The following is a 56399-nucleotide window of genomic DNA, read 5'->3' on the forward strand; positions in this document are numbered from 1 at the left end:
CGGGACGCCTGCTGGGTGCGCCGGGCGGCGAGGTCGACGACGGAGGCCACCGACACCGCCACCGACACGAAGATCACCAGGGCGAGGATGTTCTTCGGGTCGGCGATGGTGACCCGGTGCACCGGCGGGGTGAAGAACCAGTTCAGCGTCATCGAGCCGAAGGCCGCGGCGGCCAGCGCGGGCAGCAGCCCGCCCACCAGGGCCGCCGCCACCGTCAGCCCCAGGAACAGCAGCATGTCGTTGGTGAGGCCCAGCGAGGCGTCGATGCCGGTCAGCAGCAGCGTCATCAGCACCGGACCGGCGCCGCCCACCAGCCAGCCCCACACCAGCCGTGAGCGTCCGAGCCGCGCGCCGCGCGCCATGGGCAGCCCGCGGCCCTTGGCGACCTCCTCGTGCGTGACGATGTGCACGTCGAGGTCGGGCCCCGACTCGCGGGCGACCGTCGCGCCGACGCCGGGGCCGAAGACGTACTGCCAGCTCTTGCGGCGTGAGGAGCCCAGCACGATCTGGGTGGCGTTCACCCCGCGCGCGAACGCCAGCAGCGCTGCGGGGATGTCGTCGCCGACGACGTGGTGGAACGTGCCGCCCAGGTCCTCCACCAGGGTGCGCTGCACCGCCAGTTCCTTGGGCGAGGCAGCGGTGAGGCCGTCGCTGCGGGAGATGTACACCGCGAGCACCTCACCTCCCGCGCCCTTCTCCGCCAGCCGAGCCGCCCTCCGGATCAGCGTCCGCCCTTCCGGGCCGCCGGTCAGGCCCACCACGATCCGCTCCCGCGAACCCCAGATCGCCGACACCCGGTGCTCGCTGCGGTACCGCTGGAGGTAGGCGTCCACCCGGTCCGCCACCCACAGCAGCGCCAGCTCCCGCAGCGCGGTCAGGTTCCCGGGCCGGAAGTAGTTCGACAGTGCCGCGTCGACCTTGTCCGGCTGGTAGATGTTGCCGTGCGCCATCCGCCGGCGCAGCGCCTCCGGCGACATGTCCACCAGCTCGATCTGGTCCGCCCGGCGCACCACCTCGTCCGGCACCGTCTCCTGCTGCCGCATCCCCGTGATCGACTCGACGACGTCGCCGAGCGACTCCAAGTGTTGGATGTTGACCGTCGACACCACGTCGATGCCGGCGGCGAGCAGCTCCTCGACGTCCTGCCAGCGCTTGGCGTTGCGCGAGCCGGGGACGTTGGTGTGGGCCAGGTCGTCCACCAGCGCCACCTGCGGGCCACGGGCCAGCACCGCGCCGACGTCCATCTCCGTGAAGCGCCCGCCCCGGTACTCCAGCTCCCGGCGCGGCACCGCCTCCAGGCCGTGCAGCATCACCTCCGTACGCGGCCGCCCGTGGTGTTCGGCGAACCCCACGACGCAGTCCGTTCCGCGCTCGACCCGCCGGTGCGCCTCGGACAGCATCGCGTACGTCTTGCCGACGCCGGGTGCCGCTCCCAGGTAGATCCGAAGCTTGCCGCGTGCCATGAAACCCATTGTCTTCCGGTGTGCCTGCCGCCTCCGCAGCGTCGACCCTACGACCCGCGCCGGCCACAAATGGGGCGCGGGGCCGAGCAGCGGACATCTTTGACGCGACCCTGACGCACGGGCAACGGCCCACCCCGGTGCTGCGGCGGTGCGGTGGTGGTACCGGAGGCACGGCGGTTCCTGACGGGTCCCTTCTCAGGCCCCGGCGTCCGCCTCGACGATCTCGCCGTCTCTCAGCTCCAGGACCCGGTCGGCCAGGTCCAGCAGCGTGGCGTCGTGCGTGGCGACCAGGGCCGTGACGTTCTCGCTGTGGACGACCGCGCGCAGCAGCTCCATCACGGCGTGGCCGGTCTCCGCGTCGAGCTGCCCCGTCGGTTCGTCCGCTATGAGGAGCGCCGGCTCGTTGGCCAGGGCCCGGGCGATGGCCACGCGCTGCTGCTGGCCGCCGGACATCTCACCGGGGCGCTGGGCGGCGTGGTCGGCGAGGCCGACCAGGGACAGCAGCAGTTCCACGCGCTGCTCGCGCTCGCGCGGGTCGGCGCGGCGCAGTCGCATCGGCACGCCCACGTTCTCCGCGGCGGTGAGGATCGGGATGAGGCCGAAGGACTGGAAGACGAATCCGACCCGGTCCCGGCGCAGGGCGAGCAGTCCCTCCTCGCCCAGGTCCGACAGATCGCTGCCGTCGACGGTCACCCGGCCCCGGTCGGGTTGGTCGAGGCCGCCGACGATGTTGAGCAACGTCGTCTTGCCGGAGCCGGAGCGGCCCTTGAGGGCGACGAGTTCGCCGCGCGGGATCTCGAAGGAGACCCCCCGCAGCGCGTGGACGGCGGCCGCGCCCTCGCCGTAGGACTTGTGCAGGTCCTCGACGCGCACCATCGTCTCGGTGACGACCTTGGTCATGTGTGCTCCCCCTGTTCCCCCCGCGGACCTGCTGCCCGTGGATGTGCCGTCCGACCGCCTGCTGCCCATGGGCCATCCGCCATGGACCTGCTGCTGATCGACCGGGCGCCAGTATCACCAGCGGGCGCCCGGTCCCTCAATGGTTCTCGCTTCCGTTGCGTGCTCTCACTTCCTCATCGGACGAGACCCCCTCAGCGGTTCACGCCGGATTGTCACCGTGGGTCAGGGTCTCCCAGGCCACGAAGAGGTTGTTGCTGCCCGCCGGGCGGTTGCGCTCGGTCAGGGCCTGGGTGTTGGTCATGGCGACGCCCAGACGGCTGTGCAGCGCGTTGTACCCGACCTCGGTGACCGGGCCCAGTCCGAGCTTGAGCGAGCCGCCGCACAGCCGGCTCGGGACGGCCGCGCCCAGTTCGTACCTGGCCTGGAAGCCCAGTGCCTGCCGCAGCCGTTCGCCGACGTCGGTGCCGTACAGGTCCTGTCCCTGGATGCGGCTGGTCTCGGCGACGTGGGAGATGGCGGAGATGCCGTAACCGGTGTGGACGAAGTCGCGGCAGGTCTCCTGGGTGAGGCCGGTGGTGAAGGTGGACTGTCCCTGCCAGTACTTGACGATCTTGTCGCGGGTGTCGAGGTGCTGGCTGGGCACGGTCCTGGGCAGGTCGCCGTCGGAGGCGAGATAGACGTAGGCGGCGGTGCGGGTGCGGAAGGTGGCCATGGCGCGGTCGTAGGACGTCCTGTCCTCCAGGAAGACGGAGATGCCGATCGCCGCCTCCATCATGGACAGCTCCCAGTTGCCGTTGGAGTTCGAGCCGTTGATCACCTCGGGCAGGTAGACGTTCCGCAGCATGGTGGCGAAGCGGCCGGCGTTCGGCCAGCCGCCGCCGGAGTACGTGTACTTGATGATCTCGGCGGCGCGCGGCCAGGTGGAACCGGCCCATCCGGTCTGCAGGGGCGCGTTGCTGTTGGTGTGGTCCTGGATCACGGCGGACCAGGCGTCCATCAGCTGGATGGCCTTCTTCGCATACCGGTCGTCGCGGGTGACGTACCAGGCGAGCGCGTCGGTGTAGGCGGCGAGCGCGTCCTCGCGTTCGTCGGTGCAGCCGTGGTCGGGGTCGGAGTACGAGCCGCACTCGACGGTCGCGCGGGGTTTCGGGGTGCGGTTCGGATCGGCGTACTTGCTCGCCAGCAGCTGGTCGAAGGCGCCCTTCCAGGGTTGGGCGCCGGCCAGGACCTGGGTGCGGGCGAAGTCGAGCTGGCTGCGGGAGACGGTGACTCCGGGGTGGACGAAGGAGGTGGGGGCGGAGTGGGCTGCGGGCGCGGTGAAGGCGCTCAGCAGGAGGGAGGCCACCACTGCGAGCAGTGCGGCACGACGCATAGCGACTCCGTTCTCGTACGTGAACCTGGAGCGCCTTTGTGAACGCAGGCGTTTGGCCGGTGACCATAGGTACGGACCAATGCGCCGTCAAGGGGTCACGTACGCGAAAGGGCCGCACCCCGTGTGGGGTGCGGCCCTTCGTCGCTCGTCGAGCGGGTGTCTAGCGGACCTCGGTGATCTCCGGTCCGCGCTGCAGCTGGCCCATGCCGCCGGAGAAGCGGGAACCCTCCTCCTCCTGGTGCTGCTGCACGCCCTCGGGCACCATCTGCGCGTCGTTCGGCAGCTTCAGCACGATCGGGTCGCGCGGCGCCATCGGGCCCTCGCCCCGGACCACGACGGTGTCCCGGAAGATCTGCTCCAGCAGACCGGCGGCCTGCGGCTGCACCGCGCCCTGCCCGGAGATCACACCGCGCAGGAACCAGCGGGGTCCGTCGACACCGACGAACCGCACGACCTGGAAGCCGCCCGTACCGTCGGGCAGCTGCACCGGCACCTGGGCGCGCAGCTCCCAGCCGAGCGGGCCCTCTACCTCGTCGACGATGCCACCCTGCTGGGTGATGCCGGAGCCGATCTCCTCGCGCACCTCGCCCCAGATGCCCTCGCGCTTGGGCGCGGCGAAGGCCTGGAGCTGGATCGCGCTGTCGCGCAGGACGACGGTCGCCGCGACGATCGCGTCGCCCGCGACCTCCACGCGCAGTTCCATGCCGTCGACACCCGGCACGAACAGGCCTCCGAGGTCCACCCGGCCCTCGGCCGGGTCGCGCACCTCGGAGACGTCCCAGGGCCCGTCGGGCCGCGGCTCCGGCTCGAGCCGTACGCGCCCGCGCTCGCCCTCTTCGTCCGCCTCGGTGTCGACGCTGTCGACGACCTGCTCGGCCTCGCCGGCCGCGTCCTCGGCGGCATCCCTGTTCTTGCGACGTCCGAACACGTCACTGTCCTTCCCGGTCGGATACGACCGAAGCGTATCGATTCCCACCCGTCGGGCCGCCATCGGCGACCTGACCGCTCGTGCCGCTCTCACCGCCCACCGCGGCATGGCCCCCGGTGGACCCGAAGCCCCCCTCGGCCCGTGCCGAGCCGGGAAGTTCCGCCACCTCCTGGAAGCGGACCCTCTCGACCTGCTGGACGACCAGTTGGGCGATCCGGTCGAAGCGCTCGAACCGCACGCGCTCGCGCGGGTCGAGATTCACCACGATCACCTTGATCTCCCCACGGTACCCGGCGTCAACCGTCCCCGGGGCATTCACGAGGGCGACACCGCAGCGGGCGGCCAGGCCGGAACGTGGGTGCACGAAGGCCGCGTACCCGTCCGGCAGCGCCACAGACACCCCGGTGGGCAGCACCGCGCGTTCGCCGGGCGCGAGTTCGCAGGCCTCGGTGGTGCGCAGATCGGCCCCCGCGTCCCCGGGCTGCGCATACGCCGGAAGCGGCACCTGCGGATCGATGCGGCGGATCAGGACCTGCAGCGGTTCGCGGCTCACGGGTTCACCTCGAAGGCGCGGGCCCGGCGCAGCTGGTCCGGGTCGCTCATGGCGGCCTGGATCTCCTCCCGGCGGCCGTGGTCGACGAAGTGGTCGACCTTGACCTCGATGAACAGGGCGTCGGCACGCACGGCCACGGGGCCCTCGGGGCCGCCGATGCGTCCGGTGGCGGTGGAGTAGATCTTCCGTCCGGCCACGGCCGTGACCTCGGCCTGAAGGAACAGGGTGGTACCGACCGGCACCGGCCGCACGAAGTCGGTCTCCAGCCGTCCCGTGACGGCGATCGTGCGCAGCAGCCAGTTCAGCGAGCCCAGCGACTCGTCGAGCGCGGTGGCCAGGACGCCGCCGTGGGCGAGGCCGGGCGCGCCCTGGTGGGCGGGCTGCACGGTGAACTCGGCGGTGATGCTGACGCCGTCGCCGGCCCGGGCCGCCAGGTGCAGTCCGTGCGCCTGCCCGCCGCCGCAGCCGAAACAGTGTTCGTAGTGCGCGCCGAGGAGCTCACCTGGTGCGGGAGCGTCGGGATGCCGCACGGGTGGCACGGCGTCGGCCGGGGGCTGAAGAGCTGGGGAAGTACCACTCACAGCCGCAGACCTTACCCGCCCGTCCGTCCCCGACTGCGGGCGCTGCCCATCGCCCGACGGCCACCGCCGCCGGTGCGGCGGGGGGTGAGGGACGGCGCCTGATTGCGGGGGCGTCCGCGCACCATGCCAAGCTTGGCTTCATGCAGCTCTCCGCCATCCCCTACGAAGAACGCCTCACCGCCCCCCGTTCGTGGTGGCTGGTCTCCTTCCTCGTGGGGTTCGCCCTCGCCCTGGTCTTCCTGCCCTTCGGCACGCTGCCGATGCTCGGCGCCCTGGTCGGCGGTACGGCCGTGTCGGCGGTCGTGGCCAGCGCGTACGGCTCGCTGCGCATCCGCGTGGTGAACGGCTTCCTGATCGCCGGCGAGGCGAAGGTGCCCGTGTCGGCGCTGGGCGAGGCCGAGGTGCTGGACGCGGAGGAGGCGCGCGCCTGGCGCACCTACAAGGCGGACACGCGCGCGTTCCTGCTGCTGCGCGCCTACATCCCGAAGGCGCTGAAGGTGGAGGTCACGGACCCCGCCGACCCGACGCCCTACCTGTATCTGTCGACGCGCGAGCCGGAGCGGCTGGCCGAGGCGCTGAAGACGGCACGGGAGGCCGCGGCCCAGCAGGGCTCGTAGCGACGGCCCCCGAGTGGGCGACCTCAGCGAGCCCGGCGGGCCCGGCACGGACCCCAGTGGGCCCGGCACGGACCTCAGCGGGCCCGGCAGGACCCCGACGGCCCCGGTGGAGTCCGGTGAGCCCGGCACGACCTCAGCGGTCCTGGGAGGGCCCGTGGGTCAGTTCTCCAGGTCCTTGGTCAGCTCGCCCATCGCCAGGGGCTCCTCCGGCTGCTCCAGGGCCGGCAGGCCGGCCAGGTTCTCCCAGGGCACCCGCATCGTGCGCAGGTCGGTGCGGAGGCGTCCGGCGAGTCTGCGGGTCTCGCGGCGGTTCATGACCGCGCCGACCGCGGCGCCGACCATGAACGGCATCAGGTTGGGCAGATCGCGCACCAGGCGCTTCATGATCTGCTGGCGCAGCTCGCGCTTCATCCGGCCCCCGAGGGCCGCGTCATACGTCGACGGTTTCATGACGTCGATCCCCCGCTCGCCGGACCAGGCGCGCAGGTACACCGCGCTGCGGTCCTTCAGGGAGCCCGGCGGTCGCACGCCGTAGACCTCGTACAGCTCGGCGATGAGCTTCAGCTCGATCGCCGCGACGCCGGTGATCTCGGCGGCCAGCTCGGTCGGCATGGCCGGCGGCACGGGCAGCATCGCCGCCGCGCCCACTCCCGCTCCGACCGTCGCCGTCGCCCTGGTGGCGCCGGCGACGAGTTTGTCCGCCAGCTGCTCCGGGCCGAGGCCCGGGAACTGTGCGCGGAGCGTCGCCAGATCGCGTACGGGCACGCGTGGGGCGAGGTCGATGATCCGGTCCGCGAGGTGGCTCAGGCCCGCGCGGGCGCGGTCCTTGCCCTTGCTCGCTCCGGTCCTGGCCAGCTCCGAGGCCTTGGTGCGGGCAGCCGCGGCCCGCCTCTTGGCGACGGGCGTGATCCGTCCGGCCCGGTCCCGAAGGCCGGCCCGGTCGCCCGCCGCTTCGAGCGAGGCCGACCCCGTCGCTTCCGTAGAGGACGTAGGGGGTGAGCCTCGCTCGTCGTCACGCACGCCGTGGGGGCCCTCCAGCGGCCCCGGGTCCGCTCCCCTTCGGGAGAAGCGGCGCTTCCGAGAAGGGGTCGAGCCAGTCACGGCCGACCCGTCCTCAGTCGCAGTCGCGGCAGATCGGCTGGCCGTTCTTCTCCCGGGCCAGCTGGCTGCGGTGGTGCACCAGGAAGCAGCTCATGCAGGTGAACTCGTCCTGCTGCTTGGGCAGCACCCGGACGGCCAGCTCCTCGTTGGAGAGGTCCGCTCCGGGCAGTTCCAGGCCTTCTGCGGCCTCGAACTCGTCGACGTCGACGGACGACGCCGACTTGTCGTTGCGCCGGGCCTTCAGCTCCTCAAGGCTGTCGGAATCGACGTCGTCGTCGGTCTTGCGTGGGGTGTCGTAGTCAGTCGCCATGTCGCTCTCCCCCTCTGGGTTGTCTGCGGTGTCTCCAGCGCACGTAACGCGTGAGAGGCCGGACTTGTGCCCGCCTCGAGGCGGAGATTTTGCCTCACATCAAGGTCTGTTACTCAATCGACACCCAACCGGACTCCCCAAGAGTGATCGGGTTGGATGGCGATCGGGACCGTACACGGTCCGAATGTCGCACTACAAAGGCGTCCCACCGTGTACTTCCCGTGATCAGGACCCCCGAAAACCCGGATTTTCCGGGCTTTCCGGCCCCTCTCATGATCACTCAGAGTAGATGGCCGGAAAATCGCCTTTGTGATCGATCACACACGCGGGGGGTGTTCGAGTGCCCGGAAAATTCCGCCCAAAGCGAACATCCTCCGCGCGTGTCCCGACGGTCTCACAGCGGCATGGTGACACGCATGTCGAGCCCACCTCCCTCACGGGGCGTGGCCGTGATGTGCCCGCCGTGCGCCCGCGCGACGGACCGCGCGATCGACAGGCCGAGCCCGACCCCCTTGTCGCTGCCCGTGCGCTCGGTGCGCAGCCGGCGGAAGGGCTCGAAGAGATTGTCGATCTCGTAGGCCGGGACCACCGGTCCGGTGTTGGACACGACCAGTACCGCGTGTCCGTGCTGCACCTGCGTGGTCACCTCCACCCAGCCGCCTTCGGGGACGTTGTACCGGACGGCGTTCTGCACCAGGTTCAGGGCGATCCGCTCCAGCAGCACGCCGTTGCCCTGCACGATCGCGGGCTCGCGTTTGCCGCGCAGCTCCACGCCCTTGTCCTCGGCCTCGCCGCGCACCTGGTCGATGGCCTGGGAGGCGACCTCGGCCAGGTCGACCGGCTTGCGCTCGACGATCTGGTTGTCGCTGCGGGCGAGCAGCAGCAGGCCCTCCACCAGTTGCTCGCTGCGCTCGTTGGTGGCCAGCAGCGTCTTGCCGAGCTGCTGCAGCTCGACGGGGGCGTTCGGGTCGGACAGGTGCACCTCCAGCAGCGTGCGGTTGATCGCCAGCGGCGTGCGCAGCTCGTGCGAGGCGTTGCCGACGAAGCGCTGCTGGGCGGTGAAGGCCCGCTGGAGGCGCTCCAGCATGTCGTCGAAGGTGTCGGCGAGCTCCTTCAGCTCGTCGTCCGGTCCGTCCAGCTCGATCCGGCGGGACAGGTCGGATCCGGCCACCGCACGCGCGGTGCGGGTGATCCGGCCCAGCGGCGACAGCACACGGCCGGCCATCGCGTAGCCGAACGCGAACGCGATCACGGCGAGGCCCAGCAGGGCCAGCAGGGAGCGGCTGAGCAGGTTGTCCAGGGCGTGCTGGCGCTGCTCGTTGACGCACGCGTTCATGGCGCTGTTGAAGACGTCGGGCGACGCCTTGTCCGGCAGATTGCAGACGGTGCTGGTGACGCTCCCGGTGGTGATCTTGAAGGGCAGCTCGCTGCCCACGTTCAGTGCCTGCGCGGCGAGCAGGTAGATGATCGACAGCAGCAGGATGCCGGCGATCAGGAACATGCCGCCGTACAGCAGCGTCAGCCGTATCCGGATGGTCGGACGCAGCCACGGGAACAGTGGCTGCGGCCGTCGGGGATCCCAGGTGGGCTTCGGTGGCGCCTGGACAGGCGTGGGGGTGGCGGTCACGTCGATCAGATCCGGTAACCCGAACCGGGCACCGTGACGATCACCGGCGGCTCGCCCAGCTTGCGGCGCAGCGTCATCACCGTCACCCGCACGACGTTGGTGAACGGGTCGGTGTTCTCGTCCCAGGCCTTCTCCAGCAGCTGCTCGGCGGAGACCACGGCGCCCTCGCTGCGCATCAGCACCTCCAGGACGGCGAACTCCTTGGGCGCGAGCTGCACCTCACGGCCGTCCCGGAAGACCTCGCGGCGGTTGGGGTCGAGCTTGATGCCGGCCCGCTCCAGTACGGGCGGCAGCGGCGCGCTGGTGCGCCGGCCGAGGGCACGCACGCGTGCGATCAGCTCGCTGAACGCGAACGGCTTGGGCAGGTAGTCGTCGGCGCCGATCTCCAGCCCCTCCACGCGATCGCTGACATCGCCGGAGGCGGTGAGCATCAGCACGCGCGTGGCCATGCCCAGCTCGACGATCTTGCGGCAGACGTCGTCGCCGTGCACCAGCGGGAGGTCGCGGTCGAGGACGACCACGTCGTAGTCGTTGACGCCGATGCGTTCCAGAGCGGCCGCACCGTCGTACACGACGTCGACCGCCATGGCCTCCCGGCGCAGTCCGGTGGCCACCGCATCGGCGAGCAGCTGCTCGTCCTCGACGACGAGTACGCGCACGTCGCTTGTCCTTCCTCAAAGCCGCCGGGCACGCCGCATCGGCGCACACGGGCGGAATCCGTACCGGGGTCTACGCCTCCATCCTGCCGCGTTCGCCCATAAACCGGTTGTAAGGCGGCCGTCGGCCCCCGCTGGAGGCGCCCCGGCAGCACCGCGCCGCGCGCCCACAAGTCCCCCTCGCCGCCTGCCGTCAGGTTCCGGCCACCGCCGGAGGCATATTCGGCACGATGCGGCCGCGGGAAGATTTATCGGGTGGGCGAGGTTTCCCCGGATGTCCGCGGGGGGAGGACGGCTTTACACCCCGCGATCACGCTCTGCTTGTGCCGCAGCACCATGCGGCATGACAGGCCGCTTCCGCAGAGCGGGCGTGGGTGTCCGGCACCGTCGCCGCCCAGCAGGGCAGCGCTGGGCACCTACGGCAACGTGATCGCCCCTTCCCAACCGGCACACCCCCGTGCCATCGACCCACGACCCTGGACGAGGGGGCGCAGCATGGACGCTTTCACCGCAGGACTTCTGCAGCGCATAAGGGCGACCGAGTCCGACCTGACGCGGGCTCGTGACGAGGGCGACGAATTCCTCGTCGACGTGGAGCAGGGCGAGCTCGACGACCTGCGCCGCCTGGCCGCCGAGCATGGCGTGGAAGTCGGCCTGTCCGGCGTCTGATCAGCACGTACGCACCCCAGCGGGGCCCCGGCGAATCCAGCGCCGGGGCCCCGCTGTGCGTGCCGTATCCCTGCCTGGGTCAGTCGTGCCAGGCGCCGAAGTCCTCCAGCAGCCGCTGGAGGGGCTGGAAGACGGCCGGGGTGGCGGCGATCGTCAGATCCCCCGAGAGGGGCTCCGAGGGCCGTCCACCGGTCACCGCGCCCGCCTCCCGGGCGATCAGGTCGCCGGCGCCGTAGTCCCACGGGTGCAGCCCGCGCTCGTAGTAGCCGTCGAGGCGGCCCGCGGCGACGTCGCACAGGTCGATGGCGGCGGAGCCGCCGCGGCGGATGTCCCGCACGAGCGGGATCAGCCGCCGGGCGACCTCGGCCTGGTGGTCCCGCACGTCGGCCACGTAGTTGAAGCCCGTGGAGACCAGCGCCTGGCCCAAGGGCGCCGCCGCACGGCAGGTCAGCCGTCGCTCGCCGTCCCAGGAGCCGGTCGCCCACGCCCCGCCGCCGCGCACCGCGTGGTACGTCTCCCCGCGCATCGGGGCGGCGACGACACCGACGACCGTCTCGCCGTCCTGCTCCGCCGCGATGGACACCGCCCAGGTCGGCAGGCCGTAGAGGTAGTTCACCGTGCCGTCGAGCGGGTCGATCACCCAGCGGATGCCGGTGGTGCCCTCGGTGGTGCCGCCCTCCTCGCCGAGGAAGCCGTCCTCGGGGCGGCGCTCGGCGATCAGCCCGGTGATCAGCTTCTCCGCGGCGATGTCCATCTCGGTGACGACGTCGACGTCGCTGGACTTGGTCGCGGCGACCGAGAGGTCGGCGGGCCGTCCGTCGCGCAGCAGCGTTCCGGCCCGGTGGGCGGCCTCCCGGGCGAGTCTGAGCAGCTCCGTGTGCAGGGGCTCGGTCACGGCGCTCCTCACGCGTAGGGGCTGTCGGCGCCCGCGGCGGCGGGGCGCGGTGCGCGGGACGGGCAGCAGCCCACCGGGCACAGCTGGTGGCTCGGGCCGAGGGCGCCCAGCGCGCAGGGCGAGACCTCCTGGCCGCGCTCGAGAGCGGCGCGCTCCAGGACGAGGTCGCGCACCGCTGCGGCGAACCGCGGGTCGGCGCCCACGGTGGCCGAGCGGCGCACCGGCAGGCCCAGCTCCTCCGCCTTGGCCTTGGCCTCGGTGTCGAGGTCGTACAGGACCTCCATGTGGTCGGAGACGAACCCGATGGGGGCCATGACGACGGCGGGGACCCCGGCGGCGTTGCGCTCCTCGAGGTGGTCGCAGATGTCGGGTTCCAGCCACGGGATGTGCGGGGCGCCGGAGCGGGACTGGTAGACGAGCTGCCAGGGGAGGTCCAGGCCGGTGCGCTCGCGGACGGCGTCGGCGATCAGATGCGCCACGTCCAGGTGCTGCTTGATGTAGGCGCCGCCGTCGCCGTGGTCCTCGACCGGTCCGGAGGTGTCGGCGGCCGCGGTCGGGATGGAGTGGGTGGTGAAGGCGAGGTGGGCGCCCGCGCGGACGTCCTCGGGGAGGTCGGCGAGGGACTCCAGGACGCCGTCGACCATGGGCTCGACGAAGCCGGGGTGGTTGAAGTAGTGCCGCAGCTTGTCGATCTTCGGCAGTTCGAGGCCCTCGGCTTCGAGGGTCGCCAGGGCGTCGGCGAGGTTCTCGCGGTACTGCCGGCAGCCCGAGTAGGAGGCGTAGGCGCTGGTGGCCAGGACGAGGATGCGGCGGTGGCCGTCGCGCACCATCTCGCGCAGGGTGTCCGCGAGGTACGGCGCCCAGTTGCGGTTGCCCCAGTAGACCGGCAGGTCCAGGCCGTGCTCCGCGAAGTCCTTGCGCAGGGCCTGGAGCAGGGCGCGGTTCTGGTCGTTGATCGGGCTGACCCCGCCGAACAGGAAGTAGTGCTGCCCGACCTCCTTGAGGCGTTCGGTGGGGATACCGCGGCCGCGCGTCACGTTCTCCAGGAACGGAACCACGTCGTCCGGGCCTTCCGGGCCGCCGAACGAGAGCAGGAGCAGGGCGTCGTAGGGGCTGGCATCGAGCACGTCTGGCATGGGTCGATCCTGCCACCCGTCACTGACAGCCGGGAAACGACAGGTCACCCGTGCGTCGGGCGGCCGCCCCGGTTTCCTCCTCCCGGCTTTTCGGGACCCGCTGGTCCACGTCCGCCCCGATGGCCTGGTTACTCGTGTGCGTCGGGGCGCTTGACTCGTAAGCTGTATCGGCTGCCCTCGCGCCTTACGCAGGCACCACCCACTCGCACGGCCCCGTCCCTGGCCGTACCCGGACCACCGGAGACCACGTGCCCAGCCCCTACCGCGCCCTGTTCGCCGCCCCCGGCTCCAAGGGTTTCTCCGCCGCCGGCTTCCTCGGCCGGATGCCGTTGTCGATGATGGGCATCGGCATCGTCACGATGATCTCGCAGCTCACCGGGCGCTACGGCCTCGCGGGCGGGCTGTCGGCGACGATCGCGCTGGCCGCCGCGGCGCTGGGGCCGCAGATCTCACGGCTGGTGGACCGGCACGGGCAGCGCAGGGTGCTGCGCCCGGCGACGCTGGTCGCGTTCGTCTCGGCTACCGGGCTGCTGCTGAGCGCCCACTTCGGCCGGCCGGACTGGCTGCTGTTCGTGTGCGCGGCGGGCATCGGCTCGGTGCCGAGCCTCGGCGCGATGATCCGGGCCCGCTGGGCCGAGCTGTACCGGGGCACCGAGCGGCTGCACACCGCGTACTCCTTCGAGTCCGTGGTGGACGAGGTGTGCTTCATCTTCGGGCCGATCGTGTCCATCGGTCTGTCCACGGCCTGGTTCCCGGAGGCGGGTCCGCTGCTCGCCGCATGCTTCCTCGCCGTCGGCGTCTTCTGGCTGACCGCGCAGCGGGCGACCGAGCCCGCGCCGCACCCGCGTGAGGAGCACGGCGGCGGCTCGGCCCTGCGCGCGAAGGGGCTGCAGGTGCTGGTGGCGACCTTCGTGGCCACCGGAACGATCTTCGGCTCGGTCGACGTCGTCACGGTGGCCTTCGCCGACGAGCAGGGCCACAAGGCCGCGGCGAGCGTCGTGCTCGCGCTGTACGCGGGCGGCTCGTGCGTCGCCGGGATCGTGTTCGGTCTGCTGCGCTTCACGGGGGCGCCCGCCCGCCGCTGGCTGCTGGGCGTGTGCGCCATGGGCGTGAGTATGATCCCCCTCCTACTGGTCGGAAACCTGCCGTTTCTGGCCGCGGCGCTCTTCCTTGCGGGTCTGTCCATCGCACCCACGATGATCACGACGATGGCCCTCATCGAGGAGCACGTACCACGCGCGCACCTGACCGAGGGCATGACCTGGGTGAGCACCGGGCTCGCGGTCGGGGTCGCGCTCGGCTCCTCGGCGGCCGGCTGGGTGATCGACTCGGCCGGCGCGCGTGCCGGGTACGCGGTTCCGGCGGTGTCCGGAGCGGTCGCGGTGGCGGTCGGTTTCCTCGGGTACCGCCGGCTCAGCAGGCCGGTTCCGCGTCGGGGAGGCACCGTTGAGCAGCACAGCGAGCGGGAAGAACGGCACGTGGCGTAACTGGGGCGGCAACGTCTCGGCCCGCCCCGCGCGGGAGGTCACGCCCGCCTCCGTCGACGAGCTGGCCGCCGCGGTACGGCGGGCCGGCGAGGACGGACTGACGGTGAAGGCCGTCGGTACGGGGCACTCCTTCACGTCCATCGCGGCGACCGACGGCGTCTTGATACGCCCTCAACTGTTGACCGGAATACGCACCATTGACCGTGAGGCGGGGACCGTCACGGTGGAGGCCGGCACCCCGCTCAAGAGACTCAACATGGCTCTGGCGCGCGAGGGACTGTCGCTCACCAACATGGGCGACATCATGGAGCAGACCGTCTCCGGCGCCACCAGCACCGGCACGCACGGCACCGGTCGTGACTCCGCCTCGATCGCCGCGCAGATCAAGGGCCTGGAGCTGGTGACGGCCGACGGCTCGGTGCTCACCTGTTCCGAGAAGGAGAACCCGGAGGTCTTCGCGGCCGCCCGGATCGGCCTCGGCGCCCTCGGCATCGTCACCGCGATCACCTTCGCGGTCGAGCCGGTCTTCCTGCTCACCGCGCGCGAGGAGCCCATGCCGCTGGAGCGGGTGCTCGCCGACTTCGACGAACTGTGGGCCGAGAACGAGCACTTCGAGTTCTACTGGTTCCCGCACACCGGCAGCACCAACACCAAGCGCAACAACCGCAGCGCGGGGCCGGCCCGGCCGGTGAGCCCGGTCAAGGGCTGGATCGAGGACGAGTTCCTCTCCAACGGCGTCTTCCAGGTGGCCAACTGGGTCGGGCGGGCGGCGCCCGCAGCGATCCCGTCCATCGCGCGGATCTCCAGCAAGGCCTTGTCCGCGCGGACCTACACCGACATCCCCTATAAGGTCTTCACCTCGCCGCGCCGGGTGCGGTTCGTGGAGATGGAGTACGCCGTTCCGCGAGCGGCCCTGACCGGGACGCTGCGCGAACTGAAGGCCATGGTGGACCGATCGGGCCTGCGCGTCAGCTTCCCCGTCGAGGTGCGCACCGCCCCGGCCGACGACATCACCCTCTCCACCGCCTCCGGTCGCGACAGCGCCTACATCGCCGTGCACATGTTCCGGGGCACGCCCTACCAGCGGTACTTCACGGAGGCCGAGCGCATCCTCACCGCGCACGAGGGCCGGCCGCACTGGGGCAAGGTGCACACCCGGGACGCCGCGTACTTCTCCGAGGTCTACCCGCGCTTCGGCGAGTTCACGGCGCTGCGGGACCGGCTGGATCCGGAGCGCCGCTTCCAGAACGACTACTTGCGCCGGGTGCTGGGGGCGTAGCGGTCGCGGACGCGCCGGGCGTGCCGCTGCCGTCGGTCGAGCCGTCCTCCGTGGCGCCGGCGCTGGGCGTCGGCGTCGCACTGGGGGTCGCGCCCGGGGTCGTGCCGCCGGAGCCGGAGGGCGTCTCGCTCGGCGCGCTGCCCCCGTCCGCCGACGGCGCCCCCGAGGGCGAGCCCGCGCCGCCGTCCCCCGGGTCGGGCGACGGGGACCGCGGGGCGGGCGACGAGGCCTCGCGGCCGGTGAACGCGTGGCTGACCGTCGTGCCCTTGCCGCCGCTGAAGCTGCTGCCGGAGACGAGTTCGAAGGCGGTGACGCCGGCCATGGTGACGCCGAAGACCAGCGCGGCCGCGACGAGTGGCCGTCGCCAGCTCTTGACCCGGGCCCGGTAGACCGTTCCGCCGGTGTATTCGCCGGGCGCGGGCGGCGAGGGCCGCACCCTCGTGCGGCCCGGCACCGCGACCGTGCGCAACTGCGCGCCGGTCTGCTTGAAGAAGTGCTGGAAGACCGTGCCGCCGCAGGTGGCGATGGCGCTGACCACCCCGGCGCCGAGGATCGTGCCGTAGACGCCGAAGGAGGAGGCGAGCTTGGCGGCCACCACCGCGGCCGCCGCACTGCCCGCCACCTGAGGAAGGCTCAGGTCGATGCGCTTCTTGTCCTGCCCCTGCGTCAACTGTCCGTTCCTCCTCATTCCCGTACGTGATCGACTTTTCCTACTTGATCAACCCACTGCACGAGAAAGGGACGTACAGACGAAACCAATAGTTCCGTTTCTGCTGATTACGTGAAGTACGCCACGTTCAAGATCGCGGAAAGCGGCAAGGGGCGGCCAAGTCCCAGCCCTTGCCAGAAGTTGAGCGGCGCGCCGATCCACGCGCATGGTCCGAATGGAGTACTGTTGCGAGCCCTGGGTCCGGTCTCCCGCCAGGATGTCCGGGGCCCTTGCTGGACCGCCGGGAGGGGGGCTTGTTGCACAGGGTGACAGACTCGGTCACTTAGCGTGGTGAACAGGTAACCGTGCCATAACGGCGATCCAGGGCCCGTGCCCGACACGCCGGGCAACTCGGCAAGGTTGTGGCAGGCTGCACCCGGGCAGGCCACACTCGACTAGCGGAAGCAGCGACGCACGTGACGTCGGCAGGCACCACCCGGGAGGTCCCCATGCCCGAACTGCGTGTCGTGGCCGTCTCCAATGACGGCACACGGCTGGTGCTGAAGGCTGCGGACAGCACGGAGTACACGCTTCCGATCGACGAACGGCTCCGCGCCGCCGTGCGCGGCGACCGTCCCCGCCTCGGCCAGATCGAGATCGAGGTGGAGAGCCATCTCCGCCCCCGCGACATCCAGGCGCGTATACGCGCCGGCGCGACCGCGGAAGAGGTCGCGCAGATGGCCGGCATCCCCGTCGACCGCGTACGCCGGTTCGAGGGCCCCGTCCTCGCCGAGCGCGCCTTCATGGCCGAGCGGGCACGCAAGACCCCCGTCCGCCGTCCCGGCGAGAACGCCGGGCCGCTGCTCGGCGAGGCCGTGCAGGAGCGGCTGCTGCTGCGTGGCGCCGAGAAGGACACCGTGCAGTGGGACTCCTGGCGCCGCGACGACGGCACCTGGGAGGTGCTGCTCGTCTACCTGGTGGCCGGCGAACCGCACTCGGCGAGCTGGACGTACGACGCGCCTCGGCGGCTCGTGCAGGCCGTCGACGACGAGGCGCGTTCGCTCATCGGCGAGTCCGACGACCTCGCGCCGCCCGAGCCGAGCTTCCCCTTCGTGCCCCGCATCGCCCGTCTGCCGCGCGACCGTCCGCTGGACCGCTCGTACGACCGGGAGCGGCCGAGCCTGCCCGCGCAGGCGTCGGAGCCGGCCGAGGAGAGCACCGGCGAGCGCGACTCGCTGACCAGCCTGCTGGAGGCGGTACCGAGCTTCCGGGGCGATCTGGTGGTGCCGGAGCGGCCCTCGTCCTCCGAGCCGGACGACGACGAGCCGGACGCGGAGCCCGCGGCGGAGGAGCCGCCGGCGCCCGCCGCCTCGGCCGGTTCCGCCTACGCGGACGTGCTCATGCCGCGATCGGTCGGCAGCCACCGGGACCGTCTGATCGGCGCGACCGACCGCCAGGCGGAGGCCGACGGAGTACGCCCCGGCCGCCGCGCGGCGGTTCCGAGCTGGGACGAGATCGTCTTCGGCACGCGCCGGAAGAAGCAGGAGTAACCGAAGGAGCAGGACGCGGGAACGGGGCGGCGGCCCCTTGGGCTACGTGGCCGCCGCCTCGCCGGTCGTATGGGCGCCCGCGGCCTGAAGCGCTCGCCTCAGCGCCCGTGGCCTGCCCTCGTTCGGCGCGTCACCCGCGCGTCGAGGAGCCCGCGGTTCGACGCGCGCGTGGCGCGCCCGGCTGGGCAACGCCCGCACTCCGCGCCACTGGTGACGCACCCGCGCCGGAGTCGCACCCTCCACCACGCACTCCCGCGCGCCGGAGTCGCACCCTCCACCACGCACTCCCCGCCACCGCGCCACAGCCCCCATCGCTCCACGCGCGCGTGGACGCCGCACCGCCTGACGAACCGGGGCGGAGGCACCGGCCCGGGCGCGTCCCGACTACTGCGGGTCGGGTCCGACCGCCACCGGCCGGTCCGGGTCCGAGGACCACTCCGACCACGAACCGACGTACAGGGCCGCCGGAATGCCCGCCACGGCCAGCGCCAGCACCTCGTGCGCCGCGGAGACGCCCGAGCCGCAGTAGACCCCGACCTCCGTGTCGGCGGCGGCCCCGAGGCCCTTGAAGCGGGCGCTGAGCTCCTCCGCGGGCAAAAAGCGCCCGTCGGGGCCGACGTTGTCCGTCGTCGGCGCGGAGACCGCGCCGGGGATGTGGCCGCCGACCCGGTCGATGGGCTCCACCTCGCCCCGGTACCGCTCCCCCGCCCGGGCGTCGAGCAGCAGCCCCGAGCGGGCGAGCGCGGCCGCCTCGTCGGCGTCCAGCAGCCGCACGGCTCCGGGAACCGGCTCGAAGTCGCCCTGCGGCGGCTGCGGCACCGCCGTCTCCAACTCGCCGTCCCACGCCGTCAACCCGCCGTCGAGGACCCTCACGTCCGGGTGACCCGTGAAGCGCAGCAGCCACCACGCGCGTGCCGCCGCCCAGCCCTGCCCGCCGTCGTACACGACCACGGGCCGCCGCGCGGACACTCCGGCCCGGCGCATCGCCGTACCGAAGACGTCGAGGTCGGGCAGCGAGTGCCGGCCGGCGGGTCCGGGCGCGGCGGCCAACTCGCGGTCCAGGTCGACGAAGACGGCGCCGGGGATGTGCCCGTCCTCGTACGCGGCGCGGCCGTCGAAGGGCGGTTCGCCGGCCGCCTTGGCCACGCTCAGCTGCCAGCGGACGTCCAGCAGGACCGGCGGGTTCTCGCCGGTCGACTCGCCTGCGAGTTCGGATGCGGTGATGATGGCGTTCATGGCCCCCATCCTTGCGCACCGGGTGGCCGCGTTGTCCATGTCCGGCTACTCTGCTCGGCCGGACAGGCTCGGTCACCATGCGTACGGGATCGAGCACATGCCGTACCATCCATCGACACCCGCCGCCGGTACACCGCGACGCGCGGGACACCGCGCTCCGGGCACAGCCCGACGTACCGACCGCCCCGTACCGCGCGTGGCGGGCCCGGTCCGCGGCTGGTGTGCGTATCCCGCACGCGTCCGGTGAGCGGATTGGACACGGCCACCGCGAGGGGCCGAGAAGAGAGTGACGATGACCGAGGCAGGCGGGTCGGCCGACCGGAACGGTGCGGCGCACGCTCGGTACGCACCGGGAACACCCTGCTGGGTGAGTCTGATGGTGCACGAGGTGGCCGCGACCCAGGAGTTCTACTCGGAGCTGTTCGGCTGGGAGTTCCAGCCGGGCCCGCAGCAACTGGGCCCGTACGTGCGGGCCCTCCTCGACGGCCGTGAGGTGGCCGGTATCGGGCAGATTCCGCCGGACCGCCATCTGCCCGTCGCCTGGACGCCCTACCTCGCCTCCGAGGACGTGGACCTCAGCGCCGAGACGGCCCGGTTGTGCGGCGGCACGATCGGCGTCGGTCCGCTGGACGCCGCCGAGGCGGGCCGGATGGCGATCGGCTCCGACCCGTCCGGCGCGGTGTTCGGCATCTGGCAGGCCTCGGCCCATCTCGGCACCGTCCTCACCGGCGTACCGGGCACGCCCGTCTGGAACGAGCTGATGACCTTCGAGACGGAGAACGTCGCCAAGTTCTACGAGACGGTGTTCGGCTTCGAGGAGGAGCCGCGGGCCTCGGCCGACGAGGACCGCGTGGTCCTGCGCGTCGGCGGCCGTGCGGTCGCCGGTGTCCGCGGGGTGGGGCACGCGCTGCCGCGCGACCGTGGCCCGCACTGGATGACGTATTTCCAGGTGGCCGACGTGGAGGCGGCCCGCACCCGGCTCGCCGAACTCGGCGGCCGTGTCCTCGGCCCCGTTCGCGACAGCCCGTTCGGGCGCATGGCGGCGGTGTCCGACCCGGAGGGGGCGCGCTTCTCACTGCTCCAGCCGCCGGACGCGGAGCCGGCGTAGCTCAGTCAGGAGGGTGAGCGGCGGGCCCGGGCAACAGGGTGGGCGGCGCGCCCTGGCAGCAGGGTGGGCGGCGCGCCCTGGCAGCAGAGATCGGTCGGCCCGGGCAGGAGAGAGGGACAGCGGCCCGGGCGGAGAGCGGCGGCTTCAGGCAGGTGAGACCGGCAGTACGTCCGGGGACAGGGCCGCCGCGTGGGCCGTCGCGGCCGTCATACGGCGGCGGTGGTGGCGGCGGCACAGCACCTCGTAGCCGATCTCGTCCGCCGACTGGTTGACGTCGCCGACGACGACCTGGGCGCCCTCGACGACCATCACGCCGCCCACCGTGCGCGCGTTGTGCGTGGCGCGGGCGCCGCACCAGCACAGGGCCTCCACCTGGAGCACCTCCACCCGGTCGGCCAGCTCCACGAGCCGCTGCGAGCCGGGGAATAGCTTGGTGCGGAAGTCCGTGGTGATGCCGAAGGCGTAGACGTCGAGCTCCAGGTCGTCGACCACCCGCGCGAGCTGGTCGATCTGTTCGGGCGCCAGGAACTGCGCCTCGTCAGCGATCACGTAGTCCGCTCGGCCGCCCTGCGAGAGGTGGTCGACGACATAGGTGTACAGGTCCGTCCCGTCCACGACCTCCACCGCGTCGGTGACCAGGCCGAGGCGGGAGGAGAGCTTGCCCTCGCCGGCGCGGTCGTCGCGGGTGAAGATCATGCCGGCCAGGCCGCGGGCGGAACGGTTGTGTTCGATCTGGAGCGCCAGCGTCGACTTCCCGCAGTCCATCGTTCCGGAGAAGAACACCAGCTCGGACATGGGGGGATGAGCACCTTTCGGCAGGAGGGGGAGGCGGGCGAGGGGCCGCGTCAGGAGCGTACTTCGAGCAGCGGGACCAGCTGCTCGGCAGGGGTCATCGAGCCGTGGTTGCCGACCATCGCCGACTCGTTGGGCTCCCGCTCGGAGGCGATGAGGAGTACGTCGTCGTGCGCGGCCGCGACGACGTCGCCGATGCGCGCGTACACCCGGTCGTCGATGTGCGGGCCGAACCAGCCGGCCTCGATGGCCTCGTCCCGGGAGGCCACCCAGAACCGGTCGCCGAGCACCTCGCGCCAGCAGGTGAGCACGTCGTTCTCGGCGCCGGACACGGCGTAGACGTGCCGGGCGCGGCCCTCGCCGCCGAGCAGGGCGACCCCGGCGCGCAGCTCCCAGTCCTCGTCGAAGTCGATGCGGTGGTCCTCGTCGAACGGGATGTCGACCATGCCATGGTCGGCCGTGATGTACAGCGCGGTGCGCGGCGGGAGCTGCTCGGCCAGCCGCTGGGCGAGCCGGTCGACGTACATCAGCTGGCCGCGCCAGGTGTCGGAGGCGACGCCGTAGCGGTGGCCGGAGCCGTCCAGCTCGGCGTAGTACGTGTAGACCAGGGAGCGGTCGGCGGCGGCCAGTTGTTCGGCCGCGAAGTCCATGCGCTCCTCGCCGGTGAGCCGTCCGTGGAACCTTCCGCCGCTGAGCGCGACCTTCGTCAGCGGGGTGTTCTCGAAGGTGGGAGACGACACCTGGGCGGCGTGCACTCCCGCCTCGTGGGCCTGCTGGAAGACCGTGGGATACGGCTGCCAGGGACGCGGCGGGGTCCAGGGCTGCCAGCGCAGCTGGTTCATCAGCTCGCCGGTGTCGGGGTTGCGCGCGGTGTATCCGGGCAGGCCGTGCCGTCCCGGGGGCAGGCCGGTGCCGACGGAGGCGAGGGAGACGGCCGTGGTGGCCGGGTAGCCCGCGGTGACGGGGCGGCCGGTGCCGCCGCGCGAGGCGGCGAGCAGGGAGGTGAGGAAGGGCGCCTCGTCCGGGTGGGCCCGCAGCTGCTCCCAGCCGAGGCCGTCGATGAGGAAGACGCAGTTGCGGTCGGCCGGGGCGAGCTCCGGGATGGCCGCGGTCATGCCGGGTACGCCCATGCCGGCGGCGAGGGTGGGCAGCAGGTCGGCCAGGGAACCGCTGCCGTACTCGGGGACGGGGGCGGAGGCGAGGGCGAGGGGTTCCGGGTGCGGTTCCCAGGCGGTGTGGACCATCAGCGGGTGATGTCCGCCGTGGCCTCGGAGATCGCCTGGGCGAAGGCGAGCGCCTGGCGGACGGTCTCCGGGCCGTCGCCCGCCTCGCTGACGCGCAGGCTCAGATCGTCCGCGGTGGAGTTGCCGGTGTAGCCGTGGTCCGCGTCGCAGTTGGGGTCGCCGCAGGCGGCGGGCTCCAGGTCGATGCGGGAGACGGCGCCCCAGCCGATGGTCAGCACGACCTCGCGGGGCAGCGTGCCCGGCGTGTAGGACTCCGGGTTGGCGACCACGCGGCTGACCACGACCGACGAGATCCGGTCGAGTTTCACGGACTCCGTGGACGTCGTGGCGTACGGCGTCGGGGACGTGCTGTCGGCGCTCTGCTCGTCGGTGTGGCTGACGAGGAAGCGCGTGCCGGTGAGGACGAGCACGGTCACGTGCCGCCGCACCTCGTTCTGGTCGAAGGTGGTCTCCTGGTGGACCAGGTACGACCGGATGGGCTCGCCGCCCACGGCGGCCTCCACCGCCTCGGCCACGAGGGCCGGGTAGTAGCCGCTGCGTTCGATCGCCGCACGCAGCCCCTGGGTCGTCGTACTGGTCTTGGCCATGCGCCCCATCCTACGGGGGACCACTGACTGCGAGGGACCCGTCACGGGGTCCCGGTGGTCCCGGCGGGGGACCTGCGGGAGCTGTGATGTCCGTGGGCGGGGGGGGCGGCAGCCGGGGGCGCCGGTGCGGCGGGGAGCTTTCGCGGCCGGGGTCGTCAGTGCGCCTGGGGCGCGCGGGGCCGGGCTCGTCAGTACGCCGGGGCGCCGGCCGGGTGCGTCAGCACGCCTGGGGCGCGGGGGCCGGGGCCGTCAGTACGCCTGGGGCGCGGGGGCCGGTGCCGTCAGTACGCCGGGAGCGTGCGGGGGCCGAGGTCGTCGCGGGCGGGGGGCGGCGCCAGGCGTACCGAGGCGCCGAGCACGCTCAGGCCCTGCGGAGCGACGACGACGGGTTCCAGGGTGACCGCGACGACCTCGGGGTGGTCGTCGACCAGCCGGGAGACCCGCAGCAGCAGTTCCTCCAGGGCGGGCGTGTCCACCGGTGTCGAGCCGCGCCAGCCGAACAGCAGCGGGGCGGTGCGGATCGACCGGACCAGAGAGGTCGCGTCCCGGTCGGTGACCGGTATGAGCCGGTGCGCCATGTCGCCGAGCAGCTGGGAGGCCGCTCCGGCGAGCCCGAAGGAGAGCACGGCTCCGGCGGCCGGGTCGATGACGGCCCGTACGACGGTGTCGACGCCGCGCGGTGCCATGCCCTGCACGACCGGCCGCAGCTCGTCCGGCTTGCCGAACAGGTCGGTCAATTCCGCGTACGCTCGCCGCAGTTGCTCCTCGTCGGCCAGGTCGAGGCGTACGCCGCCGAGGTCGGCGCGGTGCCGGAGGTGCGGCGCGGTGGCCTTGAGGGCGACCGGGTAGCCAAGGGTGCGGGCTGCTTCGGCGGCGTCGTCCGGGGTGGGCGCGGGCAGCGCGCGGCGGACGTGGACGCCGTACCGGCCGAGCAGTTCGCACGTGTCCTCGGCGGAGAGGGTGAGGCCCTGTCCGCGGGCGAGCAGGGCGTCGATCCGGCGGGCGGCGCCCTTGACGTCGATGTCGTCGTACTCGGGGACCTTGCCGGGGTCGGCGGCCTCGCGCCGCCACTGGGCGTACTGGACGGCCTCGGAGAGGGCCCGCACGGCCCGCTCGGCGGCGGGGTAGGCGGGGATGAGGCGGGTGCCTTCGGCGGCGTCGCCGGGGGCGGGGGGTTCGCCAGGGGCGGCAAGGGGTTCCCCGGAACCGGCCGGCGGTCCCCCGGAGCCGGCCGCGGCTTCCCCGGGGGTCGAGGATTCGCCGGGGGTCGAGGATTCCCCGGAGGCCCAGGGTTCGCCGGCGGAAGCCTCCCGCGCGGCGGTGGCGGGTACGTGCGTGTCCGCCGGGCGGCCCGCCGCCACAGGCGCAGCCCCTGTGACCGGCGCGCCCGGTGTGTCGCTCCGGCCCGTCGTGAGCGGCACGCGCGTGTCCGTCTGCGGCGCCGTGCTCGCCGCGGCCGACAGGGCCTCCGCGAGGCCGCCCAGCTCGACGTGCACCACCAGCACCGGCTTGCCCGGCACGGCCGCCGCCGCGGAGCGCAGCGCCTGCGCCAGCTCGGCGTCCCCCGGCGAGCCCTCGCCGATCGCCGGGATGGCGGTCACGACGACCGCGTCGCAGCTGTCGTCGGCGAGTGTCCGCGCCAGTGCCGTGCGGAAATCCTCCGCGGAGGCGGCGGTGGTGAGGTCGAGCGGGCGGTGCGGGCGCAGTCCGGCGGCCAGGCACTGGTCGTAGGTCAGGACCCCGAGGGACTCCGAGTTGCCGAGGATCGCCACGCGCGGGCCGGCGGGCAGCGGCTGGCGGGCCAGCAGCAGGCCGGCGTCGACCAGCTCGGTGATCGTGTCGACGCGGATCACACCGGCCTGGCGCAGCACCGCGGACACCGTGGCGTGCGGCAGGCGCGTCGCCCGTACGGCGTGTCCCTGGGGCCCGGATCCGGCGCCCTGGACGACGACCAGCGGCTTGGCGGCCGCGGTGCGCCGGGCGAGGCGGGTGAACTTGCGCGGGTTGCCGATGGATTCCAGGTACATCAGGGCGACGTCGGTGTCGGGGTCGTCGTACCAGTACTGCAGGACGTCGTTGCCGGAGACGTCCGCGCGGTTGCCGGAGGAGACGAACGTCGACACGCCCGTGACCCCTGTGACGCCACCGCCGCGCCGGTGCAGCCGGGACAGCAGGGCGATGCCGATGGCGCCGGACTGGGCGAACAGGCCGATGCGGCCGGGGCGCGGCATCTCGGGGGCCAGGGAGGCGTTCAGCCGGACGGCCGCCGAGGTGTTGATGATCCCGAAGGCGTTGGGACCGATGATCCGCATGCCGTACGTGCGCGCCTGCCGGACGAGTTCGCGCTGTCGCTCGCGTCCCTCGGGACCGCTCTCGGCGTACCCGGCGGAGATGACCACGAGCCCCTGCACGCCGTGCTCGCCGCACTCGGTGACGACCTGGGGCACGTGGTCGGCGGGCACGGCGACGACGGCGAGGTCGACCGGGCCCTCGATCTCCCGCACCGAGCGGTGGGCGGGGACGCCGTCGAGCTCGGTGACGCCGGGTCCGAAGGCGCGGTTCACGGCGTGCAGCCGGCCAGTGTAGCCGCCCTCGCGGAGGTTGGCGAGAACGCTGCGGCCGACGCCGCCCGAGGTGCGGCCGGTGCCGATCACGGCGACCGAGCCGGGCATCAGCAGCCGCTGCACGGAGCGGCCCTCGGCGCGCTGTTCGCGCGCGTACTGCACGGCGAGGGAGCGCTCGGTGGGCTCCAGGTCGAACTCCAGGCGCACCACGCCGTCCTCGAAGCTGCGCTTCTGGGTGTACCCGGCGTCCGTGAACACCTTGATCATCTTGTTGTTGGCGGGCAGCACCTCGGCGGCGAAGCGGCGGATGCCGCGCTCGCGGGCGACGGCGGCGATGTGTTCGAGCAGGGCGGAGGCGACACCGCGGCCCTGATGGGCGTCCTGGACGAGGAAGGCGACCTCGGCCTCGTCGGCGGGGGCGGACGCGGGCATTCCGTTCACGCCGATCCGGTCGTAGCGTACGGTTGCGATGAACTCGCCGCCGATCGTGGCCGCGAGTCCCACCCTGTCCACAAAGTCGTGGTGTGTGAAGCGGTGGACGTCCTTCGCGGACAGACGCGGGTAGGGCGCGAAGAAGCGGTAGTACTTCGACTCGTCCGACACCTGCTCGTAGAAGCTGACCAGGCGGTCCGCGTCATCGACGGTGATGGGGCGGATCCGCGCGGTGCCGCCGTCGCGCAGCACCACGTCGGCCTCCCAGTGGGCGGGGTACTCCTGCCTGTCCGACGCGCTCTGCATGGGGCCCAGAGTACGGCTCGCGTACGACAACGGCGCGGGGCACTCTGTGGAGGACGGATGCCGGGTCGAGGCCGAGGCCCGGTGATCGCGTCCGGATGGGGTCGCAGGACCTCTCCGGGCATGCTTCACCTTATGGGAAACTGGTCTAGACAACCCTGAGAAACTGAAGGGCAGCAACACATGGCTGAGCGCCGCGTCAACGTCGGCTGGGCCGAGGGCCTCCATGCCCGCCCCGCCTCCATCTTCGTCCGAGCCGCCACGGCCGCAGGCGTCCCGGTGACGATCTCCAAGGCCGGCGGCACCCCCGTCAACGCGGCCTCCATGCTGGCCGTCCTCGGCCTGGGCGCCCAGGGCGGCGAGGAGATCGTCCTCGCCTCCGACGCCGAGGGCGCGGACGCCGCCCTGGACCGTCTGGCGAAGCTGGTCTCCGAGGGCCTCGAGGAGCTCCCCGAGACCGTCTGAGTCACGCATGACCGTCTGAGTCACGCATAAAAGAAGCCGCGTCGGCCTTTCGAGGCCGGCGCGGCTTTTCTTTTCCCGCCCCTCCGTGACACAGGAGGGAATCGACGACTCGAAAGAAAGCGTCAAAAGGGCAGCACTTTCAGCGGGGCACAGATATCCCGTTCTTTGTATACGGCGCTCGTGTTAATGCCGTAGGCCCGACGTGTTTACGGGATGTTGCGAACTCCTCACCCGCCCGGGGCCGTCGCCACTGAAGCGGCGCAGCCGGTACGCGGCGGTGGAGCGCTCGGTGTGCAGGGCGGCGACCGCGCGGGCCCGCTCCCCGTCGCCGCGCGCCACGGCGTCCGCGATCGCGCCGTGCTCGGTCCAGGTCCGTACGGGGTCGGCCGACGGCTCCACCGCGTACATCCAGGCGAGCTTGTGGCGCAGCTGGGTGAGCGTCGCGGTCAGCGCCTGGCTCCCGCACGCCTGGACGAGCGTCTCGTGGAACCAGCCGCCCAGGGACCGCAGGTCGTCGCCGGTGCCGTGCCTGGCCCGGTCCTGACCGAGGCGCACCAGGCCGCGCAGCACCTTCAGATGCGCCTCGGTGCGCCGCTGGGCGGCCCGCGCCACGCCGAGCGGCTCCAGCAGCATCCGCATCTCCAGCAGGTCGGCCGCCTCCTGCTCGGTGGGTTCGGCCACGCACGCGCCCGCGTGCCGCCGTGTCACGACGAAGCCCTCGGCCTCCAGGGTGCGCAGCGCCTCTCGCACGGGCACCCTGGAGACGCCGTAGCGGCGGGCGAGGAGTTCCTCGGTGAGCCGGCTGCCGGGTTCGTGGACGCCTGCGACGATGTCGTCCCGGATCGCCGTGCACACCGAGTGCGCCGGAATACGCATGTCCGACCTCCGCCTTGATCCCCGTGAAACGCCGACGATGGACGCGTGTTCCGTGACTCTATTCCAAGGGGACGGAATTTCCGACGGCAGAGCGGATTCCATGGATATTTTTTGGTCAGTTCACCGGGGTTTCCGGGAGAGGAGGCGAAAACGACGAAAGCCCCGGCACGGTGGGCCGGGGCTTCGCGATGCTGGTGCCGTTCTCGGGCGTCAGACGTTCACGCCGTGCGCGCGCAGATAGGCGACCGGGTCCATGTCGGAGCCGTAGTCGGGGCTGGTGCGCGCCTCGAAGTGCAGGTGCGGGCCGGTGACGTTGCCGGTCGCGCCGGACAGGCCGATCTGCTGGCCGGTGACGACCTGCTGGCCCACGACGACGCCGATCGACGACAGGTGCCCGTACTGGCTGTACGTGCCGTCGTGCATGCGGATGACGATCTGGTTGCCGTAGGCGCCGCCCCAGCCGGTGTCGACGACGGTGCCGTAGCCCACCGCGTGCACCGTGGTGCCGGTGGCGGCGTGGAAGTCGATGCCGGTGTGGTGGCCGGAGGACCACAGGGAGCTGCTGGCCTCGTAGCCGGTGGAGACGTAGGAGTGCGCGATCGGGGCCGTGAAGCTGTTCAGGCGCTTGCGCTCGGCCTCGCGGGCGGCGCGCTCCTTGGCCTCGTGGGCCCGCGCGGCGGCGGCCTGGCGGGCGGCCTGCTCGATGGCCGTCTGCTCGGCGGCCTGCTTCTGGGCCTCGGCCTGGGCGTCGATCTGCGCGGCGACCGTGTCGTCGACGCTGATGACGGGGAGCAGACCGGTCTGCTCGGCGGAGGTGTCGGCGGCGAGGGCGGGGGCCGCGAGGGCGCCGATGACGCCGGTGGTGGTGAGCGCGGCGATGCCGGCGGCCTGCGTGGTGGTGCGCTTCATCCGGCTCGGACGGCGGTGCTTCCCGGTGGCGCTGACGAACGCCATGTGGTGGCTTGTCCTTTCCTTCCCTCTCGCCTACCGGGTTAGCTGACGGGTTCGGAGCAGGAAGGTCTCCTACGGACTCCCTCGCGGGCGCCCGATTCACCCCAGGGACGTGTGGGTCCCCGGCTCCCCTGGCTCGCGCCGTACGGGGACTCGGCGATGGCTGTCCGGTGCCGCGGGTGCGGCGCACTGCCTGACGGACAGCCCGGACGAAAGTACGGTGATCGACCTTCAATCCTCAAACGAAACAGGGGTTTTGTAGCGCATCCCACAGGTCAGACAGGCAACCTCCGTCCCAATTCGGGCATATGTGGGATGCCGCGCCTTCGATCACAAACAGACCTGTGGATACGGCCCTGACATGGCCTGTGGACATGGCAGGGGCCCTGGTGCTCCGTCAGGAACCAGGGCCCCACGCGCGTGTGCGGCTACTCCGCGCTCACCACGGTGACGGCGCCGACGCCGAGGGCCTCGACGGGCTCCTTGATCTGCGCCGCGTCACCGACGAGCACGGTCACCAGACGGTCCACCGGGAAGGCGTTGACGACCGCCGCCGTGGCCTCCACGGTGCCGGTCGCGGCGAGCTGCCGGTACAGCGCCGCCTGGTAGTCGTCGGGCAGGTGCTGCTCGACCTGGTCGGCGAGCGTGCCCGCGACGGCGGCCGCCGTCTCGTACTTCAGCGGGGCCACCCCGACGAGGTTCTGCACGGCGACGTCGCGCTCGGCGTCGGTCAGGCCGTCCGCCGCCAGGGTGCGCAGCACCTTGAAGAGGTCGTCCAGCGCCGGGCCGGTGTTCGGCGTGTCCACGGAGCCGCTGATGGCGAGCATCGCCGCGCCCGTGCCGTCGGGGGCGGAGCGCAGCACCTGGCTGAAGGCGCGCACGCCGTAGGTGTAGCCCTTCTCCTCGCGCAGGACGCGGTCCAGGCGGGAGGTGAGGGTGCCGCCCAGGCAGTACGTGCCGAGCACCTGCGCGGGCCATACGCGGTCGTGCCGGTCGGGGCCGATCCGGCCGATGAGCAGCTGCGTCTGGACGGCGCCCGGGCGGTCGACGATGACGACGCGGCCGGTGTCGTCGGCGGTCACCGCCGGCACGGGGCGCGGCTCGGTGCGCGAGCCCGTCCAGGCGCCCAGGGTGTCGCCGAGGAGGTCGTCGAGGTCGAGGCCGGTCAGGTCGCCGACGACCACCGCGGTCGCGGTGGCGGGGCGCACGTGCCGCTCGTAGAAGGCACGCACGGCGGCCGCGTCGACGGTGGCGACCGTCTCCTCGGTGCCCTGACGCGGACGCGACATGCGCGAGGTCGCCGGGAACAGTTCCTTGGACAGCTCCTTGGCGGCGCGGCGGGCGGGGCTGGCCAGCTCGTGCGGGATCTCGTCGAGGCGGTTGCGCACCAGCCGCTCGATCTCGCTGTCGGCGAACGCGGGCGCTCGGAGGGCGTCGGCGATCAGACCGAGGCCCTTGGCCAGCCGGGAGGCGGGCACCTCCAGGCTGAGCCGGACGCCCGGGTGGTCGGCGTGCGCGTCGAGGGTGGCGCCGGCGCGCTCCAGCTCGGCGGCGAAGTCCTCGGCGGAGTGCTTGTCCGTGCCCTCGGAGAAGGCGCGCGCCATGATCGTGGCGACGCCGTCCAGACCGGCCGGCTCGGCGTCCAAAGGCGCGTCCAGGAGCACCTCGACGGCGACGACCTGCTGGCCGGGGCGGTGGCAGCGCAGCACGGTCAGGCCGTTGTCGAGCGTGCCGCGCTCGGGGGCCGGGAACGCCCACGGCTTGGCCTCGCCCGCCTGGGGCCGGGGGTGGAAGTCCATCGTGGCGAGCTCGGTCACTTGGCCGTCTCCTCGTTCTCGTTGCCTGCCTCTACGGTCGCTTCCTGCTCCGGGTCCTCCGGCACGTCGGCGTCCTGGGCGGCCTCCGGCGTCTTCGGCTCGTACACGAGCACCGCGCGGTTGTCGGGACGCAGGCGGGCCTTGGCGACCTCCTGCACCTCCTCGGGCGTCACTTCGAGGACGCGCTTGACGGCGGTGAGGGCGAGCTGCGGGTCGCCGAACAGGACGGCGTAGCGGCACAGTTCGTCGGCGCGGCCGGCCACGGTGCCGAGCCGGTCCAGCCACTCGCGCTCCAGCTGGGCCTGCGCGCGTTCCATCTCCTCGGCCGTGGGGCCCTCCGCGGCGAAGCGGGCGAGCTCCTCGTCGATGGCGGCCTCGATGACCGGCACCTCGACGTCCCCGGACGTCTTGACGTCCAGCCAGCCCAGGGAGGGTGCCCCGGCCAGCCGCAGCAGACCGAAGCCGGCCGCGACGGCCGTACGGTCGCGGCGCACCAGCCGGTTGTACAGCCGGGAGGACTCGCCGCCGCCGAGGATGGTCAGCGCGAGGTCGGCCGCGTCGCACGCGCGCGTGCCGTCGTGCGGCAGCCGGTAGGCGCCCATCAGGGCGCGCGCCGGGACCTCCTCGTGGATGACCTCGCGCAGCTGGCCGCCGATGACGTCGGGCAGCGCGCCGTCACGGGGCGCGGGCTTGCCGTCGTGGGAGGCGATGGAGCCGAAGTACTTCTCGACCCAGGCGAGGGTCTGCTCCGGGTCGATGTCGCCGACGACCGACAGGACCGCGTTGTTCGGCGCGTAGTAGGTGCGGAAGAACTGGCGGGCGTCCTCCAGGGTGGCCGCGTCCAGGTCCGCCATGGAGCCGATCGGCGTGTGGTGGTAGGGGTGGCCCTCGGGGTAGGCGAGGGCGGTCAGCCGCTCGAAGGCGGTGCCGTAGGGGACGTTGTCGTAGCGCTGGCGGCGCTCGTTCTTGACGACGTCGCGCTGGTTCTCCATGGACTCGTCGTCCAGGGCGGCCAGCAGGGAGCCCATGCGGTCGGCCTCCAGCCAGAGGGCGAGCTCCAGCTGGTGGGCGGGCATGGTCTCGAAGTAGTTGGTGCGCTCGAAGCTGGTGGTGCCGTTCAGCGACCCGCCGGCGCCCTGCACCAGCTCGAAGTGACCGTTGCCCTTGACCTGGGCGGAGCCCTGGAACATCAGGTGCTCGAAAAGGTGAGCCAGACCCGTACGCCCGTTGACTTCGTGGCGCGAGCCGACGTCGTACCAGAGGCACACCGCGGCGACCGGGGTCAGGTGGTCCTCGGAGAGCACCACGCGCAAGCCGTTGGCCAGGCGGTGCTCGGTTGCTGTCAGCCCGCCGGAGCCTGCCTCGGCTGTGGCCGTGTGACCCATGGGCATGTACGTCCCTTCGATCGCGGAAGCGGTCGTGAAACCGCGTGTTTCCTGCCGTCCTGCCACTGTATGCAAGCGTGCGGACCGGCGGCCAAGTTCCCGCACGAGGTACGCCGACAGCGAGATCGCGTAGCCTTCGGGCGATCGTCGTGCGCGGATCGGCAAGGCCGGGGTCCCGGTGCCCCGGCTCGGGCGCTCCCCTACGGCCGCCGGTGCCGGGGAGCCGGGCGTTCAGGCACTGTTTCACGCAGCCGGAGCCGGGTGCCCAGGCACTGCCGGGTGCGCCGGGGCCGGGTCCGCGCCCGGCTTGTCAGTCCCACGGTCCACAATGGTCCGCGTCAGATACCGTTCACGCTTCAGCAAGGAGCCAGGCAGCGATGGCCCGCCGCAGCACGAAGACCCCGCCGCCCGACGACTACGAGGAGAAGATCCTCGACATCGACGTCGTCGACGAGATGCAGGGCTCCTTCCTCGAGTACGCGTACTCGGTCATCTACTCCCGCGCCCTGCCGGACGCCCGGGACGGCCTCAAGCCGGTGCACCGCCGCATCGTCTACCAGATGAACGAGATGGGTGTGCGCCCCGATCGCGGCTACGTCAAGTGCGCGCGCGTCGTCGGCGAGGTCATGGGCAAGCTGCACCCGCACGGCGACGCGTCGATCTACGACGCCCTGGTCCGTATGGCGCAGCCCTTCTCCATGCGCCTGCCGCTGGTCGACGGCCACGGCAACTTCGGCTCGCTCGGCAACGACGACCCGCCGGCCGCCATGCGGTACACCGAGTGCCGGATGGCCGAGGCCACGGGGCTGATGACGGAGTCGATCGACGAGGACACCGTCGACTTCCAGCCCAACTACGACGGCCAGGAGCGCGAGCCGGTCACGCTGCCCGCCGCCTTCCCGAACCTGCTGGTCAACGGCTCGTCCGGGATCGCGGTCGGCATGGCGACGAACATGCCGCCGCACAACCTGCGCGAGGTCATCGCCGCCGCCCGGCACCTGGTCCGGTACCCGAACGCCGACCTGGACTCGCTGATGAAGCTCGTCCCCGGCCCCGACCTGCCCACGGGCGGCCGCATCGTCGGCCTCGCCGGCATCCGCGACGCGTACGAGACGGGCCGCGGCACCTTCAAGATGCGCGCGACGGTCTCCGTGGAGGACGTCACGGCGCGCCGCAAGGGCCTGGTCGTCACGGAGCTGCCCTTCACGGTCGGACCCGAGAAGGTCATCGCCAAGATCAAGGACCTGGTGGGCTCCAAGAAGCTCCAGGGCATCGCCGACGTCAAGGACCTCACCGACCGTGCGCACGGACTGCGCCTGGTCATCGAGATCAAGAACGGCTTCGTGCCGGAGGCGGTCCTGGAGCAGCTGTACAAGCTGACGCCGATGGAGGAGTCCTTCGGCATCAACAACGTCGCGCTGGTCGACGGCCAGCCGCTGACGCTGGGCCTGAAGGAGCTGCTGGAGGTCTATCTCGACCACCGCTTCGAGGTCGTCCGCCGCCGTTCGGAGTTCCGCCGGACCAAGAAGCGCGACCGGCTTCACCTGGTGGAGGGCCTGCTGACGGCGCTCGTCGACATCGACGAGGTCATCCGGCTGATCCGCTCCAGCGAGAACTCCGCGCAGGCCAAGCAGCGCCTGATGGAGCGCTTCTCGCTGAGCGAGATCCAGACGCAGTACATCCTCGACACGCCGCTGCGCCGGCTGACCAAGTACGACCGCATCGAGCTGGAAGCGGAGAAGGACCGGCTGAACGCGGAGATCGAGGAGCTGACCCGGATCCTCGACTCGGACGCCGAGCTGCGCAAGCTGGTCTCCAACGAACTGGCCGCGGTGGCCAAGAATTTCGGCACCGACCGGCGCACGGTCCTGCTGGAGTCCGCGGGCTCCCCGGCGGCCACGGTGTCGCTGCAGGTCGCCGACGACCCGTGCCGCGTGCTGCTGTCCTCCACCGGGCTGCTGGCCCGTACCGCGACCGCAGAGCCGTTCGAGGACGGCGACGGCCGGCGCAGCAAGCACGACGTGATCGTCTCGGCCGTGCCGGCGACGGCGCGCGGCGAGGTCGGTGTGGTCACGTCCGCGGGCCGTCTGCTGCGGGTGAACGTGGTCGACCTGCCGCAGCTTCCCGACACGGCGGCCGCGCCGAACCTCTCGGGCGGGGCCCCACTGGCGGAGTTCGTCCCGCTGGAGGGCGACGAGCAGGTGGTCTGCCTGACCACGCTCGACGAGTCCTCCCCCGGTCTGGCGCTCGGCACCGAGCAGGGTGTCGTCAAGCGGGTGGTGCCCGACTACCCGGCCAACAAGGAGGAGCTGGAGGTCATCACCCTCAAGGAGGGCGACCGGATCGTCGGCGCGGTCGAACTGCGCACCGGCGAGGAGGACCTGGTCTTCATCACCGACGACGCCCAGCTGCTGCGCTTCCAGGCGTCCATGGTCCGTCCGCAGGGCCGGCCCGCGGGTGGCATGGCGGGCATCAAGCTCACCGACGGCGCCAAGGTCATCTCGTTCACCGCGGTGGACCCGGCGGCCGACGCGATCGTCTTCACGGTGGCCGGCTCGCGCGGCACGCTGGACGACTCCGTGCAGACGACGGCCAAGCTGACTCCGTTCGACCAGTATCCGCGCAAGGGCCGGGCGACCGGTGGGGTGCGCTGCCAGCGGTTCCTCAAGGGCGAGGACTGCCTGTCGGTGGCCTGGGCGGGTCCCGCGCCGGCCAAGGCGGCGCAGAAGAACGGCACTCCGGCCGAGCTGCCCGAGCCCGACCCGCGCCGCGACGGCTCGGGTGTGTCGCTGCCGAAGACGGTCGCGGCGGTGGCGGGCCCGGTCTAGACCGGCGGCTCGACGACGATCCCGGAATCGCCCCCGCGATCGTCCTCGAGTTCGCCCTCCGGATCGCGGACGTAGCGAAGGACGCCCCACATGCCGTGCTCGTCGGCGTGTGGGGCGCCGTTCTTGCATGCGTCGAGCTGATCCGCGAGAGCGCGTGCGTCGATGCCGGCGCCGATGAGGACGAGCTGAGTGAGCCGCGCGTCCGCCGGGTCCCACGGCTCGGGGTAGAAGCGCAGGAACCGTCCGACGGCGTGCACGGCGTACCGGTTGTGCCGGTCGTACGGTCCGAAGTCGACGTACCCCTTGATCCGGTACAGGCCCTCGGGGCGGCTGTCCAGGAACTCCATCAGCCGGCGGGGCTCCAGCGGCAGGTCGGACGTGAAGGAGAGGCTGTCGTACCCGCTGTGCAGATGCCCGGCGTGGTCGCCGGTCTCGTCGTCGTGCTGGTGCAGGTCGTCGAAGGACAGCTGCCCGATGCGTTCCTCGCCGGGCCGGCAGTCGAAGAGGAACTCCGGGTCGATCCGGCCGTAGGTGGCGGGTACGACGGCGGCCCGGTCGGTGAGGGAACGGACCAGCCCGAGGACGCGCTCACCGTCGGCGGCCCGGTCGAGCTTGTTGACGACGACGAGGTCGGCGAGGGCGAGGTGCCGGTCGATCTCGGGGTGCCGGGCCCGGGTGCCGTCGAACTCTGCCGCGTCCACGACCTCGACGAGACCGCCGTAGACGACCCGCGGGTTCTCACTGGCCAGCAGCATGCGGACGAGTTCCTGAGGCTCGGCGAGTCCGCTGGCCTCGATCACGACGACATCGATGCCTAGGGACGGCTGGACGAGCCGCTCAAGATATTGATCAAGTTCAGTGGCGTCGACTGCGCAGCACAGACAGCCGTTGCCGAGGGAGACGGTGGAGTCGCCGAGGGCGCCGGCCACCGCCATGGCGTCGATCTCGATGGCGCCGAAGTCGTTGACGATCGCGCCGATCCGGCTGCCGCCGCTGCGGTGCAGCAGGTGGTTGAGAAGCGTCGTCTTGCCGGAGCCGAGGAATCCGGCGAGCACGACGAGCGGGATCTGCTGCGGACTCGGGCTGTGCCCCACGTACGACCTCTCTCACGCCTGTGCGTACACCGGCTCGCGGCCCGGCACACGTCTGAGGATTGAATGCCGCCCCAGGATACGAGCCGTAAGAATCACGGCGAAGTGAACGATTGTTAGCAGCACTTGCGGACCCTGGCGGCGGCAAGCGCCGCCCATCGCTCGCCGGTCCACACCAGTCGTCCCACATCCGACGGCCGGCGGACGGTCGCCTGATTCGGGGGTTGGCATGGCCACACAGAAATTCACGGCAGGGAGGTTCGGCTCCGCCGCCGGTTTGCTGCTCACCGCGGCCGGCATGACGCCGGCCGAACTCGAGGAAGTGGCCTCGCTGCGCCAGGCCCTCGCGCATCAGCAGCGCATGCACTGGGAGCTGCTGGCCAAGGCGATCGACGATCCCTCACTGGCCCCGGTGACCTGTACCACAGCCACCGGGCGGGACTCCTGGACCGGGAGGAGCTGTACCGGCACATGCGCCCGCGCCAAGGCGGACATCCCCGACGCCTGACGTCACCCGACGGGGGCACGTCCACCCTTGACCCCCGGCCGCACGCCAACCGCGCCCGAGCCGGACGAGTCATCCGGCGAGCAGCCCGGCACCCCGCTCCCGCTCGACGCCCCACCGTTGAGGCCTGGCGCCCGGAACGGCACCAGGCCGCACGTCTGCTCAGACGGCCCCGGGAACGGCCACCGGCGCCTGCGGGCCCACATACCGCGCCACCGGACGGATGATCTTCGGGTCCTGTGCCTGTTCCAGCAGGTTGGCGCTCCAGCCCACCACCCGTGCCGCGGCGAAGGTGGGGGTGAACATCTCCCGGGGCAGGCCGCACCGTTCCATGACGACACCCGCGTAGAACTCGACGTTCGTGTGCAGTTCGCGTCCGGGCTTCAGTTCGGCCAGGATCGCCTCGACCTGGCGTTCCACCTGGACGGCGAAGTCCACGCGCGGGCCGCCGAAGCGCTGGGCGATCTCGCGGAGCATCCGGGAGCGGGGGTCCTCGGTGCGGTAGATCGCGTGGCCGAAGCCCATGATCCGCTCACCGGCCAGGACACGCTCGCGGATCCAGCCGTCGATACGGTCGGGGCTGCCGATCGCGTCCAGAGTGTCCAGCGCACGGCTGGGCGCGCCCCCGTGCAGTGGCCCGGACAGCGCCCCCACCGCCCCGACGAGACACGCGGCCACATCCGCCCCGGTCGACGCGATGACCCGTCCGGTGAAGGTTGACGCGTTGAAACCGTGATCAATGGTTGAGATCAAGTACTGCTCGATCGCGCGGGCCCGCTCGGTGTCGGGCTCGGAACCGGTCACCATGTACAGATAGTTCGCTGCGTACGACAGGTCCTCCCGGGGCTCCACCGGCTCCAGCCCCTGGCCCAACCGGTGCAGCGCGGCCAGCAGCGTCGGCACGGCCGCGGCGGCCACGAGCGTGTCCTCCCGGCGCTGGTCGGCGTCGATGTCGTAGACGGGGCGAAATCCCTTGGCCGCGCCGAGCAGGGACAGCGCCGTGCGCATCCCGGCGAGCGGTCCGGAGGCGGAGCCCGCCGCCGCGACGGCCGGCAGTACCGCGCGCACCTCGTCGGGGAGCCGGCGCAGCGATGCCGTGCGTGCGGCGAAGGCGGCGGCGCGCGCGGCGTCCGGCAGCTCACCGCATACGAGCAGGTGCCAGACGTCCTCGAAGGAGCGGGTCCGGGCGAGGTCCACGGCCGAGTACTGGCGGTAGTGGTAGAAGCCCTCGCGTCCGCGGACGTCACCGATCTCGGTGTCGGTCACGACGACGCCGGCCAGGCCGCGGGGTGCCTCGATCAGCGGCGTGGAGGGCCTGGCGGCGGATCCATTGACGGACATGCTTCCTCCTCGACAGTCACTTCCTGTTATTGATCCGACTGTCTATGCTTGACTCGTTTCCTGTCAATATTGATTGAATCAATGCAAAGAGGGACGGCTACGGTGACCTCCATGCGTGACCATGAACCCCACCCCGGCCATCCGGGACGGCGGCTGACCACCAAGGAGGCCGCCGAAGCGCTGGGCGTGAAGCCCGAGACCGTGTACGCGTACGTGAGCCGCGGTCAGCTCAGCAGCCACCGTGCGCCCGGCGGACGGGGCAGCACCTTCGACTCCGCGGAGGTCGAGGCGCTCGCACGCCGCAACAGACGGGAGAGCGCGGCCGGTTCGGGCTCCGGAGGTGAACTGTCCGTCCGCACCCGCATCACCCTGATCGAGAAGGACCGCTACTACTTCCGCGGCGTCGACGCGACCGAACTGGCCGCCCGGTACTCCTACGAAGAGATCGCCGACTGGCTGTGGACCGGCCGGCTGACCCCCGGTGTCTCGTTCACCGCCCCGAAGGCGTCCGTGGCGGCAGCCCGCCGCGCCGTGCGCTCCCTGCCCGGACACTCCGGCCCGGCCGACCGGTTGCGGGTCGCCGCGATCGCCGCAGCAGCCGAGGATCCGCTGCGCTTCGACCTCTCCGAGGAAGCCGTCCTCGGCACCGCGCGCACCCTCATCCCCACGCTCGTCGCCGCCCTCGCCCCCGCCCACCGCTCCCCTGATGCCACCGGCCCGCTGGCCCACCGCCTGTGGGCCGCGCTCACCGGCCGGGAACCCGGCGAGGCCTCCTTGCGCGCCCTGGACGCCGCACTCGGCCTCCTCGTCGACCACGACCTGGCCGCCTCCACACTCGCCGTCCGCGTCGCCGCCTCGGCCCGCGCGCACGCCTACGCGGCCGTCTCCGCGGGCCTCGGCGTCATCGAGGGGCCGCTGCACGGCGCGGCCAGCGGACTCGCCCACCGCCTGCTGCAGGAAGTGCTCGACGAGGGCAACGCCGGTCCGGTGATCGCGGAGGAGCTGCGCGCGGGACGCCGTATCCCGGGGCTCGGCCACCGGCTCTACGCCGGCGAAGACCCACGCGCGCGTGCCCTGTTCGCGCTGCTGGAGCAGATCCCGCAGGCCGAGCCCGCCCTGGTCGCCGCCCGCGACATCGTGGCCACCACCGCCCGCCACGCCCCGCTGCACGCCAACGTCGACCTGGCCCTGGCCGTGTTCACCGTTTCCCACGGGATGCCGCCCACGGCCGGCGAGACGATCTTCGCCGTGGCCCGTACCGCCGGCTGGATCGCGCACGCCCTGGAGGAGTACGCGGAGCGCCCGCTGCGGATGCGCCCGAGCGGGCAGTACGTGGGGCCGAAACCGCCGCAGCCGTTGCCGCAGTGAGCCGGCGGGTACTCGTCCGGACCAGAACACGGACGCGGCCGGAAGTCACGCCATGGGAAGTCAGGTTAGGCTCACCTCTGTGAGTACGTGCGCGACCGTCTCGCGGGCCCTGGATGAGCCCGTTTCCGGAACCGCGCCCACGGCGACGACCTGGCTGCTGCTGGAGCAGCCCGGCCCGTGGGGCGCCAAGGCGCTCGTTTCCAGCCACCTGGACCCGGCGCTGGGCCGCGCCCTGGAAGCCGCCGCCGAGGACACCGGCGTACGGATCGCGCTGATCCGGCGCCCGGGTCGCCACGCCGACTTCGGCACCCCGGACATACGGCAGGTGTACGCCGCCCACACCGTCCCCGGGAAGGTCTGGCTGCACGGCGCCGCCCTCACCGATCCCCGCCGCCTCCTCGACCTCGACCTCACCGCGCTCGGCCGGGGCGACCCCACCGGCTTCGACGCCGCGCTCGACGGAAGCCCGCACACCGGCGGACCGCTGGCCCTGGTATGCACCAACGGCAAGCGCGACCGGTGCTGCGCGCTGCTCGGCCGGCCCCTCGCCGCCGAGCTCACGGCCTCCGGCGTGACAGGCGTCTGGGAGGTCACCCATCTGGGTGGACATCGCTTCTCGCCGACGGTGCTCGCCCTGCCGTACGGCTACGCCTACGGCAGGGCGCAGGCGCACGCCGTCAAGGAGATGCTGCACGGCGTCCAGGAGGGCCGGATCGTGGTCGAGGGGTGCCGGGGAGCGTCGGCCTGGGACCGGCCAGGACAGGCGGCCGAGCTGGCCGTGCGCAGGGCCACAGGCGAGTACGCCGCGGAGGCACTGAGCGTCGTACGGACCGAAGGCGCGGCAGCGCGCCGGCAGGTGCTCGTCGCCCACGTCGACGGCCGCCGCTGGCGGGTCACCGTCGACCCGGGCGAGGCGCTGCCGCCGCGCCCGGAGAGCTGCGGGGCCACGGTCCTGGGGACGCCCGCGCGGATGGACGTCGTGGCCATCGAGGAAGTGACGGCAGCGAACCGCTGAGGGCCCGGTCTTGACGAGTCCGGCACATCTGCCACCTCATGGTTGATCACATCGACCGTTGTCCTTGATCCGCCCAGGGGTGGACCTCAATCAAGATCGGGTCAAGCACGGGTCAAGAGATCCAGGCCACACCCCCTACGGCTCCACCGTCACCGGCACGTACCGTCATGGGTATGACCCCCACTCCCCCCGCACGCCGTCTGCGCCTCGGCCTGCCGAGGCGAGTGTTCTCGCAGGTGCTGCTGATGCAGGTGGCGATCGCCGCTGGCGTGGCGGTGCTCGCGACCGGGCTGTTCCTCGCGCCGCTCAGCCACCAGCTGGACGACCAGGCGATGCGCCGCGCCCTCGCCATCGCGGAGACCACCGCGCAGCAGCCGCAGATCGCGAAGGACCTGCAGACCACCCCGGCCGGCGTCCACGGACCGGTGCAGCGGGAGGCGGAGCGCATCCGGACGGCCACCCATGCCGAGTACGTCGTGATCATGAACAAGGACGGCTACCGCTGGTCGCACACCGACCCGAAGCAGATCGGACGGCACGTCTCGACCGACCCCGGCGACGCGCTGAAGGGCAACGAGGTCATGGAGATCGACAACGGCACCCTCGGCCGCTCCGCCCGCGGCAAGGTGCCGTTGCTCGACGCGAGCGGGCACATCGTCGGGGCGGTGTCCGTGGGCATCGCGTACGACAGTGTGCGGGCGCGGCTGATCAGCGCGATACCCGGGCTGCTCGCGTACGCCGGCGGTGCCCTGGCCGTGGGCGCCCTGGCCGCCTGGTTCATCTCGCGGCGCGTCCAGCGGCAGACCCGGGACCTGGCGTTCTCCGACATCTCGGGGCTGCTCGCCGAGCGTGAGGCGATGCTGCACGGTATCCGGGAGGGCGTCGTCGCCCTGGACCGCGTCGGCCGCGTCCGGCTGCTCAACGACGAGGCGCAGCGCCTGCTCGGCATCGGGGAGGAGGCGGTCGGGCGCACCCCCGACGAGGCGCTCGGGGACGGGCGTACGGCCGACGTGCTGGCGGGCCGGGTCACCGGCACCGATCTGCTCACCGTGCGCGGGCACCGGGTCCTGGTGGCCAACCGGATGCCCACCGACGACGGCGGCGCGGTCGCCACGCTGCGCGACCGGACCGAGCTGGAGCAGCTGGGCCGCGAACTGGACTCCACGCGCGGTCTGATCGACGCGCTGCGCGCCCAGGACCACGAGCACGCCAACCGCATGCACACCCTGCTCGGCCTGCTCGAGCTGGAGATGTACGACGACGCCGTCGAGTTCGTCGGGGAGGTGGTCGGCGACCACCGGGCGACCGCGGAGCAGGTCACGGAGAAGATCCAGGACCCGTTGCTGGCCGCGCTGCTGGTGGGCAAGGCGACCGTGGCGGCCGAACGCGGCGTCGCCCTGTGGGTCTCGGACCGCACCTGGCTGCCGGACCGCCTGGTGGACCCGCGCGGGCTGGTGACGATCGTGGGGAACCTGGTCGACAACGCGCTCGACGCCGTCGCGGGCGCGCCGCACGCGCGCGTGGAGGTGGAGTTGCGCGCCGAGGACCATACCGCGGTACTTCGCGTGCGGGACACCGGGCCCGGTGTCCCGGAGGAGCAGCGGGAGCTGGTGTTCACGGAGGGCTGGTCCACCAAGAAGCCGCCGGCGCACCGCAAGCGCGGGCTCGGCCTGTCGCTGGTGCGCCGGCTCGCCGAACGGCAGGGCGGCAGCGCGACGGTGGCCGAGGCGGACGGCGGGGGCGCGCAGTTCACGATCGTGCTGCCCGAGGCGCTGGCCGAGCCCGAGCTGGAACTGGAACCCGCCCTGGCCGCATCGGCGGACACGGCGCTCGATGAGGAGGCGCGATGATCGAGGTCCTCGTCGTGGACGACGACGCCCGGGTCGTCCAGGTCAACGCCGCCTACGTGGCGAAGGTGCCCGGCTTCCACGTCGCCGGTGAGGCCCGCAGCGCCGCGGAGGCGCTGCGGCGGGTGGAGGAGCTGCCGCGCCTGGACCTGGTCCTCATGGACCACTACCTGCCCGACGAGACGGGGCTGGAGGTCGTCTCGGAGATGCGGCGGCGCGGCCACCAGACGGATGTGATCATGGTGACGGCGGCGCGGGACGTCGCGACGGTGCAGGCAGCGATGCGGCAGGGCGCGCTGCAGTACCTGGTCAAGCCGTTCGCCTTCGCGGGCCTGCGCGCCAAGCTGGAGGCGTATGCGGAGCTGCGCCGCAGGCTGGACGGCGGCGGTGAGGCGGAGCAGGCGGACGTGGACCGGATCTTCGGCGCGCTGTCCGCGTCGTCGGAGCCGGGCCTGCCCAAGGGGCACTCCCCCACCACCGCGGAGCTGGTCCGGCAGGCGCTGATGAACGCCGACGGGCCGCTGTCGGCGCAGGAGATCGCCGAGCGGACGGGGCTGAGCCGGCAGACCGCGCAGCGCTATCTGAAGCTGCTGGAGCGCACCGGCCGGGCGCGGCTGACGCTGAAGTACGGCGACGCGGGCCGCCCGGAACACCGTTACGTGTGGGCGACCCGCGCCTGAGGCACGGCCCGTGGGGGCGAGGGAAGGGGGCCGTGCCCGCACAGGAGTACGGACCGTGCCCCCCGCCTTCTCGATCCGCCGATGGGCCTCCTCCGGGGCGTCAGCCGGCGGCCTTCTCGACGAACTCGGTGGTGTAGGTCTTGCTGAGGTCGACCTTGGCGTTCTTGATGGTGGGGTTGAACGCCTTGAGAACCTTCTCGACGGTCTCGGGGCCGTTCTGCGGCATCACGCCGTCCTTGGTGAACATCGGCAGCGTGCTCTTGATGGCGGCGGCGTACAGGACCTTGTTGCCCTGCGAGTAGTCGGCGGGCATCTTGTCGGCGATCTCGGAGGCGCTGTGCGTGGACATCCACTTGAGCGTCTTGACGAATGCATTGGCCAACTTCTGGGTGGTGCTCTTGTGGCTGTTCACCCAGTCCGTCTGCATGTACAGACTTGACGACGGGTACGGGCCGCCCAGCGCCGCCTGCGAGCCCTCGGGTGTGCGCATGTCGAGCAGCACCTTCCCCGCGTTCTTGTCGAGGATCGTGGTGACGGTGGGGTCGGTCGTCATGCCGCCGTCGATCGGGCCCTGCTGGAGGGCGGAGATGAAGGTCGGTCCGGCGCCGACGGCGACCGGCGTGAACTCGCTGACTTGCACGCCGTTGGTGACCGCCAGGTACTTGGTGAGGAAGTCGGTCGAGGAGCCGAGGCCGGTGACACCGAGCTTCTTGCCCTTGAAGTCCTTGGGCGAGGTGATGTCCTTCTCCGCCTTGGTGGAGACGACCTCCACCTCGCCGGGCGCGTGCGAGAACTGCACGACGGACTCGATGGCCTTGCCCTTCACCTGGAGGTCGAGCGTGTGGTCGTAGAAGCCGACGGCGCCCTGCACCTGGCCGGAGACGAGTGCGGTCTCGGCCTGCACGCCGGCCGGCTCGCTCAGCAGTTCCACGTCCAGGCCCTCGGTGTCGAAGTAGCCGAGGCGCTGGGTGAGCATCGCGGGCAGATAGATGACCTTGTCCAGGCCACCGACCATGATCTTGACCTTCTCGCCCTTGCCGTCGCCCTTGCTGCCCGCGTCGGCGGACGTGCCGGCGGCGTCGTTGGCGCAGGCGGTGAGCGAGGTGACGGCGAGCAGGCCGGCGGCGGCCAGGGAGGCGTATCTGGCGGCCTGGCGGGGGTTCTTGCGCATGAGGGTTCACGTCCTTGGGAGAGGCCGGGCGGGCGGCGGAGTGGAGCGGTGGAGGGACGGGCGAGGGCGTCAGCTGTCGGAGCGCGAGGGCTTCCAGCGGAAGATGCGCCGCTCGGCGAAGGTCAGCAGGCCCTCGGCGAGGAGGGCGACGACTGCGAGGATCACCATCGCCGCGTACACACCGGCGGCGTTGAAGGTGCCCTGCGACTGCGCGACGAGCAGGCCGATGCCCTTGGTGGCGCCGATGTACTCGCCGACGATGGCGCCGATGAGGGCGAAGCCGAAGCTGACGTGGAGGCTGGTGAAGATCCAGGACGTCGCCGACGGGATGACCACCTGGAGGGTCACCCTCCGGTTGCTCGCGCCGAGGATCCGCGCGTTGGCCACGAGGTTGCGGTCGACCTCACGGGCGCCCTGGAAGGCGTTGAAGAACACGGGGAAGAAGACCAGGACGACGGCGGAGGCCACCTTCGAGACGGGGCCGAGGCCGAACCAGATCACGAAGATCGGGGCCAGGACGATCCTCGGTATCGAGTTGAGCACCTTGATGTATGGACCAAGGACATCGGCGAGGAAGGCGATCCGTCCGAGCGCGATGCCGAGGACCACGCCGGCGATGACACCGACGATCCACCCGACGAGCGCCTCGTAGAGCGTGTACCAGATCTGTTCGCCGAGGGAGCCGAGCGCCGTCCCGTGCAGGACCCAGGTGGAGATCTGGTCCCAGATCTGCGAGGGCATCGAGAAGTTGAACGGATCGATGACCTTGGCGCGGGAGAGCGCCTCCCACAGGCCGAGCACGCCCACCAGTAGCAGGGCACGGACGGACATGACGACGACTTTGCGTCTGCGCGCGGCACGCGCGCGTGAGTGCGCGCGGTCCGGGGTCTTGACGGTGTCGACGACGGGCGTGCTGAGCACTTCAGGCGACATGAGCGGCGCCCCTTTCCCGGGTGATGCGCACCTCTTCGCCGAGGCACTCCCAGATCTCCCGGTAGATCTCCAGGAAGCGCGGCTCGAGGCGCACCTGCTCGACCTTGCGGGGCCGCGGCAGGTCGATGTCGAAGACCTGCTTGACGGTGGCGGGACCGGCCGTCATCACGACGACCCGGTCGGCCAGGGCGATGGACTCCTCCAGGTCGTGGGTGACGAAGACGACGGAGGCCCGCGTGCCCTCCCACAGCTCCAGCAGTTCGTCCGACATCAGGGCCCGGGTCTGCACGTCGAGCGCCGAGAAGGGCTCGTCCATGAGCAGGATCTCGGGGTCGTTGACGAAGGTCGCGGCGAGGGCGACCCGCTTGCGCTGGCCTCCGGAGAGCTGGTGCGGATAGCGGTCCTCGAAGGCCGTGAGACCGACCCGGGACAGCCAGGCACGGGCCTTCTCCCTCGCCTCGGCCTTCGGCACGCCGCGGAATCGGGGGCCGGCCATGACGTTGGACAGCACCGTGCGCCACGGGAAGGTGGCGTCCTGCTGGAAGACGAAGCCGACCTTGTCGCCGACCCCGCGCACCGGCTCACCGGTGACCAGAACCTCGCCCTCGCTGGGCTCCTCCAGGCCGCTGACCAGCGTCAACGTCGTGGACTTGCCGCAGCCGGTCGGTCCGACGACCGCCACGAACTCACCCTGGCGCACGGTCAGGTCGAGATCCCTGACGGCCGTGTGCAGACCACCGGACGGAGTCCGGAAGGTTTTGCCTGCGCCCCGCAGTTCGATGGCGGGGCTGGTGTCTGTGCTCATGGGGCGGGACCGTAGATGTGGCCGGGGCCACAGCAGCAGTCTTGTGAGCACATGCGTTTCTTTTGCTTGCAACAGCCTGTTGTGCTCATTTTGCTCGCGCTAGAACAACGGAGCCGAAACACGGGTGTAACGCCCGCCTGGCCTTGACAGAAAGAGGCCCGATGATTGACGTCCTGGTGGTGGACGACGACTTCCGCGTCGCCGAGATCAACGCCAAATACGTGGGGAAGGTTCCCGGCTTCCGGGTGGCCGCCCGCGCACACAGCGCTGCCCAGGCCCTGGCCGCCGTCGAGCGCGGCGGCATCGACCTGGTGCTGCTCGACCACTACCTGCCCGACCAGACGGGCCTGCAACTGGTGCACCGCATGCGCCAGCAGGGGCACGTCGCCGACGTCATCATGATCACGGCGGCCGGTGACGTCACGACCGTGCAGACCGCGATGCGCCTAGGCGCGCTGCACTACCTGGTGAAACCGTTCACCTTCGCCGCCCTGCGCACCCGCCTGGACTCCTACGCCGCGCTGCGCCGCACCGTGGACCGGGTCGGTGGCCATGGTGTCGCGGGCCAGGAGCAGGTCGACCGCATCTTCGGCGCCCTGCGGACGGCCCCGGCGCCGTCGTCACCGGGGCTGCCGAGCGGCCACTCGGAGCCCACCACCGACCTGATCTGCTCGGTGCTGCACCGCGCCGGCCAGCCGCTGTCCGCCCACGAGGTGGCGGCCCGCACCGGCCTGAGCCGCTCGACCGCCCAGCGCTATCTGCGCCACCTCGAACAGGCCGGCCGCCTGCGGCTGTCCCTGAAATACGGCGACACGGGCCGCCCGGAACACCGGTACGCATGGGTGGCGCCGTAGCAGGGCGCCCCGCCCCTCAGGCGGCTCCCGCACCCGTCAGCGAGCGCACCTCGGTCTCGGCGTGCCTGGCCTCGTCCGGGACCTCCGCGGAGGTGACCGTGCCGAGCCAGCCGGCGAGGAAGCCCAGGGGGATCGAGATCAGGCCCGGGTTCTCCAGCGGGAAGAACTGGAAGTCGACGCCCGGGAAGAGGGAGTTCGGGCCGCCGGAGACCACCGGGGACAGCAGGACGAGCAGCAGGGACGGGATCAGTCCGCCGTACACGGCCCACACCGCCCCGCGCGTGGTGAAGCCGCGCCAGAACAGCGAGTAGAGCAGCACCGGCAGGTTCGCGGACGCGGCCACCGCGAAGGCGAGCCCGACGAGGAACGCCACGTTGAGGTCGCGGGCGAGCAGTCCGAGGGCGATCGCGACCACGCCGATACCGACCGCGGCGGCCCGGGCGACCGCGACCTCACTGCGCTGCTTGCTCGTAGGGCGGCGCAGCGAGGCGTACAGGTCGTGGGCGACGGAGGCGGACGAGGCCAGCGTGATGCCGGCGACCACGGCGAGGATCGTCGCGAAGGCCACGGCGGTGACGACCGCGAACAGCACCGTGCCTCCCGTGGAGTCCAGTCCGCCGCCCAGGTCGAGCGCCAGCAGCGGGACCGCGGTGTTCCCGGCGGCGTTGGACTGCCGTACCGCCTGGGGCCCGACGATCGCGGCGGCGCCGAAGCCGAGGACGATCGTCATCAGGTAAAAGCCGCCGATGAGCCCGATCGACCAGACCACCGAGCGCCGGGCTGCCCGGGCCGTGGGCACGGTGTAGAAGCGGGAGAGGATGTGCGGCAGCCCGGCCGTGCCCAGCACCAGCGCCAGGCCCAGGCTGATGAAGTCCAGCCGGGCGGTCCAGTTCGCGCCGTAGCGCAGCCCGGGGGCCAGGAACGCGTCCCCGTGTCCGCTGCGGGAGGCCGCGGTGAGCAGCAGTTGGTCGAAGCCGCCGTGGAAGCGGACGAGGACGAGCACGGTGAGCGCGATCGTGCCGCCGAGAAGCATGACCGCCTTGACGATCTGGATCCATGTGGTGGCCCGCATCCCTCCCAACGACACGTAGATCACCATCAGTGCGCCCACGCCGATGACGGTCCAGGACTGCGCCGCCCCGCTCGTACGCCCCAGGAGCAGGGCGACCAGACTGCCCGCGCCCACCATCTGCGCCACCAGATACAGAACGGACACGGTGACCGAGGAAGTTCCCGCCGCGATCCGCACGGGCCGCTCCCGCATACGGGCCGCGACCACGTCCGCGAGCGTGAACCTCCCGCAGTTGCGTACCAGTTCCGCGACCAGGAACAGCACCACCAGCCATGCGACGAGAAAACCGACCGAGTACAGCAGGCCGTCGTAGCCGTACAGCGAGATGAGTCCGGAGATGCCGAGGAAGGAAGCGGCCGACATGTAGTCGCCCGCGATGGCGAAACCGTTCTCCATCGGGGAGAAGAGCCGCCCCCCGGCGTAGAACTCCTCGGCTGACCCGTGCCGGTGACGGCTCACCCAGGTCGTGATCGCCAGCGTGACCGCGACGAACACGCTGAACAGCGCCAGGGCGAGCGTGTGGTGGTTTCCGGTCATACGGCACCGCCCCGGGCGCCGCGTGTCATCTCCTGGGTGTCCCAGCGCAGTTCGAGTGCGGCCCGGTCCCGGCGCAGCCGGGCGTGCCGCGCGTAGGCCCAGGTGAGCAGGAAGGTGCTGAGGAACTGCCCGAGCCCGGCGAGCATCGCCACATTGACCGCGCCCGCCACCCGGTGCGCCATGAAGCCGGGTGCGGTCGTCGCCGCCACGACGTACCCGACGTACCACAGGAGGAAACCGGTGACCGCCGGCACCACGAACCTCCGGTAGCGGCTGCGGACCTCCTGGAAGGCCGCGCTGCGCTGCACTTCGAGGTAGACGTCGGCAGCGGCCGGCCGCGTCGGCTCCCGGCGCGCGGCCGGAACGGCGGGGGCCGGCGGCGCGCCGGCGACCGACTCGCCCCACCCCGAGGCGAGCGCGTCGTACCAGGGGTCGTCGTGCCGGGCGCCCTCGGGAGTGCCGACCGCGAAGGGGGCGGGGTGTTGCTCGTGCGCGGCGGAGCCTTCTGGACCGCCCCCGCACGGACGACCGTTGCTTGACTGCATGCCCAAGGATGGACAGAACGGGAAGATCCCCGACTCTTTTCCTCGCGCTCTTCACCCCATCAGGTGACTTCCCCGGCCGGTGGCCGTGCCAGCCCCTTCGCATACGCGTAACGCACGGCCTGGGCCCGGTCCTTGAGCCCGGTCTTGGCGAAGAGGTTGTTGATGTGGGTCTTCACCGTCGCCGTGGACACGTGCAGTCTCTGCGCGATCTCGTGGTTGCTGAGGCCCTCCGCGATGAGCAGCAGCACCTCCGTCTCCCGCACGGTGAGGCCGTCCGGTGGCGCCCCGGCGGGCGTCTGCTGCCGGGGTTCGGGTTCCGACAGCCGCTCCAGCAGGCGCCGCTGGATGCTCGGGGACAGCCCGGCGTCCCCGGACAGCACGCTGTGCACGGCCCGCACGATCTCGTCCCCGCCCGCGTCCTTGGTCAGGTATCCGCGTGCTCCCGCGCGCAGCGCCGGGAACAGTGAGTCGTCATCGGCGTAGGTCGTCAGGACCACGACCTGGGTGCGTGGATGCTCGTCGCGGATCCGCCGGGTGGCCTCCACCCCGTCGCAGCGGGGCATGCGCAGGTCCATCAGCACGACGTCGGGGTCCAGTTCCGCGACGAGCTTCACCGCCTCGTCCCCGTCTCCCGCCGCGCCGACGACCTCGACGCCCGGCAGCAGCCCCAGCAGCATCACGATGCCCTCACGGACGACGGTCTGATCGTCGGCGACCACGACACGGGCGGTCACCGCTCCCTCCCCCTCGGTCATACCGGCACCTTCAACGTCACGACGAACCCTTCCTCACCCGGCCCGGCGTCGAGCGATCCGCCCAGCAGCTCGGCCCGCTCACGCATCCCCAGCAGACCGTACCCGCCGCCCGCCCCGGTCAGCTCCCCCGGTCGTCCGCCCGAGTCCCTTACCTCCAGGGCCACTTCGTGCTCGGTGTAGTCCAGCCGCACATCGACCTTGGCCCCGGGGGCGTGCTTGCGGACGTTGGTCAGGGCCTCCTGGGCGACCCTGCGCACCGCCTGCGAGGCCTCCGCCGGCAACGGCCGGCTCTCACCCGAGACGGTGACGCCCGCGCCGTCGGTCTGTCTGACCAGTTCTCTGAGGAAGTCCTCCACCGGGGTCAGTTCTCCACGCAGAGCGGAGAGCGCCTGCCGGGTCTCGGCGAGGCCCTCCCGGGCCATGCCCCGCGCCGCCACGACGCGTTCGAGGATCTGCTCGCGGTCCGCGCCGCGTTCGACGAGCAACCGGGCCGCCTCCAGATGCACGAGCTGGGCGGAGAGGCTGTGGGCGAGCACGTCGTGGATCTCCCGGGCGATCCTGGCCCGCTCCGCCAGGGCCGCCGACTCGGCCTCGGCCGCACGGGCGGCTCGCTCCTGGGCGAGCAGCCGCTGGGCGCTGCCGCGCGCCTCCGCGTCCAGCCGCAGGGTGTATCCGCCGAGAGCCAGGCCGGCCGTCGTCACCACCGTCGTCAGCCACGCGTCGTTGGTGACGGTGGCGTACGCCTGGAAGGACACCCAGGTGACCGGCAGCGCCGCTGCGAGCGGCAGCCGCTCCAGGGCGGCGACACCGCAGCCGCACCAGATGACCAGAGCCGGCACCTTGAACTCGGTGGCCTGCGCACCGACCGCCAGAGCCACGAGCAGCAGGCACAGCGCGACGGACGGGACGAGCCGGTGGGCGAGGGTGGTCCGGTAGAACGCCCAGCCGGCGGCGGTGGCCGCGAAGACGACGCCTGCCGCGGCCGCGATGCCCCAGCCGTGGACGTGGCCGCCGGTGAAGGAACTCCACAGCAGCGCACCGATCGCGACGAGCCTGACCGCCCAGGCGAGCAGGCGGCGGGCCCGTGAGATGCCCTCACTGCCGAGTGCCTCCCGGGAGGGCCAGCGCGTCCAGGCGTTCTCCCTCACACGCTTTCCTTCCGTGCCTGGCGGACCATGTCGTCACCGTACGTCGCCGCGGGTGCGGTCACCGGTGGCAGGGACTGTGCCCGCACGACCAGGATCCGGGAGCGGACGAGCAGCGTGCACGCGAGGCCGAGGAGGAGGGCGGAGCTGTGCTGGTGTATGCCCAGCAGCAGGCCGAGGGCGATAAGGCCCAGGCGCAGGGCGATGCCGGCGGCCCAGGCCGCACCACTGGCCTTGGTGCTCTTGCTCCACACGGTGCCGTCGGCCTCCACCCATATGCGGGTCGTCCAGGCCCAGGCGGCCCCGGTCGCGGCGGCTATGAGGAGTTCGGCGGCGAGCAATGCCACGGACCCGACACGGTGATGGGCGTCCAGGAGCCCCGGCGAGCGCACCGCCATGACCGCGAGGACGACCGGCACCAGCCACCAGCGGCGGTCGGCGCTGACGCGGCGGGCACGGAACTGGCGCCCGATCACCAGCACGCCGACGGCGATCATCACCAGCACATTGACGAGCCCGGACATGCAAGCCTCCGTGAGCGGAAACGAGGACCCGGCAGCGGGTGCCGCCGACGCCTACGAAGCTACGGAAAAGACCAGGTCGGAGGGATCGGAGCGGGGGTGGAAAACCGGGTGGAACCGCAGACGGCGCTTCCTCCACCCAGGGGTGGAGAGTGCATGTCGGGGGCGTGCGGAGGACGGCCGCGGAAGGCGGCTCGACGGGGCGAGGGACGCCACTTACGACCGGACCCCGGCCGGACGCAGTTCACGCACGTCCGGCCGGGGTCCCCGGGTCGTTCAGGCTCAGCGCAACGGCTACGCGTCGATGCGGGAGCGGTCCAGCGTCGCCGCCGAGCTGGAGATGAACTCCTTGCGCGGCGCCACGTCGTTGCCCATGAGCAGGTCGAACACCTGCTCAGCCGCCTCGAGGTCGGTGAGGTTGATCCGGCGCAGGGTGCGGCGGCGCGGGTCCATCGTCGTCTCGGCCAGCTGGTCGGCGTCCATCTCACCGAGACCCTTGTAGCGCTGGATGGAGTCCTTGTACCGAATGTTCTTGGTCTGGAACTCCATCAGCTTGTCCCGCAGCTCGCGGTCCGAGTACGTGTACACGTACTTGTCCTGGCCCTTCTTCGGCTGGACCAGTTCGATGCGGTGCAGCGGCGGCACCGCGGCGAAGACCCGGCCCGCCTCGACCATGGGCCGCATGTAGCGGTGGAACAGGGTCAGCAGCAGCGTGCGGATGTGGGAGCCGTCGACGTCGGCGTCGGTCATCATGATGATCTTGCCGTAGCGGGCCGCGTCGATGTCGAAGGTCCGCCCGGAGCCGGCTCCTATGACCTGGATGATCGCGCCGCACTCGGCGTTCTTCAGCATGTCGGTCACGGAGGACTTCTGGACGTTGAGGATCTTGCCGCGGATCGGCAGCAGCGCCTGGAACTCGGAGTTCCGGGCGAGCTTGGCCGTGCCGAGCGCGGAGTCGCCCTCGACGATGAACAGCTCGCTGCGCTCCACGTCGTCGCTGCGGCAGTCGGCGAGCTTGGCGGGCAGCGAGGAGGACTCCAGGGCCGTCTTGCGACGCTGGGCGTCCTTGTGCTGGCGCGCGGCGATACGCGTGCGTGCCGCGGCGACGGCCTTCTCCATGACCACCCGGGCCTGGGCGGCGGCGTCCCGCTTGGTGGAGGTGAGGAACGCCTTGAGTTCCTTGGTGACCACGTTGTTCACGATGCGGCGGGCCGCCGAGGTGCCGAGGACCTCCTTGGTCTGGCCCTCGAACTGCGGCTCGGCCAGCCGGACGGTGACGACGGCGGTGAGGCCCTCCAGGGCGTCGTCCTTGACGATGTCGTCCTCGGCGACGCGCAGCAGCTTCTTGGCGCGCAGGACCTCGTTCATCGTCTTGGCGACGGCCTGCTCGAAGCCGGCGATGTGGGTGCCGCCCTTCGGGGTGGCGATGATGTTGACGAAGGACTTCACCGTCGTGTCATAACCGGTGCCCCAGCGCAGCGCCACGTCCACGCCGAGTTCTCGGGTGACCTCGGTGGGCGTCATCTGGCCGTGCTCGTCCAGGACCGGGACGGTCTCCTTGAACGAGCCCTGGCCGATGAAGCGGAGCACGTCGCAGACCGGCTTGTCGTTGGCCAGGTACTCGCAGAACTCGCTGATGCCGCCGTCGAAGCGGAACGACTCCTCGCCCTTGCTGCCGCCCTCGCCCAGGCCGTACTCGTCACGGACGACGATGGTCAGGCCCGGCACCAGGAAGGCGGTCTGGCGAGCGCGCTGGTGCAGCGTGTCGAGGGAGAGCTTGGCGTCCTTGAGGAAGATCTGCCGGTCGGCCCAGTAGCGCACGCGCGTGCCGGTGCGGGTCCTCGGGATCTTCTTGGTCTTGCGCATGCCGCCCTTGGCCTCGAACTTCGCGTCCGGGCCCTCACCGGCGAAGGCGCCGGGGGCACCGCGGCGGAAGCTGATCGCATGCGTATTGCCGCCGCGGTCGACCTCGACGTCCAGCCGTGCGGACAGGGCGTTGACCACGGAGGCGCCCACGCCGTGCAGACCGCCGGACGCCGCATAGGAGCCGCCGCCGAACTTTCCGCCGGCGTGCAGCTTGGTCATGACGACCTCGACGCCGGACAGACCCGTCCTCGGCTCGACGTCCACGGGGATGCCGCGGCCGTTGTCACGTACCTCCACGGAGCCGTCGTCGTGGAGGATCACCTCGATGTGGTCGCAGACGCCCGCGAGGGCCTCGTCCACGGAGTTGTCGATGATCTCCCAGAGGCAGTGCATCAGGCCACGGCTGTCGGTGGACCCGATGTACATGCCCGGACGCTTGCGCACGGCCTCGAGCCCCTCGAGGACGAGCAGGTGCCGCGCGGTGTAGTTGGATCCGTCCCGCTCTGCTCCTGCCAGCAGCGCTGTGGACGACACGGACGTCTCGGCGGTCACGCGGTTCGCTCCTCGCTGAATTTCAGATGGGGCCCTCATGGGTAAGGGGCCGGCTTCGGTCACCGGTGAGAGGGTACCGAGGCCTGGTAGAGCCGTTGTAACGCCACCCTCGTGCTGCGTTCACCCTAGTGCAGGGTCGCATACCTGTTCGATCCCTCGATGGGGTGAAGTGCACATCACGTTCCCTGGGAGGCATGAACCGTTTAGGCTCCGGGCACGTCCTCATGAACAAACCGGCAATCCGGCCGGGAGGGCGGAACCATGACCGACAGAGCGAAACCGTAGGACACGACAGACACGCAATACGGCACATTCGCCGCCAACCCGGCAGCAGCCAGCCGCCTCGGAGATTTTTTTCGAGGAAAAGCCGCGAGCGGGAACGTTTTGGGGCTGGTTGGATGTTGACCCTGGTACGACAGCTCGTCGAGCTAGAGAAGAGGCGACGTGACTACTGTTCTGACTTCCGCGAGCCCGCTGACGGCCGCTGATCGCTGCGACCGCTGCGGCGCCCAGGCGTATCTGCGCGTCGTCCTGCTGAGTGGCGGAGAACTGCTCTTCTGCGCCCACCACGGTCGCAAGTTCGAGCCGGAACTCAAGAAGATCGCCGCTGAGATACAGGACGAGACGGAGCGGCTGACCTCCGTTCCGGCGGCAGCCTCCGAAGAAGAGGGCTGATCCTGCGCGACCACGACGAGCCAGGTCCGGCACAGGCCGGCGACGGGCGGTCGTCCCCGAAAGGGGGCGGCCGCCCGCTCTCGTCGCGGTACAAGGCGTAGTACATCGGTTCGGCGCCCCAGATCCGCGCCAGAGGACCGGGGACCCGGTCAGGTCCCGTGAGGACCCCATCAGGTCCCGTGAGCCGCATCCGGGGCTGTGAGGCGCCGCACAGGGGCCGTCAGGACCCCTCAGGACCTGCCCGGCTCCTCGGAGCCGTCGCCACGGCTGAGCGTGCGGACGACGTCCGACACGCGCGTGTAGACGCCCGGGCTGCCTGCCCGTCCGCAACCACTCCCCCACGACACGAGGCCGATCAACCGCCCCTCGGCGACCAGCGGGCCTCCGCTGTCGCCCTGGCAGGCGTCCCTGCCGCCGGACCGCTCGCCGGCGCACACCATACTTTCGGCGTTGTACGTTCCGTCGCCGCTGCCCGGATAGGCCTGTTCACAGAGCGCGTCCGACAGGACACGCACGGGCGCGGCCCGCAGACTGGCGGCGTAGTCTCCCGCCCCCGTGACGTCACCCCAGCCGTAGACCAGGGCACGCGTGCCGGGCGCGTAGGCGGGGTCGCCGTCGCGGGCCATGGCGATGACGGTGCTGCTGGGCAGGGCCCGGGACAGGGTGAGGATCGCGAAGTCGCCGGCGTTGTTGCCGGCGTCGTAGGCCGGGTTCACCCAGGTGCGACGGACGGGGATCTCCTTGCCCTGGTCCGACAGCAGGTTGCTGCGCCCGGCGATGACCTTGAAGTCCCGCAGCCGCTCCGGCGGTCCGCCCAGGACGTCCTCACCGAGACAGTGGGCGGCTGTGAGCACGGTGGTGCGGCCGATCGCCACGCCTCCGCAGAACTGTCCGGCCCGCGTACCCCCGAACCGGTCACGGCTGGACAGCGCCACCGTCCAGGGGCTCTGTGCGACATCCACGGGGAAGCCCCCGACCACCACACTGCCAGCGGACGCGGGGGCGGTGGACAGCAGCGGTATGGCCCCTGCGGCGGCCGCAAGGACCAGCGGCCGGATCAACGCGCGGGCTAGGGAACGACGCATGCACACTCCTTACTCGGGGTTCGCCATGGAACACCCAGAGTGATCCAGCTCGGGGCGCCCCGCACCCGCTGGACCATGCAGAAGGCCCGGCCCCCCTCGCGGGAGACCGGGCCTTGTGCGTCGTACGACCGCGACCTAGTCGAGGTAGTCGCGCAGCACCTGGGAACGGGACGGGTGGCGCAGCTTCGACATGGTCTTGGACTCGATCTGGCGGATGCGCTCACGCGTCACGCCGTAGACCTTGCCGATCTCGTCGAGGGTCTTCGGCTGACCGTCGGTGAGACCGAACCGCATGGAGACGACGCCTGCCTCGCGTTCGGACAGGGTGTCCAGGACGGAGTGCAGCTGCTCCTGCAGGAGCGTGAAGCTGACGGCGTCGGCGGGGACGACGGCCTCGGAGTCCTCGATGAGGTCGCCGAACTCGCTGTCGCCGTCCTCACCCAGCGGGGTGTGCAGGGAGATGGGCTCGCGGCCGTACTTCTGGACCTCGATGACCTTCTCCGGGGTCATGTCGAGTTCCTTGGCCAGCTCCTCCGGGGTGGGCTCGCGGCCCAGGTCCTGGAGCATCTGGCGCTGCACGCGCGCGAGCTTGTTGATGACCTCGACCATGTGCACCGGGATGCGGATGGTGCGGGCCTGGTCGGCCATCGCGCGGGTGATCGCCTGACGGATCCACCAGGTGGCGTACGTGGAGAACTTGTAGCCCTTGGTGTAGTCGAACTTCTCGACCGCGCGGATCAGACCGAGGTTGCCCTCCTGGATCAGGTCCAGGAAGAGCATGCCGCGGCCGGTGTAGCGCTTGGCCAGGGAGACCACCAGACGGAGGTTGGCCTCCAGCAGGTGGTTCTTGGCGCGGCGGCCGTCCTCGGCGATGATCTCCAGCTCGCGCTTGAGCTTCGGGGCGAGCTTGTCGGAGTTGGCCAGCTTGTCCTCGGCGAACAGACCCGCCTCGATGCGCTTGGCGAGCTCGACCTCCTGCTCGGCGTTGAGCAGGGGGACCTTGCCGATCTGCTTGAGGTAGTCCTTGACCGGGTCGGCGGTGGCGCCGGCCGCGGCGACCTGCTGCGCGGGCGCGTCGTCCTCGTCCTCGTCGGAGAGGACGAAGCCGGCGCTCTCGGTGCCCTCGGGCTCGTCGCCCACCTTGGCTTCCTCGATGACCTCGTCCTCGAGGACCTCGGCGTCGTCCTTCTTGGCGGCCGTCTTCTTGGCCGCCGTCTTCTTGGCGGGCGCGGCCTTCTTCGCCGCCGCCTTCTTGGCGGGGGCGGCCTTCTTCGCCGCGGCCGTGTTCTCGGTCGCGGCGTCCTCGGCGGGATCGGCTGCGGGGTCGGCCGGTGCCGCCGGGGCAGCCGCGGTCGTGGCGGTGGCCTTGCGGGTGGTCACCGCCTTCGCCGCGACCGTCCTGCTGGCGGTGCGCTTGGCCGGGGTCTTCGCTGCGACGCTCTTTCGGGTGCGCTTGGGCTCTGCGGCACTGACCATCAGCGTCACACCCTCTTCCTCGAGGATCTGGTTGAGGCTGCGCAGTACGTTCTTCCACTGAGTGGCCGGGATCTGGTCAGCTTCGAAGGCCCGACGCACATCGTCGCCGGCGATCTGCCCCTCAGCCTTTCCCCGCTCGATGAGCGCCATGACAGAGACGGACTCGGCAATCTCCGGCGGGAGCGTACGGGATGTGCTG

50 protein-coding genes and 1 riboswitch (2 of these 51 only partly in view) are annotated in these 56399 nt (G+C 71.6%); of the genes, 15 read left to right on the forward strand and 35 right to left on the reverse strand.

The features are described from left to right. The 6 genes from AC0B9F_RS10015 to AC0B9F_RS10040 form a co-directional block, all read right to left on the reverse strand. Positions 1 to 1463, reverse strand: the 5' portion of a protein-coding gene (locus AC0B9F_RS10015) for a DUF4118 domain-containing protein (protein ID WP_472000606.1). The gene continues 1105 nt to the left of window position 1, outside the view; the window shows 1463 of its 2568 coding nt (coding positions 1-1463); the start codon lies at positions 1461 to 1463; the stop codon falls past the left edge of the window. A 195-nt stretch (positions 1464 to 1658) separates the two neighbouring features. Next, positions 1659 to 2363 carry an ABC transporter ATP-binding protein gene (locus AC0B9F_RS10020; RefSeq protein ID WP_472000608.1) on the reverse strand — a complete coding sequence of 235 codons (705 nt, stop codon included), beginning with the start codon at positions 2361 to 2363 and terminating at the stop codon, positions 1659 to 1661. A gap of 199 nt (positions 2364 to 2562) precedes the next feature. Further along, positions 2563 to 3735 (reverse strand): alginate lyase family protein, encoded by a 1173-nt coding sequence (locus tag AC0B9F_RS10025; RefSeq protein ID WP_472000610.1) that lies wholly within the window; start codon positions 3733 to 3735, stop codon positions 2563 to 2565. A gap of 160 nt (positions 3736 to 3895) precedes the next feature. Then, positions 3896 to 4663, reverse strand: a complete 768-nt coding sequence (locus AC0B9F_RS10030; protein ID WP_472000613.1) for a DUF3710 domain-containing protein — start codon at positions 4661 to 4663, stop codon at positions 3896 to 3898. 1 nt (position 4664) lies between these two features. Continuing rightward, positions 4665 to 5216 (reverse strand): dUTP diphosphatase, encoded by a 552-nt coding sequence (dut, locus tag AC0B9F_RS10035; protein ID WP_472000615.1) that lies wholly within the window; start codon positions 5214 to 5216, stop codon positions 4665 to 4667. Continuing rightward, positions 5213 to 5797 carry a PaaI family thioesterase gene (locus AC0B9F_RS10040; RefSeq protein ID WP_472000616.1) on the reverse strand — a complete coding sequence of 195 codons (585 nt, stop codon included), beginning with the start codon at positions 5795 to 5797 and terminating at the stop codon, positions 5213 to 5215. The genes dut and AC0B9F_RS10040 overlap by 4 nt, the downstream gene beginning before the upstream one ends. A 140-nt stretch (positions 5798 to 5937) precedes the next feature. On the opposite strand from AC0B9F_RS10040, the gene AC0B9F_RS10045 reads away from it, so the two are divergent. Continuing rightward, a complete protein-coding gene (locus AC0B9F_RS10045; protein WP_472000617.1) occupies positions 5938 to 6414 on the forward strand; it encodes a DUF3093 domain-containing protein in 477 nt (158 codons plus the stop codon). A gap of 159 nt (positions 6415 to 6573) precedes the next feature. Here the strand turns inward: AC0B9F_RS10045 and AC0B9F_RS10050 are convergent, their stop codons facing one another. The 4 genes from AC0B9F_RS10050 to AC0B9F_RS10065 form a co-directional block, all read right to left on the reverse strand. Then, positions 6574 to 7515 carry a hypothetical protein gene (locus tag AC0B9F_RS10050; protein ID WP_472000620.1) on the reverse strand — a complete coding sequence of 314 codons (942 nt, stop codon included), beginning with the start codon at positions 7513 to 7515 and terminating at the stop codon, positions 6574 to 6576. 13 nt (positions 7516 to 7528) lie between these two features. After that, the gene (locus AC0B9F_RS10055; RefSeq protein WP_043504706.1) at positions 7529 to 7825 is read right to left on the reverse strand and encodes a DUF4193 domain-containing protein; all 297 of its coding nucleotides are present in this window, start codon (positions 7823 to 7825) and stop codon (positions 7529 to 7531) included. A 394-nt stretch (positions 7826 to 8219) separates the two neighbouring features. Beyond that, complete coding sequence (locus AC0B9F_RS10060) at positions 8220 to 9452, reverse strand: sensor histidine kinase (protein WP_472000622.1); 1233 nt, start codon at positions 9450 to 9452, stop codon at positions 8220 to 8222. Between the two features lie 5 nt (positions 9453 to 9457). Beyond that, positions 9458 to 10111, reverse strand: a complete 654-nt coding sequence (locus AC0B9F_RS10065; protein WP_472000625.1) for a response regulator transcription factor — start codon at positions 10109 to 10111, stop codon at positions 9458 to 9460. 492 nt (positions 10112 to 10603) lie between these two features. On the opposite strand from AC0B9F_RS10065, the gene AC0B9F_RS10070 reads away from it, so the two are divergent. Then, on the forward strand, positions 10604 to 10777 hold the full coding sequence (locus tag AC0B9F_RS10070) for a hypothetical protein (protein ID WP_472000628.1): 174 nt from the start codon (positions 10604 to 10606) through the stop codon (positions 10775 to 10777). 79 nt (positions 10778 to 10856) lie between these two features. On the opposite strand, the gene AC0B9F_RS10075 is transcribed toward AC0B9F_RS10070, so the two are convergent. Further along, on the reverse strand, positions 10857 to 11672 hold the full coding sequence (locus AC0B9F_RS10075) for an inositol monophosphatase family protein (RefSeq protein ID WP_472000630.1): 816 nt from the start codon (positions 11670 to 11672) through the stop codon (positions 10857 to 10859). Positions 11673 to 11680: 8 nt separating this feature from the next. Continuing rightward, positions 11681 to 12808 (reverse strand): ferrochelatase, encoded by a 1128-nt coding sequence (locus AC0B9F_RS10080; protein WP_472000633.1) that lies wholly within the window; start codon positions 12806 to 12808, stop codon positions 11681 to 11683. Positions 12809 to 13056: 248 nt separating this feature from the next. Between AC0B9F_RS10080 and AC0B9F_RS10085 the strand changes: the two genes are divergently transcribed. Both AC0B9F_RS10085 and AC0B9F_RS10090 read left to right on the forward strand, forming a co-directional pair. After that, the gene (locus tag AC0B9F_RS10085) at positions 13057 to 14295 is read left to right on the forward strand and encodes an MFS transporter (protein ID WP_472000636.1); all 1239 of its coding nucleotides are present in this window, start codon (positions 13057 to 13059) and stop codon (positions 14293 to 14295) included. Beyond that, positions 14255 to 15574, forward strand: coding sequence for a D-arabinono-1,4-lactone oxidase (locus AC0B9F_RS10090; RefSeq protein ID WP_472000639.1), 1320 nt, complete (start codon positions 14255 to 14257; stop codon positions 15572 to 15574). Before AC0B9F_RS10085 ends, AC0B9F_RS10090 begins: the two co-directional genes overlap by 41 nt. Here AC0B9F_RS10090 and AC0B9F_RS10095 read toward each other — a convergent pair. Further along, positions 15498 to 16262 carry a hypothetical protein gene (locus AC0B9F_RS10095; RefSeq protein WP_472000641.1) on the reverse strand — a complete coding sequence of 255 codons (765 nt, stop codon included), beginning with the start codon at positions 16260 to 16262 and terminating at the stop codon, positions 15498 to 15500. The genes AC0B9F_RS10090 and AC0B9F_RS10095 overlap by 77 nt on opposite strands. A 470-nt stretch (positions 16263 to 16732) precedes the next feature. Between AC0B9F_RS10095 and sepH the strand changes: the two genes are divergently transcribed. Further along, complete coding sequence (gene sepH, locus AC0B9F_RS10100) at positions 16733 to 17773, forward strand: septation protein SepH (RefSeq protein ID WP_472000643.1); 1041 nt, start codon at positions 16733 to 16735, stop codon at positions 17771 to 17773. 384 nt (positions 17774 to 18157) lie between these two features. Here sepH and AC0B9F_RS10105 read toward each other — a convergent pair whose 3' ends face one another. Then, positions 18158 to 19009, reverse strand: coding sequence for a sulfurtransferase (locus tag AC0B9F_RS10105; protein ID WP_472000645.1), 852 nt, complete (start codon positions 19007 to 19009; stop codon positions 18158 to 18160). Between the two features lie 292 nt (positions 19010 to 19301). On the opposite strand from AC0B9F_RS10105, the gene AC0B9F_RS10110 reads away from it, so the two are divergent. After that, positions 19302 to 20117, forward strand: a complete 816-nt coding sequence (locus AC0B9F_RS10110) for a VOC family protein (protein ID WP_472000647.1) — start codon at positions 19302 to 19304, stop codon at positions 20115 to 20117. Between the two features lie 144 nt (positions 20118 to 20261). Here AC0B9F_RS10110 and AC0B9F_RS10115 read toward each other — a convergent pair whose 3' ends face one another. From AC0B9F_RS10115 to AC0B9F_RS10130, 4 genes are all read right to left on the reverse strand, one after another. Further along, positions 20262 to 20912: a thymidine kinase gene (locus tag AC0B9F_RS10115; RefSeq protein WP_472000649.1), complete on the reverse strand. Its 651-nt coding sequence runs from the start codon at positions 20910 to 20912 to the stop codon at positions 20262 to 20264. 50 nt (positions 20913 to 20962) lie between these two features. Further along, positions 20963 to 22153 carry an alkaline phosphatase family protein gene (locus AC0B9F_RS10120; protein ID WP_472000652.1) on the reverse strand — a complete coding sequence of 397 codons (1191 nt, stop codon included), beginning with the start codon at positions 22151 to 22153 and terminating at the stop codon, positions 20963 to 20965. Further along, positions 22153 to 22749 carry a DUF5998 family protein gene (locus AC0B9F_RS10125; RefSeq protein WP_471189911.1) on the reverse strand — a complete coding sequence of 199 codons (597 nt, stop codon included), beginning with the start codon at positions 22747 to 22749 and terminating at the stop codon, positions 22153 to 22155. The genes AC0B9F_RS10120 and AC0B9F_RS10125 overlap by 1 nt, the downstream gene beginning before the upstream one ends. A 272-nt stretch (positions 22750 to 23021) precedes the next feature. Next, positions 23022 to 26042, reverse strand: coding sequence for a bifunctional acetate--CoA ligase family protein/GNAT family N-acetyltransferase (locus tag AC0B9F_RS10130; RefSeq protein WP_472000655.1), 3021 nt, complete (start codon positions 26040 to 26042; stop codon positions 23022 to 23024). 180 nt (positions 26043 to 26222) lie between these two features. Between AC0B9F_RS10130 and AC0B9F_RS10135 the strand changes: the two genes are divergently transcribed. Next, positions 26223 to 26504, forward strand: a complete 282-nt coding sequence (locus AC0B9F_RS10135; protein ID WP_472000657.1) for an HPr family phosphocarrier protein — start codon at positions 26223 to 26225, stop codon at positions 26502 to 26504. A 183-nt stretch (positions 26505 to 26687) separates the two neighbouring features. Here the strand turns inward: AC0B9F_RS10135 and AC0B9F_RS10140 are convergent, their stop codons facing one another. The 4 genes from AC0B9F_RS10140 to AC0B9F_RS10155 form a co-directional block, all read right to left on the reverse strand. Continuing rightward, complete coding sequence (locus AC0B9F_RS10140; protein WP_472000660.1) at positions 26688 to 27380, reverse strand: GntR family transcriptional regulator; 693 nt, start codon at positions 27378 to 27380, stop codon at positions 26688 to 26690. Between the two features lie 210 nt (positions 27381 to 27590). Next, on the reverse strand, positions 27591 to 28334 hold the full coding sequence (locus AC0B9F_RS10145) for a M23 family metallopeptidase (protein WP_472000662.1): 744 nt from the start codon (positions 28332 to 28334) through the stop codon (positions 27591 to 27593). A 12-nt stretch (positions 28335 to 28346) separates the two neighbouring features. Continuing rightward, positions 28347 to 28500, reverse strand: a riboswitch (cyclic di-AMP (ydaO/yuaA leader). A gap of 259 nt (positions 28501 to 28759) precedes the next feature. Then, a complete protein-coding gene (locus tag AC0B9F_RS10150; RefSeq protein ID WP_472000666.1) occupies positions 28760 to 30148 on the reverse strand; it encodes a M16 family metallopeptidase in 1389 nt (462 codons plus the stop codon). Beyond that, a complete protein-coding gene (locus tag AC0B9F_RS10155) occupies positions 30145 to 31539 on the reverse strand; it encodes a M16 family metallopeptidase (RefSeq protein WP_472000668.1) in 1395 nt (464 codons plus the stop codon). The genes AC0B9F_RS10150 and AC0B9F_RS10155 overlap by 4 nt, the downstream gene beginning before the upstream one ends. Before the next feature lie 371 nt (positions 31540 to 31910). Between AC0B9F_RS10155 and AC0B9F_RS10160 the strand changes: the two genes are divergently transcribed. After that, positions 31911 to 34361: a DNA gyrase/topoisomerase IV subunit A gene (locus tag AC0B9F_RS10160; protein WP_472000669.1), complete on the forward strand. Its 2451-nt coding sequence runs from the start codon at positions 31911 to 31913 to the stop codon at positions 34359 to 34361. Here AC0B9F_RS10160 and AC0B9F_RS10165 read toward each other — a convergent pair. Next, a complete protein-coding gene (locus AC0B9F_RS10165) occupies positions 34358 to 35455 on the reverse strand; it encodes a CobW family GTP-binding protein (RefSeq protein WP_472000671.1) in 1098 nt (365 codons plus the stop codon). The genes AC0B9F_RS10160 and AC0B9F_RS10165 overlap by 4 nt on opposite strands. 226 nt (positions 35456 to 35681) lie before the next feature. Between AC0B9F_RS10165 and AC0B9F_RS10170 the strand changes: the two genes are divergently transcribed. Continuing rightward, complete coding sequence (locus tag AC0B9F_RS10170) at positions 35682 to 35960, forward strand: DUF6082 family protein (RefSeq protein ID WP_472000673.1); 279 nt, start codon at positions 35682 to 35684, stop codon at positions 35958 to 35960. A gap of 159 nt (positions 35961 to 36119) precedes the next feature. Here the strand turns inward: AC0B9F_RS10170 and AC0B9F_RS10175 are convergent, their stop codons facing one another. Further along, positions 36120 to 37298 (reverse strand): citrate synthase/methylcitrate synthase, encoded by a 1179-nt coding sequence (locus AC0B9F_RS10175; protein ID WP_472000675.1) that lies wholly within the window; start codon positions 37296 to 37298, stop codon positions 36120 to 36122. A 111-nt stretch (positions 37299 to 37409) separates the two neighbouring features. On the opposite strand from AC0B9F_RS10175, the gene AC0B9F_RS10180 reads away from it, so the two are divergent. The 4 genes from AC0B9F_RS10180 (at position 37410) to AC0B9F_RS10195 (ending at position 42208) form a co-directional block, all read left to right on the forward strand. Beyond that, positions 37410 to 38666, forward strand: a complete 1257-nt coding sequence (locus AC0B9F_RS10180) for a citrate synthase (RefSeq protein ID WP_472000678.1) — start codon at positions 37410 to 37412, stop codon at positions 38664 to 38666. 79 nt (positions 38667 to 38745) lie between these two features. Next, complete coding sequence (locus AC0B9F_RS10185) at positions 38746 to 39681, forward strand: sucrase ferredoxin (RefSeq protein ID WP_472000680.1); 936 nt, start codon at positions 38746 to 38748, stop codon at positions 39679 to 39681. A gap of 173 nt (positions 39682 to 39854) precedes the next feature. After that, on the forward strand, positions 39855 to 41531 hold the full coding sequence (locus AC0B9F_RS10190; RefSeq protein WP_472000682.1) for an ATP-binding protein: 1677 nt from the start codon (positions 39855 to 39857) through the stop codon (positions 41529 to 41531). Next, positions 41528 to 42208, forward strand: a complete 681-nt coding sequence (locus AC0B9F_RS10195; RefSeq protein WP_472000684.1) for a response regulator — start codon at positions 41528 to 41530, stop codon at positions 42206 to 42208. The genes AC0B9F_RS10190 and AC0B9F_RS10195 overlap by 4 nt, the downstream gene beginning before the upstream one ends. A 100-nt stretch (positions 42209 to 42308) precedes the next feature. Here AC0B9F_RS10195 and AC0B9F_RS10200 read toward each other — a convergent pair whose 3' ends face one another. The 3 genes from AC0B9F_RS10200 to AC0B9F_RS10210 form a co-directional block, all read right to left on the reverse strand. After that, positions 42309 to 43379, reverse strand: a complete 1071-nt coding sequence (locus AC0B9F_RS10200) for an ABC transporter substrate-binding protein (protein ID WP_472000687.1) — start codon at positions 43377 to 43379, stop codon at positions 42309 to 42311. Positions 43380 to 43448: 69 nt separating this feature from the next. Next, positions 43449 to 44312, reverse strand: a complete 864-nt coding sequence (locus tag AC0B9F_RS10205; RefSeq protein WP_472000689.1) for an ABC transporter permease — start codon at positions 44310 to 44312, stop codon at positions 43449 to 43451. Beyond that, the gene (locus AC0B9F_RS10210) at positions 44302 to 45117 is read right to left on the reverse strand and encodes an ABC transporter ATP-binding protein (protein WP_472000691.1); all 816 of its coding nucleotides are present in this window, start codon (positions 45115 to 45117) and stop codon (positions 44302 to 44304) included. Before AC0B9F_RS10210 ends, AC0B9F_RS10205 begins: the two co-directional genes overlap by 11 nt. Before the next feature lie 161 nt (positions 45118 to 45278). Between AC0B9F_RS10210 and AC0B9F_RS10215 the strand changes: the two genes are divergently transcribed. Further along, positions 45279 to 45971 carry a response regulator gene (locus tag AC0B9F_RS10215; RefSeq protein ID WP_472000694.1) on the forward strand — a complete coding sequence of 231 codons (693 nt, stop codon included), beginning with the start codon at positions 45279 to 45281 and terminating at the stop codon, positions 45969 to 45971. Between the two features lie 16 nt (positions 45972 to 45987). On the opposite strand, the gene AC0B9F_RS10220 is transcribed toward AC0B9F_RS10215, so the two are convergent. The 6 genes from AC0B9F_RS10220 to AC0B9F_RS10245 form a co-directional block, all read right to left on the reverse strand. Further along, entirely contained in the window at positions 45988 to 47580 is a 1593-nt protein-coding gene (locus AC0B9F_RS10220; protein WP_472000696.1) for a solute symporter family protein, read from the reverse strand. Next, a complete protein-coding gene (locus tag AC0B9F_RS10225; RefSeq protein WP_472000699.1) occupies positions 47577 to 48125 on the reverse strand; it encodes a DUF485 domain-containing protein in 549 nt (182 codons plus the stop codon). Before AC0B9F_RS10225 ends, AC0B9F_RS10220 begins: the two co-directional genes overlap by 4 nt. 59 nt (positions 48126 to 48184) lie before the next feature. Then, a complete protein-coding gene (locus AC0B9F_RS10230) occupies positions 48185 to 48880 on the reverse strand; it encodes a response regulator transcription factor (protein WP_472000702.1) in 696 nt (231 codons plus the stop codon). After that, positions 48877 to 50028: a sensor histidine kinase gene (locus tag AC0B9F_RS10235; protein ID WP_472000704.1), complete on the reverse strand. Its 1152-nt coding sequence runs from the start codon at positions 50026 to 50028 to the stop codon at positions 48877 to 48879. The genes AC0B9F_RS10230 and AC0B9F_RS10235 overlap by 4 nt, the downstream gene beginning before the upstream one ends. Then, the gene (locus AC0B9F_RS10240; protein ID WP_472000706.1) at positions 50025 to 50549 is read right to left on the reverse strand and encodes a DUF1453 domain-containing protein; all 525 of its coding nucleotides are present in this window, start codon (positions 50547 to 50549) and stop codon (positions 50025 to 50027) included. The genes AC0B9F_RS10235 and AC0B9F_RS10240 overlap by 4 nt, the downstream gene beginning before the upstream one ends. Before the next feature lie 291 nt (positions 50550 to 50840). Next, positions 50841 to 52964 carry a DNA gyrase/topoisomerase IV subunit B gene (locus AC0B9F_RS10245; protein ID WP_472000708.1) on the reverse strand — a complete coding sequence of 708 codons (2124 nt, stop codon included), beginning with the start codon at positions 52962 to 52964 and terminating at the stop codon, positions 50841 to 50843. Positions 52965 to 53408: 444 nt separating this feature from the next. Between AC0B9F_RS10245 and AC0B9F_RS10250 the strand changes: the two genes are divergently transcribed. Then, positions 53409 to 53639 carry a DUF7455 domain-containing protein gene (locus AC0B9F_RS10250; RefSeq protein ID WP_472000710.1) on the forward strand — a complete coding sequence of 77 codons (231 nt, stop codon included), beginning with the start codon at positions 53409 to 53411 and terminating at the stop codon, positions 53637 to 53639. A 230-nt stretch (positions 53640 to 53869) separates the two neighbouring features. Here the strand turns inward: AC0B9F_RS10250 and AC0B9F_RS10255 are convergent, their stop codons facing one another. After that, a complete protein-coding gene (locus AC0B9F_RS10255; RefSeq protein WP_472000712.1) occupies positions 53870 to 54724 on the reverse strand; it encodes a S1 family peptidase in 855 nt (284 codons plus the stop codon). Positions 54725 to 54859: 135 nt separating this feature from the next. Continuing rightward, positions 54860 to 56399: the 3' portion of an RNA polymerase sigma factor gene (locus tag AC0B9F_RS10260; protein ID WP_472000714.1), read on the reverse strand. The gene runs 8 nt beyond the window's last position; 1540 of the gene's 1548 nt are visible here — the last part of the coding sequence; its start codon lies off the right edge, out of view — the gene reads right to left on this strand; its stop codon occupies positions 54860 to 54862.

Source organism: Streptomyces sp. NPDC097129, assembly GCF_055668065.1.

Excerpts from the sequence above, each read along its gene's own strand:
- AC0B9F_RS10200 (WP_472000687.1), bottom strand. The coding sequence starts at position 43,379 with ATGCGCAAGAACCCCCGCCAGGCCGCCAGATACGCCTCCCTGGCCGCC.
- AC0B9F_RS10025 (WP_472000610.1), bottom strand. The coding sequence starts at position 3,735 with ATGCGTCGTGCCGCACTGCTCGCAGTGGTGGCCTCCCTCCTGCTGAGC.
- AC0B9F_RS10120 (WP_472000652.1), bottom strand. The coding sequence starts at position 22,153 with ATGGTCCACACCGCCTGGGAACCGCACCCGGAACCCCTCGCCCTCGCC.
- AC0B9F_RS10095 (WP_472000641.1), bottom strand. The coding sequence starts at position 16,262 with ATGAGGAGGAACGGACAGTTGACGCAGGGGCAGGACAAGAAGCGCATC.
- AC0B9F_RS10210 (WP_472000691.1), bottom strand. The coding sequence starts at position 45,117 with ATGAGCACAGACACCAGCCCCGCCATCGAACTGCGGGGCGCAGGCAAA.
- AC0B9F_RS10115 (WP_472000649.1), bottom strand. The coding sequence starts at position 20,912 with ATGTCCGAGCTGGTGTTCTTCTCCGGAACGATGGACTGCGGGAAGTCG.
- AC0B9F_RS10170 (WP_472000673.1), top strand. The coding sequence starts at position 35,682 with ATGGCCACACAGAAATTCACGGCAGGGAGGTTCGGCTCCGCCGCCGGT.
- AC0B9F_RS10140 (WP_472000660.1), bottom strand. The coding sequence starts at position 27,380 with ATGCGTATTCCGGCGCACTCGGTGTGCACGGCGATCCGGGACGACATC.
- AC0B9F_RS10105 (WP_472000645.1), bottom strand. The coding sequence starts at position 19,009 with ATGAACGCCATCATCACCGCATCCGAACTCGCAGGCGAGTCGACCGGC.
- AC0B9F_RS10220 (WP_472000696.1), bottom strand. The coding sequence starts at position 47,580 with ATGACCGGAAACCACCACACGCTCGCCCTGGCGCTGTTCAGCGTGTTC.
- AC0B9F_RS10240 (WP_472000706.1), bottom strand. The coding sequence starts at position 50,549 with ATGTCCGGGCTCGTCAATGTGCTGGTGATGATCGCCGTCGGCGTGCTG.
- AC0B9F_RS10055 (WP_043504706.1), bottom strand. The coding sequence starts at position 7,825 with ATGGCGACTGACTACGACACCCCACGCAAGACCGACGACGACGTCGAT.
- AC0B9F_RS10155 (WP_472000668.1), bottom strand. The coding sequence starts at position 31,539 with ATGCCCATGGGTCACACGGCCACAGCCGAGGCAGGCTCCGGCGGGCTG.
- AC0B9F_RS10070 (WP_472000628.1), top strand. The coding sequence starts at position 10,604 with ATGGACGCTTTCACCGCAGGACTTCTGCAGCGCATAAGGGCGACCGAG.
- sepH (WP_472000643.1), top strand. The coding sequence starts at position 16,733 with ATGCCCGAACTGCGTGTCGTGGCCGTCTCCAATGACGGCACACGGCTG.
- AC0B9F_RS10195 (WP_472000684.1), top strand. The coding sequence starts at position 41,528 with ATGATCGAGGTCCTCGTCGTGGACGACGACGCCCGGGTCGTCCAGGTC.
- AC0B9F_RS10225 (WP_472000699.1), bottom strand. The coding sequence starts at position 48,125 with ATGCAGTCAAGCAACGGTCGTCCGTGCGGGGGCGGTCCAGAAGGCTCC.
- AC0B9F_RS10080 (WP_472000633.1), bottom strand. The coding sequence starts at position 12,808 with ATGCCAGACGTGCTCGATGCCAGCCCCTACGACGCCCTGCTCCTGCTC.
- AC0B9F_RS10045 (WP_472000617.1), top strand. The coding sequence starts at position 5,938 with ATGCAGCTCTCCGCCATCCCCTACGAAGAACGCCTCACCGCCCCCCGT.
- AC0B9F_RS10145 (WP_472000662.1), bottom strand. The coding sequence starts at position 28,334 with ATGGCGTTCGTCAGCGCCACCGGGAAGCACCGCCGTCCGAGCCGGATG.
- AC0B9F_RS10205 (WP_472000689.1), bottom strand. The coding sequence starts at position 44,312 with ATGTCGCCTGAAGTGCTCAGCACGCCCGTCGTCGACACCGTCAAGACC.
- AC0B9F_RS10160 (WP_472000669.1), top strand. The coding sequence starts at position 31,911 with ATGGCCCGCCGCAGCACGAAGACCCCGCCGCCCGACGACTACGAGGAG.
- AC0B9F_RS10020 (WP_472000608.1), bottom strand. The coding sequence starts at position 2,363 with ATGACCAAGGTCGTCACCGAGACGATGGTGCGCGTCGAGGACCTGCAC.
- AC0B9F_RS10135 (WP_472000657.1), top strand. The coding sequence starts at position 26,223 with ATGGCTGAGCGCCGCGTCAACGTCGGCTGGGCCGAGGGCCTCCATGCC.
- AC0B9F_RS10175 (WP_472000675.1), bottom strand. The coding sequence starts at position 37,298 with ATGTCCGTCAATGGATCCGCCGCCAGGCCCTCCACGCCGCTGATCGAG.
- AC0B9F_RS10190 (WP_472000682.1), top strand. The coding sequence starts at position 39,855 with ATGACCCCCACTCCCCCCGCACGCCGTCTGCGCCTCGGCCTGCCGAGG.
- AC0B9F_RS10125 (WP_471189911.1), bottom strand. The coding sequence starts at position 22,749 with ATGGGGCGCATGGCCAAGACCAGTACGACGACCCAGGGGCTGCGTGCG.
- AC0B9F_RS10255 (WP_472000712.1), bottom strand. The coding sequence starts at position 54,724 with ATGCGTCGTTCCCTAGCCCGCGCGTTGATCCGGCCGCTGGTCCTTGCG.
- AC0B9F_RS10130 (WP_472000655.1), bottom strand. The coding sequence starts at position 26,042 with ATGCAGAGCGCGTCGGACAGGCAGGAGTACCCCGCCCACTGGGAGGCC.
- AC0B9F_RS10180 (WP_472000678.1), top strand. The coding sequence starts at position 37,410 with ATGCGTGACCATGAACCCCACCCCGGCCATCCGGGACGGCGGCTGACC.
- AC0B9F_RS10230 (WP_472000702.1), bottom strand. The coding sequence starts at position 48,880 with ATGACCGAGGGGGAGGGAGCGGTGACCGCCCGTGTCGTGGTCGCCGAC.
- AC0B9F_RS10215 (WP_472000694.1), top strand. The coding sequence starts at position 45,279 with ATGATTGACGTCCTGGTGGTGGACGACGACTTCCGCGTCGCCGAGATC.
- AC0B9F_RS10110 (WP_472000647.1), top strand. The coding sequence starts at position 19,302 with ATGACCGAGGCAGGCGGGTCGGCCGACCGGAACGGTGCGGCGCACGCT.